The organism is Actinospineispora eucalypti, assembly GCF_039543365.1.
Taxonomy (GTDB): Bacteria; Actinomycetota; Actinomycetes; order Mycobacteriales; family Pseudonocardiaceae; genus Pseudonocardia; species Pseudonocardia eucalypti.
The window spans coordinates 167,549-224,072 of record NZ_BAABJP010000020.1 but is presented as its reverse complement, the minus strand read 5'-3'; the positions used below and the strand labels follow the sequence as shown (position 1 = coordinate 224,072).

The window sequence follows — 56,524 nt, the reverse complement described above, 5'->3', positions numbered from 1 at the left end:
GGCGCTGGTCGTGGGATACCTGGTGCACGGGCTGCGCGGGAAAGGCGTGCCGCTGATCGACCCCCGGCTGTTCGCCCGGCGCGGGTTCAGCTCGGCCACCGGGACCGCGTTCCTGCTCGGCGCCTCGCTGTACAGCTCGATGCTGCTGGTCCCGCTGTACTACCAGCGGGCCACCGGCGCCGGGGTACTCGCCGCCGGCCTGCTGCTGGCCCCGCAGGCGGTCGGGGCGGCGTTCGGCGCACTGGTGGCCGGCCGCTGGTCGGACCGGTCCGGCCCTCGCCGGGTGGTACAGCTCGGGCTGGGCCTCGCCATGCTCGGCACGGTGCCCTTCGCGCTGCTCGGCGGCGGGCCGTTTGCGCTGCTGGGCAGCGGGCCGTTTGCGCTGCTCGGCAGCGGGCCGGCCGCCTCGGTGCCGGCCTGGCTGCTCTCCGGTGCACTGGTGCTGCGCGGCATCGGGCTGGGCGCGGTGATCGGGCCGAACGTGGCCGCCGTGTACACCTCGGTGACCCGGGAGCAGGCCTCCCGGGCGGCCAGCGCGGTGACCGTGGTGAACCGGATCGGCGGCTCGCTCGGCACCGCCGCGCTGACCGTGCTGCTGCAGGCCGAGTTGGCCGCCTCGGCCAGCCCGGCGGCCGCGTTCGGCCACACCTTCGCCTGGTCGCTCGCGCTCACCGCGCTCGCGTTCCTGCCCGCCGCACTCCTCCCGCGCAGGCAGTGACCGCGCCCGGATGCCAGGATGGCGCGCGTGATTGACGTGACGTGGATCGTGGTCGGCGCGGTCGTCGCCGTGCTGCTGCTCGCCCTGGTGATCGGCCTGGTCTTGGCCAGGCGGCGGCGGGTGAGCCTGGGCGACGAGGACCGGCAGCCGAGCCGCCCGGCCGGCTACCAGGGCACCGGCCAGATCAGTTTCTCCTCGGGAACGGCGGTCCAGGAACGCCCGGACACCGCCGAACCGGAGCCGGCGCCGAGCGGACCCGAGCCCGTCGCCGTTTCCCCGGAACCGGTCACCCCCGAACCGGTCACCCCCGAACCGGTCACCCCCGACCCGGTCGCGACCGAACCGGCGCCGGCCGCGCCGAAGGAGGAGATCCTCCCGGCCGAGGGCCGGCTGGAACGGCTGCGCGGCCGGCTGGCCGGCTCCCGGTCCGCGTTCGGCCAGGGCCTGATCGGCCTGCTCGGCGGCGGCGAGCTGGATGAAGCCTCCTGGGAGGAGGTCGAGGACACCCTGCTCCTGGCCGACCTCGGCCAGGAGACCGCGAGCGAGCTGATCGGCAGGCTGCGCACCGAGATGGCGGCCAAGGGCGTGCGCACCCCGGAGCAGGCCAGGGGAGTGCTCCGCCAGGTGCTGGTCGAGGCGCTCAGCCCGGGCCTGGACCGCTCGGTGCGGGCGCTGCCGCACGAGGGCAAGCCGGCGGTGGTGCTGGTCGCCGGCGTGAACGGCACCGGCAAGACGACCACCACCGGCAAGCTGGCCCGGGTCCTGGTGGCCGGCGGGCGGACCGTGGTGCTCGGCGCGGCCGACACCTTCCGTGCGGCGGCGGCCGAGCAGCTGGTCACCTGGGGCGAGCGGGCCGGCGCCGAGGTGGTGCGCGGGCCGGAGGGCGCCGACCCGGCCAGCGTGGCGTTCGAGGCGGTCAAGCACGCCGGCGAGGTGGGCGCGGACGCGGTGCTGCTGGACACCGCGGGCCGGCTGCACACCAAGACCGGGCTGATGGACGAGCTGGGCAAGGTCAAGCGGGTGGTGTCCCGGCACGGCGAGGTGGACGAGGTGCTGCTCGTGCTGGACGCCACCACCGGGCAGAACGGCGTGGTGCAGGCCAAGGTGTTCGCCGAGGTCGTGGACGTCACCGGGATCGTGCTGACCAAGCTGGACGGCACCGCCAAGGGCGGCATCGTGTTCCGCGTGCAGCGGGAGCTGGGCGTGCCGGTGAAGCTGGTCGGGCTGGGCGAGGGACCGGACGACCTGGCGCCCTTCGAACCGGCCGCCTTCGTCGACGCCCTGCTCAACTGACCCGGCCCGGACACCTTCGGCCGCGAATGGGTGTGCCGGCTTCGGGTGGGGCAAGGGTCGGCGGGTACGGGTGCGCCAGGGTCGCTGGCCTGGGGAGACAGCGCCGCGTGATCCACATCAACCTCGTGGCCGTTTTCGGCGCTTGGGAGGTGCGTGAGGTTGATGTCGATCTTCGTTCAGGTGGGCGGGCGGCGGTCTAGAGATCGCTTGGACGGCCTGGCGGGCGGTCTCCCGCGGCTTGACGACGGCCCGTTGCGTTGCGGCCCGGTCTCCCGCGGCTTGACGGCCGTCTGCTGCGTTGCACCCTGACCTCCGTGCTTGTTACGGACCGTGTTCAGCCTCCGAGAGGTCGAAGGGCACGCATTCACCGAGTGCTGGCTCAGCCCGGTCACCTTCATGATCAAACCGGACTGATCCAGCGCTCGACGAACGGAGGCGACGCGGAACCGTTCGGGAGCCATGCCGGCCATCACGGTGCGCAACGAAAGCACCGTCCGCGCCCCGACCAGACGCAACAGGCCGCACCCGAGCCACGGGAGACCGCCCAGCCGCGCCGTCCAAGCCGATCTCTAGACCGGCACCCGCCCACCTGAACGAAGATCCTCACGCACCTCCCAAGCGCCGAAAACGGCCACGAGGTTGATGTCGATCACCACCCGGCGCGGATTGTCGAATAGCGGGCCCCGCGAGACCGCCGCGTCCCGGCTTGATGTGCGGCGGCGGATGGGCAGCTGTAGCTCTGCGTGGAGATGTGCAACCAGTACACCGTGTGAGGGGCCTTTAACCTGCCCGTAACTGACTGAGAAGGGTCGTTCACGCCCGCGCAACATTTAGCGACTCTCAGCGAAACATCCCTTGTCGATTCTCTTGGCCAACCTGGCTGACAGGAGGGCCGATAACGGTGATCAACGCAGGGAGTACCACCTGGGTGCTGGTGAGCGCTGCGCTCGTCATGCTCATGACCCCGGGGCTGGCGTTCTTCTACGGCGGCATGGTCCGCAGCAAGAGCGTCCTCAACATGTTGATGATGAACTTCATCGCGCTCGCGGTGGTCGGCGTGCTCTGGACGCTGTACGGCTTCAGCCTGGCGTTCGGCAACGACGTCGGCGGCGGCCTGCTCGGTGGCCTGGACTTCGCGGGCCTGGGCAACACGGTCGGCAAGCTGGCCGGGTTCGCCGCGACCACGGCGACCCCGCCGGTGCCGTGGCCCGGCCCGGACGCCATCCCGCTGCTGGCGTTCTGCATGTTCCAGCTGATGTTCGCGGTGATCACGCCGGCGCTCATCTCGGGAGCGATCGCGGACCGGGCCAAGTTCTGGGGCTGGACGCTGTTCGTCGCGCTGTGGGCGACGATCGTGTACTTCCCGGTCGCGCACTGGGTGTTCTCGTTCGACGGGTTCATCAGCGCCGACGCGCTGGGCGGCTGGATCGCCAACGCCACCCACGGCCTCGGCGCGCTGGACTTCGCCGGTGGCACCGCGGTGCACATCAACGCCGGTGCGGCCGGCCTGGCGCTGGCCATCGTGCTCGGCAAGCGGCGGGGCTGGCCCCGTGAGCCCATGCGGCCGCACAACCTGCCGTTCGTGCTGCTCGGGGCCGCGCTGCTGTGGTTCGGCTGGTTCGGCTTCAACGCCGGTTCCGCGCTGGCGGCGGGCGACCTGGCCGCCGTGGCGTTCACCAACACCATGATCGCCACCTCGGCGGCGGTGCTGGGCTGGTTGATCGTCGAGCAGATCCGGGACGGCAAGCCCACCACCCTGGGTGCCGCGTCCGGTGCGGTGGCCGGCCTGGTGGCGATCACCCCGGCGGCCGGTTACGTCGGCCCGCTCGGCGGGATCGCCATCGGCTTCATCGCCGGCATCTTGTGTGCCCTCGCGGTGGGCCTGAAGTACAAGTTCGGCTTCGACGACTCGCTGGACGTGGTGGGTGTCCACCTGGTCGGCGGTCTGGTCGGCACCCTGCTGATCGGGTTCTTCGGCACCACCAGCGTGAACTCGCTGAGCGTCGACGGCGTGTTCTACGGCGGCGGCTTCGGCCAGCTGGGCAAGCAGGCCATCGCGGCCGGCACGGTGATGGTCTACTCGTTCGTGATCAGCCTGGTGCTCGGGTTCCTGATCAAGGTGACCATCGGCTTCCGGGTGGACGCCGAGGCCGAGACGACCGGCATCGACGAGGCCGAGCACGCGGAGACCGGGTACGACTACTCCACCCTCGGCGGGCGGGCCAGTGGTGGCCTCGGTCAGCACGCGGTCGGCGGCGTCAACAAGGTAACCGCAAGCGCCACTAAGGAAGGCTGAGCGGAGATGAAGCTGGTCACGGCGATCGTGAAGCCGTTCGTACTGGAGGACGTGAAGGGCGCCCTGGAGCAGATCGGCGTGCTGGGCATGACGGTCAGCGAGGTGCAGGGCTACGGCCGGCAGAAGGGGCACACCGAGGTCTACCGGGGCGCGGAGTACTCGGTGGACTTCGTGCCCAAGGTCCGGGTCGAGGTGGTCGCGGACGACGCGCTCGCGGAGAAGGTGGTGGACGCGGTGACCGAGGCCGCGCGCACCGGCAAGATCGGTGACGGCAAGGTGTGGGTCACGCCGGTGGACACGCTGGTCCGGGTGCGCACCGGGGAGCGCGGTTCGGACGCGGTCTGACCAGGAACGTTGACGAGGCAACCGCCCGGGACGCGGCGGGGTGGTCGCGGTGGCCCCATTGGGTGAATCCGCGACCACCCGGTCGCGCCCGGGCGGCCGGCCGAGTGTGATCAATCCACTCGCGGACCCTCGGAGGCGAATGTGATCAATGCGGGCAGTACCACCTGGGTGCTGGTCAGCGCCGCGCTGGTGATGTTGATGACCCCGGGCCTGGCCCTGTTCTACGGCGGCCTGGTGCGGACCAAGAGCGTGCTCAACATGATGATGATGAGCTTCGTCTGCCTGGCGGTGGTCGGAGTGTTGTGGATGATCTACGGCTACTCGCTGGCGTTCGGCAACGACGTGGGCGGCGGCCTGCTCGGCGGCTTGGAACACGTCGGGCTGCGTGACGTGTCGACGCTGGTCGGCCCGGAGTCGGACAAGATCCCGCTGCAGGTGTTCGCGATGTTCCAGCTGATGTTCGCGATCATCACCGCCGCGCTGCTCGCCGGCGCGATCGCGGACCGGGCCAAGTTCTGGAGCTGGATCGTCTTCGTCGCCCTGTGGGTGACCGTCGTCTACTTCCCGCTGGCTCACTGGGTGTTCGCCTTCGACGGGTTCGCCGGCCCGGACAGCAAGGGCGGGTGGATGGCCAACGACCTCGGCCTGCTCGACTTCGCCGGCGGCACCGTGGTGGAGATGAACTCCGGCGCCTCGGCGCTGGCGCTGGCCCTGGTGCTGGGCCGGCGGCGGGGCTGGCCGAAGGACCCGATGCGCCCGCACAACATGCCGAACGTGCTGCTCGGCGCCGGCCTGCTGTGGTTCGGCTGGTTCGGTTTCAACGCCGGCTCCGCGCTGGCCGCGAACGCGGTGGCCGCCAACGCCTTCACCACCTCGATGGCCGCCTCCGCCGCCGCCGTGGTCAGCTGGCTGGTCTACGAGCAGGTCACCGACGGCCGGCCGACCTCGCTGGGCGCCGCGTCCGGCGCGATCGCCGGGCTGGTGGCCATCACCCCGGCCTGCGGTTTCGTGGACACCTGGGGCGCACTGGTGATCGGCGCGGTGGCCGGCGTGGTGTGCGCGCTGGCGATCAAGCTGAAGTACCGGCTCGGCTACGACGACTCGCTGGACGTGGTCGCGCTGCACGGCGTCGGCGGGCTGCTCGGCACGCTGCTGATCGGGTTGTTCGCCACTGCGGCGGTGAACCCGGCCGGCAAGGACGGCCTGTTCTACGGGGGTGGGCTGGCCCAGCTGGGCAAGCAGGCGGTGGCCACCGCGGTCACCGTGTGCTACGCCTTCGGGGTGAGCCTGCTGCTCGCCTGGCTGGTGAAGGTGACCATCGGGTTCCGGGTGGACCGGGAGGTCGAACACACCGGCATCGACGAGGCGGAGCACGCGGAGAGCGGTTACGACCTGTCCACGCTCGGCGCCACCACCGGCCGGGGCAACGCTGGAATCGGTGTTGAATTCAGGGCTACACAGGAGGGCACCGACCGATGAAGCTGGTCACGGCGATCGTGAAGCCGTTCGTACTGGAGGACGTGAAGGGGGCGCTGGAGCAGCTCGGCGTGCTCGGCATGACGGTCAGCGAGGTCTCCGGCTACGGCCGGCAGAAGGGCCACACCGAGGTCTACCGGGGCGCCGAGTACACCGTGGACTTCGTGCCCAAGATCCGGGTCGAGGTGGCGGTGGACGACGCCCAGGCGGAGAAGGTGGTGGACGCCGTCGTGCGCGCCGCACGCACGGGGAAGATCGGCGACGGGAAGGTTTGGGTGACCCCGCTGGATACCGTGGTAAGGGTGCGCACCGGCGAACGCGGCCAGGACGCGCTGTAGGACGGATCGTGGGAACCAACGGGGGGATCGCCGACGACCTGGTCCGGGCCCGGGAGGCGCTGCTCTCCCCGGGGCCGGGCCAGCGGCGGCTGGCGCCGGAGGCGCTGCGCGGGGCGCTGGTCGACCTGCACGACTTCTGGCTGGCCTCCCGCGCGGCCGCGATCGGGCTGGCCGAGGGGGCGGCACTGGTCGCGGTGGGCGCGCTCGGCCGCCGCGAGCTGGTGCCGCACTCGGACCTGGACCTGGTCATGGTGCACGACTTCGGCAAACGGGCCGGGGCGGGCACCGACGCGGACCGGCTGGCCGAGGCCCTGTGGTACCCGCTGTGGGACGCCGGCATCGGGCTGGACCACTCGGTGCGCACGCCGGGGCAGGTGATGCAGGTGGCGGCCACCGACCTGCGCGCCGCGCTGGGCCTGCTGGAGGCCCGCCACCTGGCCGGCGAGCAGGCGCTGTTCGACAAGGTGAACGGCGCGGTGCGGCAGGCCTGGCGGGCCGGAATCCGCAACCGGTTCAACGAGCTGGTGGAGTTCACCAACGACCGCTGGGTGCGCAACGGCGACGTGGCGCACCGGGTGGAGCCGGACCTGAAGAACGGCCGGGGCGGGCTGCGGGACGTCTACCTGCTGGATGCGTTGGCGGCGGCGCAGCTGGTGGACCGGCCGGGTGCCGATGTCGCCGCCGCCCGCCTGCTGCTGCTGGACGTGCGCACCGAGCTGCACCGGTCCTCCGGGCGGGCGCGGGACGTGCTGCGCGCGGAGGACGCCGACGAGATCGCCGGCCAGCTGGACATGGGCGACCGGTTCGACCTGATGCGCGCGCTGTCCGGCGCGGCCCGCACGGTGGCCTACGCGGTGGACACCAGCCTGCGCGCGGCCAAGGGCGCCATGCCCCGGCGCGGCCTGGCCGCGCTGCGCCGCGCGCCGGTGCGCCGCCCGCTGGACGAGGGCGTGGTCGAACACGCCGGCGAGGTCACCCTGGCCCGCGACGCCAGCGCGGCCAAGGACCCGGCGCTGGTGTTGCGGGTGGCCGCGACCGCCGCGCGTACCGGGATGCCGATCGCCGCCGGGACCCTCACCCGGCTGGCCGACACCGCCCCCGAGCTGCGCACCCCGTGGCCGCGCGCGGCCGTGGTGGAGCTGCTTTCGCTGCTCGGTGCCGGGCGCTCGCTGGTGAACGTGGTGGAGGCGCTGGACCGGGGCGGGCTCTGGGGCCGGTTCTTCCCGGAGTGGGGCGCGGTGCGGGACCTGCCGCCCCGGGACCGTGCGCACGTCTGGACGGTGGACCGGCACCTGGTGGAGACCTCCGCGCAGGCGGCCCGGCTGACCACCCAGGTGGCCCGGCCGGACCTGTTGCTGCTCGGTGCGCTGCTGCACGACATCGGCAAGGGCCGGGAGGAGGACCACTCGGTGGTCGGCGAGGGTCTCGCCCGCCAGGTGGGCACCCGCTTGGGCCTGCCCGACGCGGACGTGGACACGCTGGCCGCGATGGTCCGCCACCACCTGCTGCTGCCGGACACCGCCACCCGCCGTGACCCGGACGACCCGGCCACGATCTCCCGCGTGGTGGACACGTTGGGCAAGGATCCCCGGCTGCTGGAGCTGCTGCACGCGCTGGCCGAGGCGGACTCGCTGGCCACCGGTCCCGGGGTCTGGAGCCCGTTCAAACGGCGGCTGATGGCCGACCTGGTGGGCCGGTGCCGGGCGGTGATGAACGGCGAGGAGCCGCCCCGGCCCCGTCCGCTGGACCCTGCCGCCCAGGAGATGGCGGAACGGGCCGCCGACTCCGGGCGGGCAGGCGTGGTGGTGTTGTCGCCCGATCTGCCCGAGGCCGGCGAGGCGCCGGGCGAGGACGGCCTGTGCACCGTCCTGGTGACCATGCCGGACCGCCCCGGCACGCTCTCCCTGGCCGCCGGCATCCTGGCCCTGCACTCGCTGGAGGTGCACGTGGCCGAGCTCGGCTCGCACGGCGGCGTGGCGGTGGACACCTTCACCGTGTCACCCCGGTTCGGCCGCATGCCGGACCCGGCCGTGCTGCGGGAGAGCCTGGCCAAGGCGCTGGACGGCACGCTGCACCTGCCGGAGGCGCTGGCCCGCAAGGAGCGGGACTACGCGCAGCCCGCCGGGCCGGAGGACCGGGTGCCCCCGAGGGTGCTCTGGTTCGACGACGAGGCGACCGGTGCGGTGGTGCTGGAGCTGCGCGGGACCGACCGGATCGGCCTGCTGTTCCGGGTCGCGGCCGCCGTGGAGAGCTGTGCGGCCGACGTCCGCTGGGCCAAGGTGGAGACCCTCGGTGCTTCGGTGGTCGACTCGTTCTGCCTGGTCGGCCCGGACGGCAAGGCAACGCTGTCCCGGGCGCAGCGCCGCGCCCTGGAGGAAGCCGTACTCACCGCCGCCACCGGCTGAGCTGAGCTAGCTCTTCAGGTGGGTGCGGAACCACGCGGTGAGCTCGGCATCCACCAGCCTGGCCGAATCGGTCTGCGGGGCGGGTGCCTCGCCGGGCGGCTCGGCCAGGTTGTGCGCCACCCCGGGCAGGTTGACCAGGCGCACGGCGGTGTCGTCCGGGTAACCAGCGGCCAGCTCGCTGGCCAGTTCCTCGGCGGCTCGCTGGAGCGGCTCGGCGTCCTCCTGGCCGGTGAGCACCAGGAACGGGGGCGGGCCGCCGCGCGCGTCGCGCCGGGCGGCGATCTCCCCGGCCCGGGCCACGTAGTCCAGCCGGGTCGCGGCGGCCCTGGACCGCTCCGACCACTCGTAGGTGGTGCCGAACCGGACCTCGTTGGCCTCGATGATGCTGGTCAACCGGACGGCCGAGCTCACGATGGCGCCGGCCGCGACCGGCAGTGAACCGGTCGCCGCGACCTCCAGCGCCACCATGGAGCCCAGCGAGCCGCCCAGCACCCCCACCGGCCCGTCCGGGATGCCCAGCCGCGCCCGCACCTCGGCGACGGCGGCCGGCGCCTCCGCGCTGGCCTGTGCGCTGACCGGGGCGAACAGGTTGAGCACCGCGTCCTGGTAGCCGAGCCGCATCAGCTCGTCGAAACCGCCGGGCAGCGCGCGGCGGCCGGTCATCGGCAGGCCGAGGTACACCCGCCAGGCCGGCACCTCGCGCATGGGCAGCGCGGCGGCCATCGCGGCATCGGTGCACGGCGGGTCCATCAGGTGCCAAGCCACGATCAGGGGCGCATCGGCCGCGCCTCCGGGCGGGGGCAACGCCGTGTACGGCACACCGGCGGCGACGCCGGCGATCGGTTCGGTCATGCCGGAGAGTCCAGCAGGGACCCCCGACAGTTTCCAGCCGCTTTCGCCCCGGGGTCGCCGCTCGTCCCCGACAACCACCCGGACGGCTCATTCAGGAGGTTCATTCAGGAGTCCGCAATTTAGGCGATGGAACAAGTTTCCGGCGGCCTGACCGGCCGACCTATTGCCTGTCGCGAATACGGCGACCGAAATGGTCGAGTCCGTGTGCCCGCAATTTCCGCTTGTCGCGGGTGGTCGTCCGCTTAGCGCAGTGACCTGGTGAAACTGGTTCCATCGGCGCGGCGGGCGCCGGTCCGCCGTCACTTTCACATTGCCCGACCGCCCTGCGGCACTGAAATTCGCAAAGGTAAGGTTATGGCTGCGTACATTTTCGTTCGGTGACGCGCATATTCGCGCGCCGCGATTAAGCACATATAACGAAAAACTCGGGGGAAGCATGACCGGCGCAGCCGTTGACGTCGTCCACCAGGTGCGGGACCGCTACCTGAACCGCACACCGAACTCGCTGCGTCTGCACGGAGAGGCGAAGCGGTGGCTGCCCGGCGGGGACACCCGCACGGCCAACCACTTCGGCCCGTACCCGACCTTCCTGGCGCACGGCGCGGGGTGCGAGGTCACCGATGTCGACGGCAACCGGTACCTGGACTTCTGCAACAACATGAGCGCGGTCGTGCACGGCCACGCGCACCCGGACCTGGTGGCCGCCGCGAGCGCGCAGTTCAGCCTGGGCACCGCGCTCGGCGCCCCGGGCGAGGTCCAGCCGCGGCACGCCGAGCTGGTCTGCGCGCGGGTGCCTTCGGTCGAGCGGGTGCGGTACTGCAACTCGGGCACCGAGGCCGCCATGCTGGCGCTGCGGGCCGCGCGCACGGTCACCGGCCGTGACACGATCGTCAAGATCGACGGCGGCTACCACGGCATGCAGGGTGACCTGGAGGTCAACATGTTCGCCGGCATGCGGGCGCCGGCGAGCCCGCAGCCCGGCGTGCCGGACGGGTTTCCGCACCGGCGGGTGCCCCGCGGCGTGCCGAGGAACGTGGCCGAGGACGTGTTCGTCCTGCCGTACAACGACCTGAACGCGGCGGCCCAGCTCTTCCGGGCGCACGGTTCGCGGACCGCCGCGCTGATCGTCGAGCCGATGCTGGGCGTGGCCGGCGGCGTGCTCGGCGACCCGGACTACCTGCACGGACTCCGCGCGCTCACCGAGGAGCACGGCGCGCTGCTGATCTTCGACGAGTGCGCGACGTTCCGGGTGGGGCCGCTGCAGACGCGGTTCGGCATCACGCCCGACCTCACCGCGCTGGGCAACGTCATCGGCGGCGGTCTGCCCATCGGCGCGTTCGGCGGCCGGGCCGACGTGATGGCCCAGTTCGACCCGACCCGGCCCGAGCCCGTGTACCACGGGAGCACGTTCGGCGGGAACAACCTGAGCCTCCGCGTAGGCGTGGCCGCACTGCGCACGTACGGCCCGGCCGAGGTGATCAGCCTGAACGACCTGGGGGAGGGGCTGAACCGCCGGCTGTCGGAGGCCGGCGCCGAGGTCGGGGTGCGGCTGCGGACCAGCGGCGTCGGTTCGCTGACATACCTGCACTGGGGCGACGGACCGATCCGCGACGCGCTGGACGTCCGCGCGCTGCGCCTGAACGCCGGCAAACTCCCCGAGCTGCTACACCTCGAGCTGCTCAACCGAGGGATCTACCTACCCAGGACCGGCCCGGTCAGCCTGTCCATGCCGATGACCGAGGAACACACCCGAACCCTGGTCGACACCGTCCGGGACACGCTGACCACCCTGCGCCCGTACCTCGAGGAAAAACTCCCCCACCTGCTCACCGAGCCGACCTGATCATCGAAGCCGGTGCGCGGACCGGGGCGGCGGCCGGTTACGTTAGCCTCGCACGTGCCGGGGCGGTAGCTCAGCTGGTCAGAGCAGCGGACTCATAATCCGTCAGGTCGTGGGTTCGAGCCCCACCCGCCCCACCAAAGATCATAATGCCAGGTCAGGGCCGGTATGCCTAACCGGCCCTGGAGGCCAAGGCCCCTCCCTGCTCTGGCCAACTGAGCTACCGCCCCTCGCTCCAAACGCAGGAAAGCCCCTCCTGGTCACCGGTGGTCGGTGGTCGGTGCAGTGCTCCACACGTCACCGGACGGTAGGCCGCACACAGTGAGGCCCCGGTCCAGGTCAACCGTGAGCACGGCGTGCGTCAGGTTGTTGCTCTCCACCGTGACGTATCGGACCGCCTCGTTCACGACTCGGCGGGCTCTTCCGCCTCGGCGCGACGCTTCGCCTCGGTGGCGCGCTCCCACCAGACGCAAGGCCAATCCCGACGACACCAGGTTTCGGCGCACTGGGGACCGTCATCGCGCTGCTTGTGCTTGCTGAGGAGCCAAGGAGCGTCGCCCTGCTCAAGAAGCACCTGGACTACGTGCTCTTCGGCCTCGGCGTTCTCTAGATACTCGGAGTACGTGGGTCGACCCGGCCCGCCGACCAGCTCCACGACGGTTTTGTTCACGTTTGCTGACGTTAAGGTCCGGCCATCTTCCAACGGAAGGAAGTTGCGAATAGTTGCGATATCGATGGGTCGGTGCTCTGCGGTTTGGTCCGCGACCTGCGGAAGTCCGGGCGCCGGTCGGCGCAACCTGGCCATCGGGAGGCGAACGCGGTGCCATTGGCACGCTTGACCGGGCGGCGCTCGGGCGTGAAGATGACTCATGAGACCGCAACTCATCGCAACTTCCGGGACGGGTGGATAACCATGCGGCTAACGTTCATCGGCAAAGATCCGGAGTCGAACCCGACCGGCTCGCCTACGGTCTACCGCACGGAAAGGGACTCCTGGGTGGTGCAAGGATGGGTGGTCAATGATCCAGAAGCGTTGGCGCAGATGGATATACCCCAGGGTGAGACCTGCGTAGAGATCCCCGACCGCATGCTTCAATTTTTCAGGCAGGGAGAAAGTGGCATCGATAGCAGATGACGAGTTTGAGGAGCTGCTCCGCAACTTCAAGCGGGAGTCCATCCACTTGGAGACTCGGGACGCTTATGGCACGGCAGTTGAGCTACCCCACATGGCTAAATGGGCAGCGGGAGAGCCTGACGACCTGGAGTGGCTCCAAGGCTGGTGCTCAACACTGAAGAAGCACGTCAAGGCGGGTAAGCGCATCCGCCGTGCGCGGATCGTGTCGGAGCCACTAAGCGAATACCAGCGTTGGTCGTACGCGATTGCTCATCCGATGGTCGACGCGGGCGAGGATATCCGTTGGGTTCCTCGCCGCGGCGTCTCATCGATCGCTATGCCTGGTAACGACTTCTATCTCTTCGATGACCAGCTCGTGGTGTTCCTCATCTACGCGGGCAACGGCCTGGCGGTCGACAAAGTAGCGTCGTCGGACCCACACGACATCCAGCTTTGCCGATCGGCATTCGAGGCAGTCTGGAAGTTCTCGGTGCCTCACCGTGACTACCAACCCGTCTAGTTCAGCTAAGCAAGCGCAACAGGCGCTTGGCGTCCGTTTGCGAGACCTGCGGAAGGACGCCGGCCTAACGGCCCGGACGCTGGCCGAACAGACCGGACAGCACTTCACACGGGTGAGCAAGATCGAGAACGGCGTACAGTCACCCACTGACGACGACATTCGCGGCTGGTGCCGCGCCTGCTCGGCGGACGATCAGGTAGAGGATCTGATTGCCACCCTGCGAGCCGTTGAGTCGGCCTATCTGGAGTTCCGGCGTCAGAGCCGAGCCGGTATGAAGAGGGTCCTCGGAGCGCACACTTTGAAGCGCTACGAGCAGACCAAGGTGTTCCGCATCTACGAGCACAACGTCATACCCGGGCTGTTCCAAACGGCCGAATACTCGGCGGCCATGCTCTCCTTCTGGATCAAGTTCCTGGCTGTGCCCAACGACGTAGAGGAAGCGGTTGCCGTTCGCACCGAGCGGCAACAAGTGCTTTACCGAGGGGGTCATAGGTTCGTCGCCCTCATAGAGGAGCAAGCGCTGCGGACATGGTTCGGCACAGCGGAGACGCAAGCCGGCCAACTGGGCCGGCTGCTGGAGCTGATGTCCCTTCCGAATGTGTCCATCGGGATCATCCCGCTGATGACCGAGCGCCTGGCGGTCGGCTCTACGGGTTTCTGGATCTTTGATGATGACCTTGTGGTGCTGGAGACCCCGACCGCGAGTATCGAAGTTGCCCAGCCTCAAGAGGTCGACTTGTACGCCCGAATGTTCGAGGCCCTCAAGGCGGCTGCGGTGTACGGCCGCGACGCGAGGACCCTGATCGTCGCCGTACTTAACGAGCTGAGCTGAACCCAAACCGCAACTTAGGCGTGCTTGCTCCGACCTCTCAATCCGTCAAGGCTATAGCGAAGAGTCCGTACGGCTCATCGCTATAGGGGAATCGCGCCATGGGGCAAGTTGATCTAGCCGCGTGGTTCGCGGCGGCTGTGGCGTGGTTCAAGTCGAACGCGCCATTGTTCGAGGGGTAGCGCCATGGGGGGCAACGCTGGTTGCGGTTGTCGCTGCCTGGTATACCCGATCACAAGCGCGTTCGGCTAGGACGTAAGTAGGGCTTGCGGAGAAGCAAGTTGGATTGGCCGAGGAGCAAGCTAAGCAGGTGTTGAAGTCAACGCTGTCCAGGTTGATCCCGGCGGCCTCGCTGGCGCGGACGCCGGTGTCCAGGAGCATCCGGATGATCGCTGTGTCTCTACGTTCGAAGAACCCGGCGCCCTGGCAGGCGCCCAGTAGCTTCGTAATCTCCTCGGGGGACGGCACCGGTACCGGCTTCTCGGCCACGGCCGGAGGGGACATCTTCTCGAACGGGGACACCTTGGCCTCATGACCAGCGCGAACGATGTCCAGGGCCGCTTGATGCAAGTGCTGGCGGAGTGGATCGGTCAGCTCGGCGAAGCAACGCACGCACGGGTTGTGCCGGCGATCGAGGCGCTGGCGGAGGGCGGCCCCGGGCTGGGGTGGCCGCTCGTCGACACCTTCACCGGTTCGTAGATCCAGGATCTGAAGGAGCTGCGGCCGGGTGCGGCGCGGATCTTGTTCGCCTTCGATCAATGGCGGTCGAGCATGCTGCTGGTGGCGGGGGACCGGCGGGGATAGTGGAAGGGCTGGTACTGCGAGGCGATCCCGCTGGCCGAGCAGCGGTACGAGGTCTACACAACGGGGCGAGTGTCGCAGGTCGAGCAGGGCAAGGTTTCGGGCAACGAGATGCTGGCTCGGTACGCCGCTGCCTGCCGGCGGCCGGCTGCACCGGGCAGATTCAAGGTTTGCGCGGAGAATTTCGCCTTTCCGTTGTTGATCCATTGGCCTTTCATCGGCAGCCTCGATCAGTTGCTCGCCGGACGCGTCGCGCGTCGCGCGCCCTTGCAAATGTGATCAATCAGCGCCCGTTCAGCCTCAAATTCCTCATCTTTCTCAAGATCTTTCTTCCTGTCGTTGATGCCGGTAGCGTCGCCTCCCCTGGTGCCAAGATCTACCGACCGCCGAGAGCGAGGACAAGTGTTTCTGCTGGTTGCCGCAGCCAAAGTCGTCCCTTCTGGCGAACGCATCCTGTTCATACTCGGGGGACTCTTTGCTACCTGGTGGCTTGTAGTTGAGTACTGGTTCAAACGGCGAGTCGGAGGTCCCAAAGGCGGCGGGGAAAAGGAGATCGTGGGCATTCTGTGGTTTCTCGCGGCGGTCATCGTGGGAATCGCCATTGCAGCTCGAAAAGGGTAGACAGCCCCTTCGAACTCTTCGTTCGGTCATCGGTCTGGGCCTGTCGCCACGAGCGGCGTGCTCGGGCTCGCGCTGCTGATCTTCGTCGGCCTTCGGGCTGAGGCCTGGTGACGTTCTGAGACCACCGGTGAGGTGGTACTCAGTGCTCATGCCGCTGCGCGAGCTGATCGACTCGGATCCCGCTCTGGAGGAGCTGTTCGATCAGCCCGCGCCGGTGGCTTTCGAGCGCGAGGCGCCGGGCGGTGTGTTCGTGCGCCTCAGGCCAAGCGAGTGGTGATGTCCACCAGCTGGTCGACCAGGGTGGCCAGCTCGCCGTCGCGGCGAGCCTGCGGGGCGAGGCCCTGCTGGTCGAAGTCGGCGAACAGCGACAGCGAGACCTGGGCGCGCACGTCCCACATCTGGAAGTTGGCGACGATCTGCCGCCACTGCTCGACCGCCCGCACGCCGCCGTCGGCGCCGTAGGCGACGAATGCGACCGACTTGCCGACCCACTCGGGACCGATGCTGTCCAGAGCGTTCTTGAACGGTCCGGGCACGCCGTGGTTGTACTCCGGCGTGACGAACACGAAGCCGTCGCACGCGTCAACGGCCTGGCTCCACCGGGTGACCTCGGGCGAGTCGTAGTTCCGGTTCGCGGCGGCCGGGACCGTCTCCGAGGTCAGCAGCGGGACCTGGAACTCCTTCAGGTCGAGGATCTCGACCGAGACGCCCTCGCGGGTGGCGAAGGCCTGTTCGACCCACTTCGCCACCAGTTCGCCCTTGCGACCTTCGCGGATTGAACCGATCACAATTCCGATCTTCACGGTCGGCAGCCTACCGGTGCCGTCTCGGCCGGCGGCGTTGTGCACGCCGGGCATCGGCCGGGGCGGAGCGGTGGAGCTGGTGGTGAACCGGACCGACGACCCGGGCACCTGGACCTACGGCGAGGGCACCGTGCACCACTTCGCCTGGAACGTGGACGACCGGGAGAACCACGCAGAGACCAAGAACCAGCTGGAGCAGATCGACATCTGATCGGAGAGGAACCGATTCCTCCGGGGGCGGCCGAGGGTCTGTATTGCCGACGGACCCAACAACCCGGAGGTACTCACAATGCGCAAGCTCTTGGTCGGTTGCCTGGTCTCCCTGGACGGCGTGCACGGCGAGCCGCGGTCCTGGGTCGGGCAGTACTTCGACGACCGGTCGGCCGAACGGTCCCTGGCCCAGCTCGAACGCACCGACGCGATGCTGATGGGCCGGGTGACCTACGAGTACTTCGCCGGCTCCTGGCCGCTGGCCACCGGCGCCTACCCGGACAAGGTCAACTCGATCCGCAAGTACGTGTTCTCCTCCACCCTCGCCGACCCGGAGTGGACCAACTCGGTGGTGGTCGCCGGCGACCCGGTGGCCGCCGTGGCCGAGCTGAAACAACAGGGGGAGGGCGACCTGGTCGTCTACGGCTACGGGCGGCTCGCCCGGACCCTGCTGGAACACGGCCTGGTGGACCAGCTGGCGGTGACGGTCAACCCGGTGCTGGTCGGCGGGGGTGCGCCACTGTTCCGGCCCGGCGGAGAGCGGCGCGACCTGGAGCTGACCGAGGTCGATCGGGCCGACTCCGGCGTGGTGACGCTGGTCTACACGCCGCGATGAGCATCCTGGAGCACGTGTCGGACGAGTTCACCAGGCAGGCCGAGAGCTACCGGCGGGAGCTGCTGGCGCACTGCTACCGGATGACCGGCTCGGCCCAGGACGCCGAGGACCTGGTGCAGGAGACCTACCTGCGGGCCTGGCGCGCCCATGAGGGCTTCGAGGGGCGCTCGTCCCTGCGCACCTGGCTGTACCGGATCGCCACCAACGCCTGCCTCAACGCGCTGCGGCAGAAGGAGCGCCGGGCGCTGCCCAGCGGCCTGGGCACGGAGAGCGCGAGCCTGGACGACCCGGAGGCCGGCACCTCGGCCGCCTGGCTGGAACCCCTGCCGGACCTGGCACCCGAGGTCGGCGACCCGGCGGACATCGCCGCCGCGCGGGCCGGGGTCCGGCTCGCGCTGGTGGCCAGCCTGCAGCTGCTGCCGCCCCGCCAGCGGGCGGTGCTGATCATGCGGGACGTGCTGGCCTGGCCGGCCGCCGACGTGGCCCGGGCGCTGGAGCTGAGCGTGGTCGCGGTGAAGAGCCTGCTGCAGCGCGCGCGGAGCCGGCTGGCGGCGGTGGCGCCGGACATGGACGACGTGCTGGAACCCGACCACCCGAAGGCCCGGGCGCTGCTGGACGGCTACATGCGGGCGTTCGAGAACGCCGACGCCGCCGAGTTCGAGCGGCTGCTGCGCGCGGACGCGGTGCTGGAGGTCGTCCCGGGCGGCACCTGGTTCGACGGCAAGCGGGACTGTGTCGCGCTGCTGGTCCGCCACGTCACGCTGGCGGCGGGGGACTGGCTGACCGTGCCGACCGTGGCCAACGGGCAACCCGCGTTCGCGGGCTACCTCCGCGCCCCGGACGGCGGCCACCAGGGCTACGGCCTCGGGGTACTGACGGTGACCGAAACCGGGATTGCCAAGGTCAGCGTGTTCGAGGGCGTCGGGCACCTGATCCGTTTCGGTCTGCCGACGGCCCGATAGTCACGGTTACCTGACGTTTTATCAGCTACCGCACCGGTCCCAGTTCGAGCAGAGTTAAGCGGTTCGAACAAGAGTCGGGGTGGTGGGATGACGAGCACCTCAGCGGTACCGACGCCGGATTACCGGCCGAAACCGGTGGCGCGCGCGGTCGAGACGGTCGAGGGGCCGGACGAGATCGGCGCGCGGGAACAGCTGCGCTGGTTCATCACGCTCTGGGTGATGGCGCTGGCGGCGCACTACACGGACAACGATCCGCTGGGTGTGCTGACGGTGCTGGCCTACGGCCTGCCCGCGCTGGCCTACCCGGCCTCCCCGTGGGCGTTCGGCCTGCTCATCGCCGGGGCGGGGGTGACCGGTGCGGTGGCCTGGCCGACGGCGGCCAACCACAAGGTGGTCAGCCTGTTCATCGCGCTCGGCTTCGCCTCGGCGGCGCTGTACGTGTGGGCCACCCGCGACCGGCCGGGCACCAGCGGCAGCTTCCTCGTGCGGTGGCTGGCGGCGTCCCGCGCACCGGTGGCGATCACGCTGCTGGTGGTCTACGCGTTCACCGTCTTCCACAAGCTGAACACCGCGTTCCTGGATCCGGCGGTGTCCTGCGCCGGCCACCTGCTCGGTCAGCTGATCAAGTACAACGGGCTGCCGATCACGGTGGCCCCGTCGGTGGTGCTGGCCTCCGCGTACGGCACGTTGGCGGTCGAGACGACGATCCTGGTGCTGCTCGCGCTGCCCCGCACGCGGCGCTGGGGGCTGTTGCTCGGGGTGGGCTTCCACCTGGTGCTGGCCCCGGCGTCGTTCTGGGACTTCGCCACCATGGTGTTCGCGCTGTACGTGCTGTTCGTGCCGACCCGGGTGTTCGCCGAGCTGGCGCCCCGGTCGGACAACGTGCGGGCCATCGCGCTGGCCGGGTTCGGCATGCACCTGGTGGTGGCGACCGCCGTGTCGGCGGTCGGCGCGGTCGGCTTCTTCGGGGTGCGCTGGCACACGGTGATCGTGCTGTGCTGGTACGTCGCGGTGATTCCGATGATGGCCCAGCTGCTGCGGGCGTGTTTCGCGGACCGTGAGCGGTGGACCGGGTGGTCGCCCCGCCCGGGGGTGCTGCTGGTGGTGCCGCTGCTCGTGTTCGTCACCGGGGCGTCGCCGTACCTGGGGCTGAAAACGGTGAGCAACTTCTCCATGTTCAGCAACCTGCACACCGAGCCGGGCGTGGCCAACCACCTGCTGCCGGGGATCTCCGCCCTGCAGGTGCTGCCGTACGAGCGGGACCCGGTGACCATCACCGACATCGAGCTGTCCGCCGACCTCACCAACGTCACGGTGACCCAGCCGAGGTGGGCGCGGGAGAAGCCGCCGATCACCGTGCCCTGGCAGGAACTGCGCCGGATCGTGACGATCTGGCGGGAGGCCGGAGTGGAAACGGTCCGCCTCGAGTTCATCCGGGGCGGGGTGCCGCACTCGGTGCCGAACGCGCTCGCCGACCCGGAGCTGGCCGCTCCGATGCCGTGGTGGCAGCGGAACCTGCTGGCCTACCGGGCCGTCTCCTCGGCCGACGGATCGGACATCTGCCGCTGGTGATCCGGCGGTCCCACCCGCACCTGGGCTCTCCATCCGTCGCGCGGATGGACATGGGGCGCAACGACCACATGGCGGAAATCCGGGCCGGCCTCCGGGTCGGCCCGGGTGCGCGGGCCGTCCGTGGTGGCTGAGTGAGGCCGGGGCGGTTCGGCATAAGGCGGCGCGCCCGTTCGGAGCAATGGCTCACTCGGATGGCGGCGTTCGGCCCCGGTGGGAGCTGAGTGCGCGCTCAACGACGCTCGGCGGCCGATTACGTCGAGCGGTCAATTACTGTCGGTAAATGGTCGCTGGTCTAGTTGGGTGGTAGCGATGAGCGGGTGAGTGTCTCTTGGTCGACGAAGCCACGCGACGTATAACTACTGTTCCCTGTCACTCGAACGAGGGATCACGATCGTGTCTTCGCATGCCCCGCGACATAGCGCGGATCCGGAAACGGTGCCAATCGTTCTCGGTGAGCTGCTCGGTCGGCGGATGTCCGAACCGACCGGCACCGTCCAGGCGGCCGCCGCCGCGCGGCGCGTCTCGATACCGCTGCGGGCGTTCCGCCGGCCCGGACCGCCGCGCTTCCTGGACCGGGAGTCCGCGCTGGTCGCCGCCGTCCGTGCCGCCGGTGGGTCGAGCCCCTTCCCCCACCAGAACCTGGCTCGCAATGCGGGGGCGTTCCTGGCGGTGGGCTCCCTGGCCGCCGGCGCGGCCCTGTTCGGCTCCGAACAGCACGGCCCGGACAGCTCCAGCGCCCCCGATGGCGGCTTCCCCCAGTCCGGCATCTTCGGCCGGCCCCCGACCGACCTGCCCGGGCTGTTCGGCGTCGACGGTTCGCTGTTCGCCCTGCCCGGGGTCAACCCGGTGGCCTTCACCGCGCTCAACCAGGTACCCGGTGCGCCGGCGGCCGGGGCGGGCGCGCTGCCCGGGGCGCCGGGCGTCGGCATCCCGCCCGGTGGTGTTGTCACCCCGCCCGGAACCGGTGTCCCGCCCGGTGGCGGCACTCCGCCCGGCAGTGGGGTCCCGCCCGGTGGCGGAAACCCGCCGGGTGGTGGCACTCCGCCCGGTGGTGGGACCCCGCCCGGAGGGGGCACGCCGCCCGGAGGGGGCACCTCCGACGGCGGATCCGGTGGCGCGGTCGGCGGGCTGGCGAACGGCGTGGTCGGCGGCGCGGGTGGTGCGCTCGGCGGCGTGGTGAGTGGACTGGGGGACACCGTGGGCGGCCCCCTGGGCGGCACGGTGTCCGCGCTCGGCGACGTGGTGACCGGTACTACCGCGGTGCTCGGGAACACCCTGGACGCCACGGTCGGCGTGGTCGGTGCGACCGCGCAGGGTGCGGTCGGCGCGGTGACCGGGCTGGTCGGCGGGGTCGGCGGGACGCTGGGGCAGACCGTCGAGCAGGTCGGCGAGGCGTTGCCGGTGCTCGGCCCGGTGGTCGGGACGCTCGGCTCCACGGTCTCCCAGGTGACCGGCGGGCTGGCCGGCACGGTCCAGTCCACGGTCGGCGGGTTGACCGGTGGGCTGCTCGGCGGGCTCCCGTCCGCCGCGACCGAGGCCGCCACCGACGCCGCGACGAGCGCCGTTCAGGCGCCGCGCAAGGCCCTCGCGTCCGTGCCGGTCACCAGTGCGTCGGACGTCGTGGGCTCGGCCGGTACGGAGACCACCCGGAAGCTGGCGGACGCGGTGACCGCGCCGGTCGGCGGGTTGGTCGGCGGGCTGTCCGGCACGCTCGGCGGGCTTAGCGGGGGGTCCGGCCTGACCGGCGGGCTTACCGGGGGGTCGGGCCTGACCGGCGGGCTTACCGGGGAGTCCGGCGTGACCGGCGGGCTTACTGGGGGGTCGGGCTTGACTGGCGGGCTTACCGGGGGGTCCGGTGGCGCGGGTGCGGCTCCGTCGTCCAAGGGGTCGGCGCTGAGCAGCCTGACCCTGCCGATCGCTCCCTCGGATGCGGCTACTCCCGAGCAGAACGTGCGCTCCGAGGATCGAGGTTCGGAGCTTCTGCCGGGCCTGCTCCCGAATCCGTCGGCCGCTCTGGACTCGTCGAGCGCGCCGGGTTCGGTGACCCAGCCGGCTCCTTCGCTCCTTCCGGACCTCTCGCCCACGCCGGGTTCGTCCCTCGGGTCCTCCGGGGAGCCTCGGGTCGCCGACGCGCAGCCGTCGGAGCCGGTGCGGGACGCGTTGAACGGCCCGCTGAACGGGCTCGGCGACCTGCCCGGCCTCGGGTCGAAGTCGACGGAGTCGTCTACCGGCGCCGGTTCGAACGGCGTGGACTCCGGCCGCGGCGATTCGGGCCTCGGTGCACTCAACGGCGGCGATTCGGCCCGGTCCCTGCTCGGGAGCCAGCCGAAGACGCGCGAGTCGAGCCCGAGCTTGTCCGAGCGGAGCCGGGCGAGCCGCGGTGACTCGGGTCGCGTTGGTTCGAGCCGGAGTTCGGCCGAGCGGGCGGAGTCGAGCCGTAGCGAGTCGGGCCGGAGCTCTTTCAACCGGAGCGAGCGCTCAAGCCGGAGCGAGTTCGGTCGGAGCGAGCGGTCCAGTCGGAGTGAGCGGTCTGGCCGGAGCGAGTCGAGCCGGAGCGAAGGTTCCGGGCGGAGCGAGTCGAGCCGGTCCGGCCGGGGTGACTCGGGTGGCCGGTCCGGCGGCTCGGACGGCGGCGGCCGCTCGGGCGGTGGCAAGTCGCACGGCGGTGGCAAGTCGGACGGCGGTGGCAAGTCGCACGGCGGTGGCAAGTCGGACGGTGGTGGCAAGTCCGGCGGTGGTGGCAAGTCCGGCGGTGGTAAGTCCGGTGGCGGGCGGGGGCACTAGCCGCTCGCATCGGTCGGTCGGCCCCGGGCTGCGTTCGTTCACGGGCGCGGTCCGGGGTCGCCGCATGTCCGGGTAGTGGGTCACAAGCTGGTCGGGCCCGGCCCGCCGCCAGGAGCGGCCACCGAGGGTCGGCCGGGGCCGTTGCGTTTGGCGACCGATGCGGCTCTACCAGGCCCGATACATGATCAGCATGACATGGTGGCCGTTCCCGGGCGCCCGAAACGGCCCTCAGGTCATGTTGACCATGGCCTCGGTGGTCATCGGGCACTCAGTGCGGTACTGGCGGCGCCGAGTGGCAGTCGAGTGCTCTTTTAGATCATGGATCGGGGGACTGGGCTGCCGCTCGGTGAAGGCGGCGGGTCAGGTGGTCGCTTCGAGCGGGCGGTCGCGGTCGAGGGCGGCGAGCACCGATTGGAGCAATCCGGGGAAGCGGGCCTCCAGGTCGTCCCGGCGCAGCCGCACGATCCGCTCCCGGCCGACCAGCGTGGTCAGGGTCAGGCCCGCCTCGCGCAGCACCTGGTAGTGGTGCGACAGGGTGGACTTGTGCAGCTCGATGCCGGTGGCCACGACCCCGCAGTTGATCGGGCCGCACCGGCTCATCCGGCCGACCAGCTCCAGGCGCACCGGGTCGGACAGTGCGTGCATCACCTGGGCCAGCTGGATGTCCTCGGTGGCCGGGTGCCACAGCCCACGCATGTCGCCGCCTCTCGGCAAATGGTTGGAAGCTGCTCAAACCATCGACTAGTTTGGTAGTTGCCCAACTTTCCGACCAGATTACCAAGATCGGAAGTCGGCCCGACACCGACGTCGAACCGAACTCGTCGTGATCGTCCGAGAGGCTGCCCGTTGTCCGCACGTACCTACCTGCTCGCCGCCGGCACCTTCGCGGTGGGCACCAGCGCCTACGTGGTTTCCGGGGTGCTGCCCGCAGTGAGCGCCGACCTGCGAGTGACGCTGTCCGCCGCCGGTCAGCTTGCCACCGCGTTCGCCCTCAGCTACGCGATCGGCGCGCCGCTGCTGGCCACGCTGACCGGCCGCTGGGAGCGGCGCACGCTGCTGGTCGCCGCGCTGCTCACCGCCGGCGTCGGCAACGCGATCGCCGCCGTCGCGCCCAACTACCCGCTGCTCATCGTCGGCCGGGTGGTGGCCGCGCTCGGCGCGGCCGCGTACACCCCGGCGGCCACCCTGTTCGCCACCGGCATGCTGCCGCCGGCGGCCCGGGGCCGGGCGGTGGCGGTGGTGTTCGGCGGGTTGACCGTCGCGCTGGTGATCGGCGTGCCGATCGGCAGCCTGCTCGGCACGAGCCTCGGCTATCGCGGGGTGTTCGCGCTGGTCTCGGCGGTCTGCCTGGCGGTGGCGGCCGGCGTGGCGCTGCTGCTGCCCAAGATGGAACCCTCCGCCCCGGTGCCGCTGCGCGAGCGGTTCGCGGCGGCCGCCGACCGGCGGGTGTTGCTGGTGCTGGGCGTGACCGTGTTCGGCGTGCTCGCCGCGCTCACCGTGTACACCTACGCGGCGCCGTTCCTCACCGCCACCGGTGACATGCACGGCGCGACGATCGGGCTGGTGCTGCTGGCCTACGGCCTCGGCGGGGTGGTCGGGAACATCCTCGGTGGCCGGGCCAACGACCGGTTCGGGCCGATGCGCACGCTGATCGGCGCGTGTATCGGGGTGGCCGCCGGCGCGGCGCTGCTCCCGTTCGGTGCCACCTCGGTGGTCGGGGCGTCGCTGGCGCTGTTCGCATGGGCGGGCTTCGGCTGGGCGTTCAACCCGCCGGTGCAGGCGTTGCTGCTGGAGTTGGGACCGGAGGGCGGCCTGCTGCTGTCGCTGAACGCCTCGGCGATCTACTTCGGCGCCGGGCTGTCCGGCATCGTCGGCGGGCTGGTGATCAGCGTGGCCGGGGTCGGGGCACTGCCGGTGATCTCGGTGGCGCTGAGCCTGGTGGTCATCGTGCTGGTCCTGCTGCTGCGCCGGGCGGTGGCCCGGAGTGAGCCGGCGCCGGCGATCCCGGTCACGGTCGGCCGTAGCGACTGACCTTTCGTCAGCCAATCGTCAGCTTCTGACGGCCCGGCGTCCCGTGATCTCCCCTTAACCTCCCCGGATGCTCACCGATCGGGAGGATTGGGCGCCGGGGGAGCGCGCGCGGGCCGCGCTTCTCGGCGCCCTGCTGTGCGCGGCCGTGCTGTACCCGCTGCGCCAGCACCCGCGGCTTCAACCAGGTCCGGCACCAGCTGTCCCGGCCGGCCAAGGGGTCCGGGGGCGAGTCGTTCGCGCGGGAGCTGGCGGCCCGGCTCGCCGTGCACCCCGAGTACCGCGACCTGGTGCGGGTGGAGCTTGTCCTCGGCGAGTTCGACCTGGACAACTGCATGCTCAGCGGCGAGGTGCGGGGGCGGGAGACCGTGCTCGCCGAGGCCGAGGCACCGGCGGCCGAGAAGCCGGTGCTGGTATATCTGGATAGGACGCCAACCAACCCCGGGAGACAGCCGAACCTCGATGGACGACCCCGCTAGACCGGTGTGGTTGCCGTGAGCACGGCCGTCGACGTTTTGCTCGGTGTGCTGGCGGTGTTCGCCATCACGGTGTTGACCGGCTACTTCGTCGCGCAGGAGTTCGCGTACACGGCCGTGGACCGGTCCCGGCTGCGGGCCAGGGCGGGCGAGGGCGACACCGGTGCCCGGCGCGCGCTGGGGGTGACCCGGCGGACCAGCTTCATGCTCTCCGGTGCGCAGCTGGGCATCACGGTCACCGGCCTGGTGGTCGGCTACGTGGCCGAGCCGTTGATCGGGGTGGGCATCGGTGCGCTGCTCGGCGGGGTCGGCGTGCCGGGGGGCGTCGGGGTGGCGGTGGGTCCGGTGCTGGCGCTGCTGTTCGCCACCGTGGTGCAGATGGTGTTCGGCGAGCTGTTCCCGAAGAACCTGGCCATCGCCCGCCCGGAGCCGGTGGCCATCCGGCTGGCCGGCTCCACCGACTGGTACCTGCGGCTGTTCGGCTGGCTGGTCCGGGTCTTCGACGCGGCGTCCAACCTGCTGCTGCGCGCGGTCCGGATCAACCCGGTGCACGACGTCGAGCAGGTGGCCACCGCGCGCGACCTCGAGGCGATCATCGACCGGTCCCGCGAGGTCGGCGAGCTGCCCGCCGGGCTGTCCACCGTGCTGGACCGGGTGCTGGACTTCACCGAGCACACCGCCCGCGCCGCGATGATCCCGCGCCCCCGGGTCGCCACCGCCGGCGCCGACGAGCCGGTGCGCGCGCTGATCGCGCGGATGGGGTCCGGGCACTCGCGCTACCCGGTGGTCGGTGCCGGGGTGGACGACGTGGTCGGCGTGGTGTGCCTGCGGGACGTGCTGGCCCTGCCGGCGGACGGGCTGGACCGGCCACTGCGCGAGGTGGCGCGCACCCCGGTACTGGTGCCCGGGTCGCTGCCGCTGCCCGAGGTGCTGCGGCGGCTGCGCGAGGCCGACGACGAGTTCGCCTGCGTGGTGGACGAGTACGGCGGGCTGGCCGGGGTGATCACCGTGGAGGACATCGCGGAGGAGCTGGTCGGGGAGATCACCGACGAGCACGACCCGCCGGACGCGTGGGAACGCCGGGTGACCGGCCATACCGGCTGGTCGGTGGACGGGTCGATGCACGTGGACGAGGTCTCCCGGCTGATCGACCGCGACCTGCCGCCCGGCGACTACCAGACCATCGGCGGCCTGGTGACGGCCGAGCTGGGCCGGCTGCCCGCGCCGGGGGACGCGGTCACCATCGTGCTGGCCGGTGAGCGGCCTCGCGGCCTGGTGGCCCGGGTGTGCACGGTGCAGCGGCGGGTGCCGGGCACCGTGGAGCTGCACTGGGCGGTGGCGCCCCGATGAGCGGCGCGCTCGCCCTGGCCGTGGCCGCCACGCTGATCGTGCTCAGCGCGTTCTTCGTCGCGGTGGAGTTCGCGCTGGTCACCGCGCGCCGGCACCGGTTGGAGGACGCGGCGGCGAACAGCGCCGCGGCCCGGGCCGCGCTGCGCGCCTCGCGCGAGCTGTCCCTGGTGCTTGCCGGTTCGCAGCTGGGCATCACCCTATGCACGCTGGGCCTCGGAGCGGTGGCCAAGCCGGCGGTGCACGACCTGCTGACCCCGCTGCTCGCCTCCTGGGGCCTGCCGGAGGCCACCGCCGACGTGGCCGCCTTCGTGCTGGCGCTGGCCGTGGTGACCCTGCTGCACCTGGTGGTCGGCGAGATGGCGCCCAAGTCGTGGGCGATCGCCCACCCGGAGCGCGCCGCGATCTGGCTGGCGCTGCCCATGGGGGCGTTCATGCGCGCCACGCGACCGCTCCTGACCTTGATGAACGACCTGGCCAACCGGTGCCTGCGCCTGGTGGGCGTCGCCCCGGTCGAGGAGATGGCCGCCGGACACAACCCGGCCACGCTGCGGGAGCTGGTGGACCACTCGGCGGCGGCCGGCGCGCTGGACACCGAGCGCCGGGACCGCATGGTCGCCGCGATGGACCTGGAGCAGGCCACGCTGGCCAGCGTGACCCGCCCGCTCGCCTCGGTGAGCGGGGTTCGCGCCACCGACCCGGTCGCCGTGGTCCGGGACGTCGCCCGGGACACCGGTCACCTGCGCCTGGTGGTGTGGCCGGCGGACAGGTCCGGGGATCCGGTGGGCATGGTGCACGTGCGGGATACGCTCACCGCCGACCCGGCGACCACCGCGGGTGACGTGATGCGCCCGCTGCTCACCCTGGCCGCCGGTACTCCGGTCTACGCCGCGCTGGCCACGCTGCGCGCCCGGCACAGCCAGTTCGCCATGGTCCGGGACGGCGCCGAGCCGCTGGGCCTGGTCACCATGCAGGACCTGCTGGACCGGTTGCTCCCGGTGGGCTGACGAACCTGACGTTTCGGTGACGTTCTTTCGCCCGGCAGTACCATTGCCCGCCCTCCCGTGGTTAGAGCCGGTTAGTGAACCTTGAGGGAGGCGCGCGAATGACCGGGCACGGATGGTCCGCCGGTGAGCGGGTTTGGTCACGGGTGGCGACGGCGGCGGTGGTCGGTGCGGCGCTGTATCCACTGCGCCAGTGGCTGCGCCCCGAGGACCGGCGCCGGGACGGTTTCCCGCTGTCCTACTACCCGATGTTCAGTGCGCGGCGCGGCAAGTACGGCTACGTGACGTACGTGGAGGCGGAGCGCGGTGACGGTTCCCGCTACACGGTGCCGCTGAGCGTGCTCGGCTCCGGCGGGGCCAACCAGATCCGCCGGCAGATCTTCCGGGTGGCGGTGCGGCAGGGGCGCCCCGAGGACTACGCGCGGCTGGCGGCGGAACAGGTGGCCCGGCATCCCAAGCACACCGACGTGGTGCGGGTGCGGGTGGTGCGCGGCAAGTTCGACCTGGATGCCTGCCTGCTGCAGCGCGAGGTGAGCGGCGAGATCCGCCTGCTCGCCGAGGCCGAGGTGTCGAGGACCCAGGCGAAGGAGCCGGTGGCGTGAAGCGGGAGCAGTCGGCGCCGGCCCGGCGGCTCGGCCTGGTGCGTGCGGTTGTCGGCGGCTACACACTGGTCTACCTGCTGAAACAGCGCAAGAAGTTCCGCAGGCTGGGCCGGACCGACCCGTCGCTGTTCGCCCCGGTCGGGCCGGTGTGCGCGCTGCGCAAGCCGCTGCCCGCCCCGGTCGCCGACGCGCTGCTGGACGCCACCGTGGCCAGCTCCGCGCTGTTCACCCTGGGCACCGGGCACCGGCTGGTCGGCCCGCTGCACTCGGCCCTGCTGACCTGGACGCTGTCCTACCGCAACTCCTGGTCGATGGTCTACCACAGCGAGAACACGCTGGTCCTGCACACCTTGCTGCTCGGGGCCAGCCGGGCGGCGGACGCCGTCTCGCTCGACGCGCTTGCCCGCCGCACGCCCGCCGGGCCCGCCCACCCGCGCTACGAGTGGCCGCTGCGCGCCATGCGGGCCGCCTCCGCCGCCACCTACCTGCTGGCCGGCGTGGCCAAGGTGGCCGGCCCGAGCGGCTGGTCCTGGGTGGACGGCGCCGGCATGCGCCGCCAGGTGGCCATCGACCGGGTGCGCAAGGACGTGTTCGGCTCCGCGCGCGGGTCCACCGCCGCCTACCAGCTCTACCGGCACCAGCACCTGTTCACCGCGTTCGCCGTCGGCTCGCTGGCGCTGGAGATGGGTGCGCCGCTCGGCCTGGTGCACCCCAAGGCCGGCCGGCTGTGGGCGGTCGCCACCTTCGGCATGCACTGGGGCATCCGGGTGATCATGGGCATCCGGTTCCGCTACCAGCTGTCCGGGGCCTCGTTCGCGCCCTGGCTGGAGCTGGAGAAGCTGGCGGGCCTCGCGAAGTGGCTGGGAAGGCGCTGACAAACAGCTCCGGTCCGTCGTCGCGATGGTGGTAAGGCTGTTTCCGTGGACAAATCCGTGGTGGTGGCCGAGGTGATCCGGAACGGTTACCCGGAGAGCCACCACACCGGCTCGGTGGTGGTGACCGCGCCCGACGGCACGGTCGAATGGTCGGTCGGCGAGGTTGCCCGGCCGATGTTCCCCCGGTCGGTGAACAAACCGATGCAGGCGCTCGGCATGCTCCGCGCCGGCCTGCGGCTGGACGGCGAGCTGCTCGCGCTGGCCGCCGGGTCGCACGCCGGCGAACCGATCCACGTGGCCGGCGTGCGGCGGATGCTGGCCAGCGTGGGGCTGCCGGAGAAGGCACTGCGCAACCCGCGCGCGTACCCGTACGACGGCAAGGCCCGCAACGACTGGGTGCGCGAGGGCAACCGCCGGGCCAGGGTCACCATGACCTGTTCCGGCAAGCACGCCGCCATGCTGATGACCTGCGTGGCCAACGGGTGGCCGACGGTCGGCTACCTGGACCCGGATCACCCGGTGCAGCTGGCCATCCGCGAGACGGTGGAGGAGTACGCCGGCGAGCGGGTGGCCTCGGTCGCGGTGGACGGCTGCGGCGCGCCGTTGCTGGCGATCAGCCTGGCCGGGCTGTCCCGGGCGTTCGGGCGGCTGGCGAAGATCAATGACGGGGCGGCCCGGGCCCGCCCGGTGGTGCTCGCGGCCACCCTGCAGCGCCTCGGCCTGGACGGCCCGGAGATCCGCAACCAGCGGGAGCGGCCCATCCGGGGCGGCCGGCGTCCGGTCGGGGTGATCCGGCCGGGGCCGGCGCTGGCTGTGGTTGACTGACCGGCGGCCCATGGAAACCAGAATCCTGCTCATCGAGGACGACTCCCGGATCAGGGAGGCACTGGCCCTCGCGCTGGCCGACGAGGGCTTCACGATCATCCCCGCCGCGTCCGGCGAGGCCGGCCTGGCCCGGCTGGAGTCCGACAATGTGCAGGTCGTGCTGCTGGACCTGATGCTGCCGGGCATCGACGGGCTGACCGTGTGCCGCCGGCTGCGCGCCGGCGGGGACCTGCCGATCATCGTGATCACCGCCCGCTCGGACACCGCCGACGTGATCGACGGCCTGGAGGCTGGCGCGGACGACTACGTGACCAAGCCGCTGGTGGCCAGCGAGCTGGCGGCCCGGATCCGGGCGCTGCTGCGCCGGCACCGCTCGTACCGCCCGCGCGAGGCGGCGGAGTCGGAGGCGCGGCTGTCGGTCGGTGACGTGGAGATCTTCCCGGAGCGCGGGCTGGTCCGGCGGGCGGGCAGCGACGTGCACCTGACCCGCACCGAGTTCCGGCTGCTGCTGGAACTGGTGAACGCGGCCGGCCGGATCGTCACCCGGGAGGAGCTGCTGCACCGGATCTGGGGCTACGACTACTTCGGCGACACCCGGCTGCTGGACGTGCACATCCGGCGGCTGCGCCGGAAGATCGAGGCGAACCCGGACGCCCCCAAGCTGGTGACTACGGTGCGCGGGGTGGGGTACCAGGCGCAGCGGTCATGACCGCCTTCCTGCCCGGGCGTTCCCGCCGGCGCGCTGGGCCGGGCGCCCGGTTCGGCGCCCGGCGGAAACACAGCCGGCTGCCGTTGCGCTGGCGGGTGGCGGTGGCGTTCGCGCTGACCTCGCTGCTGGTCACCGGGCTCCTCGCGCTGATCACCTGGAACCTGGCCTCCAACTTCATGCTGGACCAGGAGCGGCGCAGCGCGACGGGGCAGGCGACCACCAACGTCCAGCTGGTGCGCAGCTACCTGCGGCGCACCGCCGCGGACAACCCGGTCGAGGCGCTGAGCCGGCTGGACCTGGACCGGGACGCCACGCTGTTCCTGCGCACCGGCGGGCGGTGGGTGCAGCGCGGCCGGCCCATCGACATCGCCGCACTCTCCGACCGGGTGCTCGCCGATGCCGGCGTGGACACCCCGCCCCGGCGCAGCGTGATCGGTGGGCTGCCGGTGCTCACCTTCGCGCTGCCCATCCCGGAGCAGGACGCGCTCTACGTGGAGCTGTCCTCACTGGGCGAGCTGGAGCAGGCCCTGGGCTTCCTGCGCACCGTGCTGATCGCCGGCACGGGGGCCAGCGTGCTGGTCGGGCTGGGGCTCGGCCGCTGGGCCGCCCGCCAGGCGCTGCGCCCGCTGCGGGAGCTGAACGTCGCCGCCGGCCGGGTGGCCGGTGGTGACCTGCGCGCCCGCCTGCCCGAGGACGGCGACGCCGACCTCGCCCCGCTGGCCACCACGTTCAACCAGACCACCGAGGCGCTGGAACGGCGGGTGGCCAGCGACGCCCGGTTCGCCGGGGACGTGAGCCACGAACTGCGCTCCCCGCTGACCACCATGCTCAACGCGATCGCCGTGCTGGACCGGCGCAAGGCCGAGCTGTCCCCGGTGGCCGCGCAGGCGCTGCGGCTGCTCAGCGCCGACATCCAGCGGTTCCACCAGATGGTCATCGACCTGCTGGAGATCTCCCGGGAGCAGTCCACCACCGACGACCGCGAGCTGGAGCCGTGCGACCTGGCGGAGCTGGTCCGGCACGCGCTGGCCGGACGTCCCGAGGAAACCCCGCTCTCCGTGCCAGGGGGCAACCCGGTCGTGTTCGCCGACCGGCGCCGGCTGGACCGGGCGGTGGCGAACCTGCTGGACAACGCCGCGCAGCACGCCGGCGGCGCCGTCCGGGTGACCGTGCTGCGGCGCGGCGACCTGGCCCGGCTGGAAGTGGACGACGCCGGCCCGGGCATTCCCCCCGAGCTGCGCGAGCAGGTCTTCGAGCGGTTCACCAGGGGAAACCGCTCGGGCGACCGGGGCAACGGCACCGGAACCGGCTTGGGCCTCGCCCTGGTGGCCCAACACGTGCGCCGCCACCACGGCCAGGTGTGGTCGGAGGACCGGCCGGGCGGCGGCACCCGCTTCGTCATCGAACTACCCAGCGTGCCTGACTAGTTCGACCGCCACCGATCGCCGTATTGCGGGTTCTCACACTCCATGTCGCGGGTTCGGCCAGGCTATGTCGCGGGTTTTGGCTGCGACTCGCCGGTGCGGGACGGGTTGGTGTCGAAGGACGGCTCGGACGGCTGGGAGTGGCTGCCCTGCCGCGGTGTTGGATCCCGGCCGCCGGCTTCATGACGGAACGTGACACACGTTCGCCGGGTTCGGTTTGGCTGATTCATCGAACACGACACCAGCCTGGTCCGATCTTTGAGAAATCCAGACTGGTGTCACTCTCGATGGAACCTGCCCGCCGTCCCGGCCCTCCTAGTCCGCCCCCTGTGTAACACTCTGTGGTGGGTGCCCGCGCGCCGGCCGGGACCCGGACGCCTTCGCCGCCGCCATCGTGCGCGCCATCGAGGCGCGGCGGATGGCGCGGACGTTACCGGGTCGGCCCGCTGGCCCGGTCCCTCCCGGTGCCGCGTGCCGCGCTGCCGGACCCGCTGTTCGCCCGCACCTTCGGCCTGCCGGCGGCCCGTCGAGTGCACTGAACGTTGCGTATCTCCACGCAGAGCTAGAGTGCCGGCGGAGCGTGCAGAGCAGAGCGTGCAGAGCAGGGTGTCAGGCGGTGCCGGCGATGTTGACGATGGTGACGGTCCCGTCGTTCAGGTTGGTCACGTAGGCCTGGCGTCCGTCGGGGGCGACTGCGATGCTGGTCGGGCTCTTCCCGGTGGGAACCGAGGCGGTGATCTCCAGGGAGTCGATGTTGAGTACCTGGATGGCGTTGTCGTCCACGGTGGCCAGGTAGGCGTGTTTGCCGTCCGGGGCCAGGCTGATGTCCTGCGGGTGGCTGCCGGTGGGGATGGTCTTGATCACCTGGTTGGTGGTGGGATCCGTCGCCGTCACGGAGCTGCTGTCGTAGTTGACGTTGAGCACGAGCGGCCGGCTCGGGTGCGCGACGATGCTGTGCGGGCTGAGACCGACCGGGACCGTGGCCAGCACCTTGTTGCTGGCGGTGTCGATGACCGACACCAGGTTGGACTCGTGGTTGGCCGCGTACAGCCGGGTGCCGTCCTTGGAGATGTCCAGCCAGTGTGGGTTGGGGGCCACCGAGATGGTGGTCGCGACGGTGTTGGTGCTGGTGTCGATCACCGTGATCGACCCGGAGTCGTGGTTGGGCACGTACACCCACCGGCCGTCGGGAGTGACGTCCAGTGCGAACGGCCGCACCCCGGTGGGCACGGTGGCGATGAACTTGCCGGAGGCGACCTCGAGCACCCCGACGATGTTCGTCGTGCGGTCGTTGTTGAAGATGCTCACGTACGCCTTGCTGCCGTCCGGGGAGAAGGCGACGAACTGTGGCCCGCCCTGGGGTACCGGGATGGTGCCGGTCACCGTGTTGCGGGTGGTGTCGAACACGGTGATCGCCCCGGCGGCGCGGTTGGCGATGTAGGCGAACTTCCCGTTGGGTGCGATCTCCATGTAACCCGGCGTCGGGCCGATCGGCACCGTCGCGCCGACGGCGGGCTTGGACACGCTGGCCGCGACCGTTGATCCACGCTGGACCAGGGGAGCGCCGATCACGGCCGGTCCGGGTCCCGGCCCGGCCTGGGCCGCGTCCGGGTTCGGCGAAACGCTCGGGCCGACCAGCAGGGCGCCCACCGCGACCGCGATCGCCAGGCCGGTGACCACCAGCAGAACGATCGTGGCCCGGCGCACCGTTCCGGGCGCCAGGCGGGCGTGTTTGCCGTGTTTCTGCTCCGGCGGGGTGAGGAACTCGCTCTCGGACACGCCACCCCACGGCGTTCCGCCCTGCCGTTCGAAGTCACTCACCAGCGCCCACCCGCTCAGTCGTGTCGTCCCCCGGCTGGACCCGATTCGGGGTGTGAAGTTTACGTGAGAACTATCTTTCCGTCAGCAACTCGCACCGGCCGACTTGGCAGCGCCCTCGGGGCCGGCCCCCGCTCCACCGAGCCATCCAGGCGGTACCGACTGCCGTGGCACGGGCAGTTGATCGAGCCCGCGACCACCTCGGTGACGTTGCAGCCGGTGTGGGTGCAGACGCTGGAGAACCCCAGGAAGCGGCCCGGCTCCGGCTGGGTCACCACCACCTCGAGCGAGTCGAAGATCCGTCCCCCGCCGACGGGGACGTCCGCCGCCGCGCCCAGCACGGTGCCGGCGGACCCCGGGCCGCCACCCCCACCGGTATCGCCGCCGGTCGGCCGATCCGCACGCGGCGACTCGGCGCAGCCGCCCACTGCGGCCACGACCCCGGCCACGCCGAGCCCGCAACCGGCCAGCAGCAGCCGCCGGTTCGGCGCCCGGTGCGTGTCGTCTTCCTCGGCTACCAAAATGCCTCCCGTATCACGGTGTCACGGCGCCGGCCGGTGTCCGGCGAGACTAGAGCAGGGACATCCAGTACAGCCAGAACCGGTTCAGGATGAGGCCGAGGATCGCCAGGAACCAGACCAGCAGGATCACCGAGTGGAACTCGGCGAGGGCGGCCCCGACCTTGCTCCGGCTCCGGGTGAGGTTGTGCTGGGTGGTGTACCAGAAGATCGGGATGGTGACCGCCCACACGACCATGCAGTAGGGGCACAGCGCGCCGATCCGGTACAGGCTGGCGTAGATCAGCCAGTGCACGAACAGCACGCCGAAGGTGGCGCCCAGCTGCAGGCCCAGCCACATCCACCGGGGTGCCTCGAACCCGGCCAGGAGGACCACGCCGAGGGTCACCACCACCGCGAACGCGGCCACGCCGATGATCGGGTTGGGGAAGCCGAAGGCGGCGGCCTGCGGGCTGTCCATCACCGAGCCGCAGGAGACGATCGGGTTCAGGCTGCAGGACGGCACGTACCCGGGGTCGCGCAGCTTGGCGATCTTCTCCAGCAGCAGCGCGAAGGCCGCCACGAAGCCGATGCCGCCGCCGACCACGTACAGCCAGGCGAGTTTCCGGACGCCGGGCCGGGCCGGGTTCGGGGGCGCCTCGCCGGCGCTGCCGTCCCGCATGCGGCTAACTGGCCGCATGCTCGGCGAGTGCGTCTCGGTCTCGGCCTCGGTGTCGGGTCGGGTGTACACGGTCAGCCTCCGTCGGCGAGGGCGCCGTCGATGGCGGCCCGCAGGTCGTTGATGTCGTTGGGCCGCAGCTGGGTGCCGTTCACGAAGAAACTCGGGGTGCCGGTCACGCCGAGGGCCATGCCGTCGTCGCGGTCGGACCTGATCCGGGCCAGGGTGGCCGGGTCGGCGACGGCCCGGTCGTAGGCGGCCAGGTCGAGGCCGAGGTCGCGGGCGAAGTCGCGGAACAGCCCGGCCTTGGACTCGCGCTGCTCGCCCCAGGTGGTCTGGGTCTGGTACATCCGGCGGTACATCGCCTCGAGCTGTCCCTGGCGCGCGGCGGCCTCCACCGCGAGCGCCGCGTTCTCCGCGTTGGTGTGGCTCGGGATGGGGAAGTAGCGGAGCACGAAGGTCACCCGGCCCCGGTAGGCCTCGCGGAGCTCCTCGACCGCCGGGAACGCCGCCCGGCAGGCCTCGCACTCGAAGTCCAGGAACTCCACGAAGGTGACCCGGCCGTCCGGCGCGGTGGACAGCCGGTGGCTGTCCGGCCGGACCAGGGCCGACGGGTCGGCGGCTCCGGGCGGCGCCGGCTCGGGTGAGCTCGAGCCGGACAGGGTGACCGCGCCGACCACCGCGAGAACGGCGGCGACGGCGAGCCCGATGGTCAGGACGAGATTTCTGCTCATGAGTATCGGTTTCTCCCAGCTGGGGATCGGACGGGTCGGGACACGACGGAACCGCCGGGGGCCGGCACGGGCCACCCGGCGGGTCGGGTCCCGCTCAGGTCCGGGAGATACTCAGCGAGGTCAACAGGTCACGCCCGGCCGGTTCCGGCGGCGGGTGGGCGCGGACGTACACCGCCGCGCCGGTGGGCGCCCCGAGTAGCGGGGCGGCGCCGACGGCGCTCACCGCGCCCAACGGCCCGTCGGTCGGCGACCCGGTGGCGTCGGCCCGTTGCCGGACGCCGACCGTGGCCAGCTCGGAGAGGCAGCTCAGGCCGGGGCCGGGGCCGTGGGGACAGCTGGAGTCGGACGGCCGGGCGACCGGAACCGTCACGTCCGGGGACGGCGTCGCGCACGGCGCGGCGAAGGCGAGCGTCACCAGCGCGAGCAGCGCGACAACCGCCCAGCGAACCGCCCTACGGCGGTCGACCCCCATCAGCGTGGCGTCCACAGTGACCGCCACGCTAGCAGGCCGGGCCGCCCCCTAGTCCGGGATGCCGATGGGGCGTTCCTTGCGGCGGCGCTGCTGGGCGATCACCGCGGCCACCAGCAGGGTGCCCTGGGCGACGTTCTGCCAGAACGTGTTGATGTTCAGCACGTTCATCCCGTTCTCCAGGAAGCCGAGCAGCACGATGGCCAGCACCGCGCCGAGCACGCCGCCCCGCCCGCCGCGCAGCGACGCCCCGCCCAGCGCGGCCACGGTGACCGCCTTCAGCTCCAGGCCGTCCACCGAGCCGGTCTGCTGGCCGAAGCCCTGCCGGGCCATCAGGATCACCCCGGCGATGGCTGCCACGAAGCCCACCACCAGGTACACCGCGAGCACGTAGCGGTTGATGTTCACGCCGGCCAGCCGGGCCGCCGTGGGGTTGCCGCCGATGGCGTAGAGGTTGCGCCCGATGTCGGTGAACAGCAGCAGGAAAGCCAGCGCCAGGGCGACAAGCACCAGCACGAACAGCTGGGTGGGCAGGCCGAGCACGCTGCCCCGCTGGATGAAGATGAAGATCGCGTTGGAGGAGAACCCGCTGCCGATCGCGCCGCCGTTGGAGAGCACCTGGCCGATGCCCTTGAACGCGGCCAGAGTGGCCAGCGTGGCGATGAACGGGTTCACCCGGCCGTAGATGATCAGCACGCCGTTGATCAGGCCGCAGAGCAGGCCGACGGCCAGTGCGCCCAGGACGGCCAGTGCGCCGTTCTGCCCGGTGTGGGTCCAGATCAGCGCGCCGACCACCGAGGTCAGCCCCACCGTGGAGCCGACCGAGATGTCCAGCCCGCCGACGATGATCACCAGCAGCTGCACCAAGCCGGTGAGGCCGAGCAGGATGATCGTCCCGGTGACCGCCACGCTGAGGTTGTTCCAGGTCAGGAACGCCGGCTGGCGGGAGGTGACGAAGGCGGCGATGAGGATGATCACCGCGAGCAGGATCAGGTTCTGCACCCGGTCCGCGCGGGTGAGCACGCCCAGCGCCCTGGCCACCGACGACCGGCGGTCCGGCGCCTCCGGGGAGCCCGTGGACGGCTCGGTCTGCGTGCTGGTCACTGCTTACCCCCGTCAGCCATGCCGACCACCAGGTCGGAGAGGTCGTCGGCCATGGCGAGCGCGAGGATGCCCTCCTCCGTCGCCTCCTTGCGGGCCAGTTCGCCGGTGATCCGGCCGTTCTGCATGACGATCACCCGGTCGGCCAGCCCGAGCACCTCGGGCAGCTCGGAGGAGACCATCAGGATGGCGATGCCGCTCGCGGCCAGCTCGTGGATGATCGCGTAGATCTCCGACTTGGCGCCGACGTCCACGCCCCGGGTCGGCTCGTCCAGGATCAGCAGCGCCGGGTTGCGCGCCAGCCAGCGGGCCAGCACCACCTTCTGCTGGTTCCCGCCGGACAGCCCGGCCACGGCGAACTCCATGTTCGGCGTGCGCACCCGCAGCCGGTCCAGATACTTCGCCACGGTCTCCTTCTCCAGGCGCCGGTTGACCACCCGGAACCGGCGCAACTGGTCGTAGATCGCCGCCGCGATGTTGTCCCGCACGCTGCGCTGCAGGAACAGCGCCTCCGCCTTGCGTTCCTCCGGGGCCAGCCCGATGCCGGCCCGGACCGCGTCCCCCGGTGAGTTGAACCGCCGCGTTTCGCCGAGGAACTCGACCGTGCCGCCGGTCACCGGCTCCGCCCCGACCAGGGCCTTGACCAGCTCGGAACGGCCCGCGCCGACCAATCCGGCCAGCGCCACGATCTCCCCGGCGCGCACCTGGAAGGTCACGTCCTCGACGTCCGCCGAACTCAGCCCGCGCACGTCCAGCACCACGTCGCCGGGGGTCGGGCGGGGCAGCTCGTCGTGGTACAGGCTGGACAGGTCCCGCCCGACCATCATCCGGATCAGCTCGCCCTCGGTCAGTTCAGTGACGGGCCGAGTGCCCACCGAGGCGCCGTCGCGCAGCACCGCGACCCGGTCGGCCAGCGCGAACACCTCCTTCATCCGGTGGCTGACGTAGATCACCGCGACGCCGTCCGCCCGCAGCCGCCGGATCAGGTCGAACAGCAGGTCGACCTCGTTGTCCGACAGCGAGGAGGTGGGCTCGTCGAACGCGAGCACCCTCGGCTCGTCGGTGAGCGCGCGCAGGATCTCCACCAGCTGGCGCTGCGCCGGGGTGAGCCGCGAGCCGAGCGTCTCCGGGTGCAGCACCTGGGCGAACCCGTGCCGGCGGATCAGCTCGCCGGCCCGCTCGACCAGTTCGCCCCGGCGGAACAGCCTGCGCCGGGAAGGCAGTGCGCCGACGAAGATGTTCTCCGCGACGCTCACGTGCGGGATGATCTCCGGCTCCTGGGCGACCACCCGCACGCCGGCCGCGCGGGACGACGTCGGGTCGGTGAACCGCACCGGCTCGCCGTCCAGCTCGATGTCGCCCTCGTCCGGCGCCAGCGCACCGATCAGGACCTTGAGCAGGGTGGACTTGCCGGCGCCGTTCTCACCCATCAGCGCGGTCACCTCACCCGAGGCGAACTCCACGCTCACCTCGCGCAGCGCCCGGACCGGGCCGAAGCGCTTACTGACCGCGGTCATCCGGAGGGCGACCTGGACGTCCTCGGTCATCGGCTCAGGTGCACTTCAGCGAGGTTCCGCCGACCGTGCCCGCGTCCACGATCTGCGTCCTGGCGATGGTCTTGGGCGGCAGCGGGGTGCCGCCCCGCAGCGAGTTGACCAGCGCGCGCACCGCGTCCCCGCCCACGTCGTGGCCGTCGATGTACAGCGCGGCCAGGTAGCCGTCCGGCGCCGAGCCGGGCTGCCAGGACTTGCAGGCGATGTAGCCGCCCAGCCCCACGCCGACGATGTTGTCCGCCGCCACCTTGGCGTTGGCCAGCGCCTGCAGCACACCGGACACGTTCTCGTCGTTGCAGCCCATGACCACCCAGTGCTTGATGTCCGGGTTGCCGGTGATCACGCCGGAGGCGGTGCTCTGGGCGCCGTTCACGCTGTTGTCGGTGCCGACCTCGATGGCCTTGCCCTGGCCGCCGCCCGCCGTGTAGCGCTCCTTCTCCCCGCGAACCCGGTCGGCGCACACCGACAGGTCCTGCTTGTAGGCGTAGAGCACGCCGGTCTCGGCCGGGCTCCAGCCCTTGCCGGTGACCCGCTTCGCCGCCTCGGTGCCCACCTTGGAGCCCATGTCGTAGCCGTCGAACCCGACGAACGGGATCTCCGCCCCGGTCCCGTCCTTGATCGAGTCGTCGGAGGCGACGAGGGGGATGCCGGCCGCGTTCGCTGTGTTCACTACCTGGGGGCCGATCTTCTGGTCCGGCACCACGATGGCGATGCCGTTCACCTTCTGGGCCACCGCCGAGTCGGTCTCGGTGACCGCCTTGTTCGCGTCCTGGCCCAGGTTCACCACCTTCACGTTGACCGAGGCGCCCGGCTTGGAGAGCTCCTGTGCGGCCGTGCGCGCGCCGGCCGCCTGGTCGATGAAGTACTGCTGGTCGCCCTGCTTCTGCAGGTAGGCGATGGTGATGTCGCCGGTGACCGGGCCCGAGCTGGACGCGCCGGAGGAGGTCTGCTGCCCGCTGGAACACCCCACCAGCATCAGCACCGCGGCGCCTAGTGCACCTACGTTCAGCAATGTTCGGTTCTGACGCATCACGACTCCTTTGCCGCGTCCCCTCATGGCCCGTTGGGGTGAAAGCATCACGGAAGACGGTGAATGAGTCAACATTTCCGCACAGTTTTCCTAGTCGTATCTTGTTCGGACGCGTTGACTTTCCAAAAGTGCCCGGACATGATGGCCGGCATGAGCGCAGCCGGGTGGGTCCTCTGATGCTGGCCAGGCAGCGGCAGCAGCTGATCCTGGACGAGGTGGGGAGGACCGGCGCGGTCAAGGTCGCCGACCTCGTCGCCGAGCTGGGCGTCTCGGACATGACGATCCGCCGCGACATCAGCGAGCTGGCCGGCCGGGGCCTGGTGGACCGGGTGCACGGCGGCGCGGCGCTGCCCCGCATGGCCAGCTCCCATGAGCCGGAGTTCGCGACCAAGGCCACCCAGCAGGTGGCCGCGAAGAGCGCGATCGCCCGGACGGCCGCCGCACTGGTCCGGCCGGGCAGCTCGGTGGGCATCTCGGGCGGCAGCACCACCCGGCTGGTCGCCACCGAGCTGCTGGACGTGCCGGACCTGACCGTGGTCACCAACTCGCTGCCGGTGGCCGACGAGCTCTACCGCAACCGGCGGGTGGAGCAGAACGTGCTGCTCACCGGGGGCATGCGCACCCCCTCGGACGCGCTCGGCGGCCCGCTCGCGGTGGCCGCGCTGCGGGGCATCCACCTGGACCTGCTGGTCCTGGGCGTACACGGCATCGACGTGCGCGCCGGCCTCACCTGTCCGAACCTGTTGGAAACGCAGACCAACCGGGCGCTGATCGAGTCCTCCCGCCGGATCATCGTGGCCGCCGACCACACCAAGTGGGGCGTGGTCGGCCTGCAGACCATCGCCCAGCTCACCGAGGTGGACGTGCTGATCACCGACGACGGCCTGGACAAGGCGGCCCGCGACCAGCTGTCCGAGCTGGTCGGCGAGCTGGTCATCGCGGAGGGTTCGTGACCGCCCGAGTGGACCCGACGGTGGCTCAGGTGCGCAAAACGTCGACCCGACTCTCGGACGGCCGGGAGCTGATCTATTTTGATGACCGGGAGCCCTACCTGTCCGGCACCGCCTCCCGGGTGGTGCCGGACACCCGGGCTCTCGAGCCTCAGCACGTCACCAGCGAGCCCCGGCTGGACGTGCTCACCGGGGAGTACGTGGCGATCGCCGCGCACCGGATGAACCGCACCTACCGCCCGTCGGCCAGCGAGAACCCGTTGGCGCCCAGCCGGCCGGGCGAGCCGCCGACCGAGATCCCCGCGCCGGACTACGACGTGGTGGTGTTCGAGAACCGGTTCCCCAGCTTCGCCGGCGGCAACGGCCGCTGCGAGGTTGTGTGCTTCACCAGCGACCCCCGGGCCAGCTTCGCCGACCTGTCCGAGCGGCGGGCGCGGACGGTGATCGAGGCCTGGGCGGACCGCACCGCCGAGCTGTCGGCGCTGCCGAACACCCGGCAGGTGGCCTGCTTCGAGAACCGGGGCGAGGAGATCGGCGCGACGCTGCCGCACCCGCACGGCCAGATCTTCGCCTACCCGTTCCTGCCGTCCCGCACCCAGGCCGTGGTCCGGCGGTCTCGGGAACACTTCGAGTCCACCGGCCGCTCGCTGTTGGCCGACGTGCTCGCCGAGGAGCTGGCCGAGGGGGAGCGGGTGGTCTGGCGGGGCGAGGGGTGGAGCGCCTACGTGCCGCGCGCGGCGAAGTGGCCGCTGGAGCTGTTCCTGGCGCCGCACCGGGACGTGCCCGACCTGGCCGCGCTCTCCGACGGCGAGCGGGCCGAGCTGGCCGCCGGCTACCTGGAGCTGCTGCGCCGGGTGGACCGGTTTTTTCCCGGGGTGGCGCGGGTTCCGTACATCGCGGCGTGGCACCAGGCACCGGTCGGACCGGACCGCCGGTTCGGCCGGCTGCACCTGCAGCTGTTCTCGCTGATGCGCGCGCCGGGGCGGATGAAGTACCTGGCCGGCTCGGAGTCCGCGTTCGGGGCCTGGATCAATGACACCACCCCGGAGGCCATCGCGGAGCGACTCCGCACGGTAGCGTCGTGACCTTCCTGGAGGGAGGGCCGGCTTTGGCGGAGATCCACTGGCATCCGCCGTCCTCGCCGGAGTCGGCGGCGCGGGCCGAGGCGCTGTTCGCCTCGTCGTTCGACGGGGCGCCGGCCGGCGTGTGGTCGGCCCCCGGCCGGGCCAACCTGATCGGTGAGCACGTCGACTACGTGGGCGGCATCTGCCTGCCCCTGGCGCTGCCCCAGCGCACCTGGCTGGCCGTGCGGCCGCGCACCGACGGGCTGTTGCGCCTGGTCTCCGGGCAGTGCCCCGAGGTGTGGCAGGGCGCGGTGCGCGCGGTGCGGCCGGGCCACCCGCGCGGCTGGCCGGCCTACCTGGCCGGGGTGGTGTGGGCGCTCATCTCCGAGGGGCTGCTGCCGGCCGGCTTCGGCGGGGTGGATGTGGCGGTGCACTCCGACGTGCCGCTCGGCGCCGGACTTTCCAGCTCGGCGGCGTTGGAGTGCGCGCTCGCGGTGGCGCTGGCCGAGCTGTTCGGCTCCGGTTCTTCGCTGGATACAGCGGGCCGCTCCGCGCTGGTCAAGGCCTGCATACGCGCGGAGAACGAGATCGCGCTGGCCGCCACCGGCGGCATGGACCAGACCGTCGCGCTGCATGCCCGCACCGGCCACTGCCTGCGGCTGGACTGCGACAGCGGCGCGGTCGACCCGCTTCCGCTGCCGCTGGATGCGAACGGCCTGGTGCTGCTAGTGATCAACACGAACGCCCCGCACCGGCTGGTGGACGGCCAGTACCGGGCCCGCCGGGTGGTGGTGGAACGGGCCGCCCGGTTGCTGCGCGTGCCCACGCTGCGCCGGATCTCCTCGGTGCAGGACGCGGTCGGCCGGTTGGCCGCGCTCGGCGAGGACGACCCGGAGCTGCTGCGCCGCGTGCGGCACGCCATCTCCGAGACCGCCCGCGCCGGCGCGGCCGCCCGGCTACTGGTCGAGGGCCGGCTGGCCGAGCTGGGACCGCTGCTGGACGCCTCACACACCTCCCTGCGGGAGGACTACGAGGTGTCCAGCCTGGAGCTGGACAACGTGGTGGACGCGGCCAAGGAGGCCGGCGCCCTCGGTGCCCGGATGGTGGGCGGCGGCTTCGGCGGTTCCGCCCTGGCCCTGGTGGAGACCGCGGCCGTGCCGGCGGTCACCGAAGCGGTCCTGGCCGCCACCGAAGCCAAGGCCCTCCCCACCCCCACCTTCCTGCACGCCCTCCCCGGCCCGTCGGCCGCCCGGTGGTCCTGACGGGTTGGGCAGGTTGCCGGCACACACCGTTCGTACCCGGCACACGCTCAATTGCTCGTGTGCCGGGTACGAAGCGTGTGCGTGACCGACCCTTAGACGCCGAACGGCGCCGGGTAGCGGATGGTGCCGGTCGGGGTGGGGGCGCCGGTCAGGGGCAGGGCCATCAGGGCGTCGTCGGGGACCTCGAAGGAGGTCCGGATGTTGTGGGTGGACGCCCTGGTGAAGCCGAACCTGGGGTAGTACTCGGGGTGGCCGAGCACCACGACCAGCCGTTCGCCCCTGGTCCGCGCCTCGTCGATGAGCGCACGGATCACCGCGCCGCCCGCGCCCGCCCGCTGGTACTCGGGCAGCACCGCGCACGGGCCGAGCACCAGCGCCTGTTCGTCACCCACGGTGCAGCGGGTGAGCAGCGCGTGCGCCACCACGCCGGTCCCGGGTGCCTCGGCCACCCGGGAGAGGCCGGGCAGCCAGGCCGCGTCGGCGCGCAGCGCGTCGACCAGGTCGGCCTCCTCGGCGGTCGGGAACGCGGCCAGGTTCACCCGGCGGATGGTCTCCAGGTCGTCCGGGGTCTCCGGGCGGGTCGTCCAGTCCTTCGGCATGGGTGCCTCCGTTTCGAGCGGCCGCAGTAGGTAGCCGGTGTAGCCGTAGTCGGCGCCGTACCGGTGCCGCATGTCGATCTCCTCGCGGGTCGCCGCAACGGCCTCGGCCATGGCCGGGTCGCGCAGGTCCGCCGCTCGGATGCGGTGGGACAGCGGGGTGTAGTAGTCGTCGAACCAGTCCCGGTCGGGCAGCCGGTAGCTGGCCTCGACCGCGTAGCCGGCGGCCTCGGCGGCCGCCTGGTTCTCCGCCGAGGTGCGCAGCGGGTAAATCTGTGACCAGTACTCGCGGGCGGCCGGCGCCGGGTCGCCGGTGGTCCACTCGCACTCGGTGACGGCCAGCCGGCCGCCCCGGGCGAGCAGGCGCCGCCACGCCCGCAGGCCGGTGTCGAACCCGATCACGTAGATCGAGCTCTCCGCCCAGACCAGGTCGAACTCGCCGTCGGCGAACGGCGGCTCGGCCATCGTGTGGTTCACCGTGCGAATCCGCTCGGACAGCCCGGCTTCCCGGGCGGCCCGGTCCAGCTCGTCCAGGAACGGCTGGTGGGCGTCCAGGGAGGTGACGTCGGCGCCCGCCTCGGCGAGCAGCAGGGACGCCCGGCCCGGGCCGCAGCCCAGGTCGAGCACCCTCGGCCGAGGGTTCAGCGGGTTGGCCATGGACAGCAGCAACCTGGTGGTCGCATCGGAGCCCGGCCCCTGTCGGCGCAGGCCGGCGTGCAGTTCAAAGAACGCTGAAGACAACGCAAACCTCTCGATCGGAAGCGTTGCGTATCCCCACGCAGAGCAGCTCTGCGTGGGGATACGCAACAAAGAGTGGGAGGATCCCGCCCGATCAGCTCGCGATTGGGGTGATCAGCCGAGGATCCGGATTGGGTGGGCGGCCTGGGCTGCGCGCACGGCGGCAGCCACCGACACGGCGGCCATACCCCACCTCCGGAAAATGATCTCGTTGCCTCGGACGACGGCGGTGACCGTAGCACAGCACGCGCGCCCTTCCCGCCGGGTTTTCGCTCAGTGATCACCGAGGTGGCGGGCCGCGCTCAGCGCCAGCCACACCTCGGCCAGGTCACCCGTCGACTCCAGCCGGAATCCGGTGACCTCGGTGAACCGGCGCAACCGGTAGCTCAACGTGTTCGGGTGGATGTGCAGTTCGCGGGCGGCGTCCTCGCCCCGCCGGTCTCGCTCCAGCCAGGTGCGGACCGTGCGGACCAGCTCGGTGCGGTGTTCGGCGTCGTACCGCGTGGCCGGGCCGAGCACCCGGTCGGTGAGGGCGCGGAGTCCGGATACGTCCCGGGGCAACCACCGACCGCTCGGGTCGCTGGCCTGGTAGTTCACGTGGGTGCGGCCGGTGTCCGCCGCCCGGGAGAGCGACCAGCGGGCCTCCCGGCGGGCGATTTCCAGCGGTTCGCCGGCCTCGAACGGGCTGCTCGAGCCGGCGGTGATCTCGGCCGCGTTCTCGGCCGCGGTCAAGCCGTCCAGCAGGGTCAGGGTGGCGTCCCCGGCCGGCAGCAGCACGAACAGCTCGCTCTGTTGGCGCAGCAGCAGGTGCGGCAGGTCGGACAGCTCGATCTCCCGGACCAGCGCCGACTCGTCCGGTGTCACGCCCTGGCCGACCACGATGGCCAGGACCAGCCGTTGGGACCGGGGGAACCCGGCGCGCCGCAGCCGGCGCCGCGCGGTGCCCGGGTCGAGTACGTCGGCGAGCAGCTCGGCCAGCGTCTCGGCGCCCTCCCGGCGCAGCGTCTCCCGCTGGTGGCGCAGCATGGTGAGCTGCAGTGAGGCCACCGTGGCAATGTGCTGCACCACGGCCAGACCGGCCGGCCGCGCGCCGTCCCGGGCCCGGGCGATCAGGTAGCCGGCCGTCCCGCCGGGGGCCGGCACCGGCAGCACGAAGCCCCCGGGCACGGTCGGCGGCGCCTGCTTCTCGGGGGACGGCGGCAGCAGCGCGCCGGCCTCGGTGGGCGGCGCGGCGGGCACCCCCGGAATCAGCGGCCGCCCCTGCGGCGTGCACAGGTAGAGGGTGTACCCGGACAGCCGCTCCAACCGGCCGAAGATCTCCGCCGCGCTGAGCCGCTCCTCGGTGAGCCAGCGCAGCGCGCCGAACACCTGCAGCTGGGCCCCCAGCCGGTGGCCCTCGGTGTCCTGCTTCGTGGCGACCTCTTGGGCGATCGCCACGAACGGCACCGACAGCGGCACCTCCAGCAGCGGCATCCCCCGCTCGTCGGCGGCCGCGAACAGCTCGCGGTGCAGCGCCGGCGCGTGCAGCTGGGCGGACACCGCGAGCGCCGAGACCCCCGCATCGTCCAGCAGCTCCAGGTATCGGCGTTGCTCCGGCGCGGCCCGGGGAACGGCCATGCCCGTGGTCATCAGCAGCTCGGCGCCGAGCAGCCACGGGGTCGGGTCGGCCAGCTCGCTCACGTGGGCCCAGGACACCTCCCGGTGCAGGCCGCCGTGCCCGGCGAGCACCCGCAGCTGCAGTGCGGGGGAACGCACCAGATCGGCCACGCACAGCGGTTCCACCGCGCCAAGTCTTCTCTGCCCAGCCACAAAGCAAGGCTCATTTTTCGTGTTTCCCACAGTTGTCCGGGGGCGCCGCCGACCCGAGACTCGAACGCCAACGTGCCAGGTCACCAGGGAGCGCCAATGACGACGCGCATCGAGACCCGCTCGATCGACTACGTGCCCGAGGCTGAACGGCACGGCAAGGTCTGGCAGCAGGGGCCGTTCTGGTTCCTCGGCAACTTCCAACCGTTCACCGTGGCGATCGGCCTGATCGGCCCGAGCCTGGGGCTGTCCTTCTGGTGGACCGCCCTGGCCTGCGTGCTCGGCGTCGCGTTCGGCACCCTGTTCATGGCCTTCCACGCGTCCCAGGGGCCGGTGCTCGGGTTGCCGCAGATGGTCCAGTCACGAGCCCAGATGGGTTACCGGGGAGTGCTGTTGCCGCTGGTGGCGACGCTGTTCACGTTCGTCGGCTTCAACGTGGTGGACACCCGGCTGATCAGCACCGGGCTGTCCGGCGTGTTCGGCTGGGACCCGGTCGCCGTGGGCATCGCGATCACCGTGGTCGCCGCGTTGCTGGCCTGCTACGGCCACGACTGGCTGCACCGGGCGTTCCAGGCGCTGTTCGTCGTCTCGGTGCCGTTCTGGGTGATCTTGACCGTCGGCATCCTGGCCGGTACCGCCGTGCCGGACGGCGCCGCACCGGCCGCCGCCACCGGCGGGTTCACCCTGGTCGGCTTCCTGGTGCAGTTCACCGCCTCGGCCAGCTACAACATCACCTACGCGCCGTACGTCTCGGACTACTCCCGCTACCTGCCCGGCGACACCCCGATGCCGCGAATCGTCGGCGCGGTGTTCTGGGGCGCCACCGGCTCGCCGTTCTGGTTGATGCCGATCGGCGCCTGGCTGGCCACCCAGCTCGGTGCCACCGACCCGCTGGCCGGCCTGAACGACGCCGGCAACGCCGTCTTCCCCGGGCTGGGCGGCCTGCTCACCGTGCTGGCCGTGCTCGCCCTGGTGGCCACCATGGGCATCAACGCCTACAGCGCGATGCTCACCGTGCTGACCGGGCTGGACTCGTTGCGGCCCATCCGGCACACCGCCGGCGCGCGGGTGATCACCGTGCTGGTGGTGTCGGTGATCGGCGCGGTCCTGGGCATCTGGCTGGTACGCGACGCCACCACCGCGCTCAGCGACGGCCTGCTGATCATGCTGTACCTGCTCACCCCGTGGACCGCGGTGAACCTGGTGGACTTCTACTTCGTCCGGCGCGGCCACTACGCCATCACCGACCTGTTCCGGCCGGACGGCATCTACGGCCGGTGGGCCTGGCGGGGCATCCTGGCGTTCGCGGTGGGCATCGTGGTGGAGGTGCCGTTCGCGGTGCTCAGCTTCTTCACCGGCCCGGCCGCGGCGGCGATGCACCAGGTCGACCTGGCGTTCCTGGTCGGCCTGGTGGTGGCCGGCGTGCTCTACTACCGGCTGACCCGGTCGCTCGACCTGTCCGCCGAGCGGCCGGCGATCCGGCGCAGCGAGGAGGCCCTGGCTCGATGATCGTCAAGGCCGCGAGCTGCCAGCTGCGCATCGACGTCACCGACGTGGCCGGCAACCGGGCGAGGGCGGCCGAAGCGGTGACCGAGGCGGCCCGGCGCGGCGCGCGCCTGGTGGTGCTGCCCGAGCTGGCCTGCTCCGGATACGTGTTCACCGGCCCGGAGGAGGCCCGCGAGCGGGCCGAGCCGGCCGACGGCCGCACCGTCACCGACTGGTGCGCGCTGTCCGCCGAGTACGGGTTGGTGCTGGTCGGCGGCTTCTGCGAACTGGGCGAGGACGGCCACGTTTACAACAGCGCGGTGCTGGTCGATGCCGGTGAGCCGCGCGCGGTATACCGCAAGGTGCACCTGTGGGACGCGGAGAAGGACGTGTTCCGCCCCGGCGTGGCGCGGCCACCGGTGGTGGCCACGTCGGTCGGCCGGGTGGCCGTGATGATCTGCTACGACGCCGAGTTCCCCGAGTGGCACCGGCTGGCCGCGCAGGCCGGCGCGCAGATCATCGCCCTGCCCACCAACTGGCCCGACGAGGGCCGCCCACCGGGGGAGCGCCCGCTGGAGGTGGTGCGGGTCCAGGCCGGCGCGGCCGCCAACCGGGTGTTCGTGGTGGCCGCCGACCGGTGCGGCACCGAGCGCGGCGTGTCCTGGGTCGGTGGCAGCGCGATCGTCGGCCCCGATGGGTTCCCGCTGGCCGGCCCGGTGGCCGACCCCTGCCCGGAGCTGCTGCTCGCCGACCTGGACCCGGCCCGCGCCGACAGGAAGGACCTCAACCCGCGCAACCACGTGTTCACCGACCGCCGTCCCGACCTCTACTGAGTCGTGAGTGGCGAGTGTCGCTATAGCGGGACTCGCCACTCACGGGTCGGGACCGGGCGCCGGCACCCGCCGTGGTAGCAATGGTGCCGATTTCGGGGGAGGTGGCGCGGTGCCGGATCAGGCGAAACCGCGGGTGGGGTTGGTGGCCGGTACCGAGGACGCCACGCCGCTGCTGTTCCACGTGGCGCTCGCGCCCGACGAGTACCTGCAGCTGGATGACGTGGTGGTCACCGTGCGGCAGGTCGCCGGCGTCGGTCCGGTGATGTCCTCCGGGGTGGTCACCCAGGTGCGCGCGCGGCACGAGGGCGCCAGCTTCGGCTCGGACGTGTTCCTGATCAACAGCGGCGTGCTTCCCGCGCAGGTGCAGGAGATCGCCGAGGTGACCACCACCCGGGTGGACCCGGAGTGCTACGTGCCGCCCCGCCCCGGCGAGCCGGTCCACCGGGCCACCGGCGAGGAACGCGCCCGCGCGCTGTACTTCGACCGGATGGACCGCAAGGTGCCGGTCGGCATGGGCCGGGACGGCGAACCGGTCTTCGTGAACCTGGAGTTCCTGGACGGCACCCGGGGCGGGCACGTGTCGATCAGCGGCATCTCCGGTGTGGCGACCAAGACCAGCTTCGCGCTGTTCCTGTTGTACTCGATCTTCCGCAGCGGGGTGCTGGGCAACCGCGCGGTCAACGCCAAGGCGCTGATCTTCAGCGTGAAGGGCGAGGACCTGCTCTTCCTGGACCACCCGAACAAGCGGCTGGCCGACCCGGAGATCCAGCAGGGCTACGCCCGGCTGGGTCTGGCCGCCGAACCGTTCCCCAGCGCCGGCTTCTTCGCCCCGCCGATCCCCGAGGACACCACCGGCCGCCCGCACGTGTCCGGCCGGACCAGCGGGATCGGCGCGTTCTGGTGGACGCTGCGCGAGTTCTGCGCCGAGGAACTGCTGCGGTTCGCCTTCGCCGACGCCGAGGACGAGCGCAACCAGTACACCTCGGTGATCCACCAGGTGGCCACCCGGCTGCGCCGGGACGCGATCGCCGCCGGCACCGACGGGGCGGTCAGCATCGAGGGCCGGCTGCTGCGCAGCTACGCCCAGCTGGTCGAGTTCATCTCGGACAAGCTGCTGGACGAGGACCACTCGGTGCGCGCGCCGTGGGCCGGACCGGTGACCGGTACCGGCACCATCAACGCCTTCCTGCGCCGGCTGCGATCCTCGTTGAAACCGCTGGGCACCATCGTCCGGGGCGACCTGCCGGACAGCCCCGGGCGGCGCATCTCCACGGAGAACCAGCAGGTCACCGTGGTCGACCTGCACAACCTGCCGGAGCGCGCCCAGCGCTTCGTGGTCGGCGTGGTGCTGGCTGCTGAAACCGCGCGCAAGGAAGCCGCCGGCCCCGGCGGCCTGCTCTTCACCATGATCGACGAGCTGAACAAGTACGCCCCCCGCGACGGTTCCAGCCCGATCAAGGAGGTACTGCTGGACATCGCGGAGCGCGGCCGCTCGCTGGGCATCATCCTGATCGGTGCGCAGCAGACCGCGAGCGAGGTGGAACGGCGCATCGTGGCCAACTCCTCGATCAAGGTGGTCGGCCGGCTGGACCCGGCGGAGGCCGGCCGCCCCGAGTACGGCTTCCTGCCCCCGGCACAGCGCGGCCGCGCCACCCTGGCCCGCCCCGGCACCATGTTCGTCTCCCAGCCCGAGATCCCGGTCCCCCTCGCCGTCGAGTTCCCCTTCCCGGCCTGGGCCACCCGGCTCTCGGAAAGCGCCGGCGACCCCCCACGCACCCCCGCGACCGCCGCATCGACCCACGGCGAGGCCTCCACCGGCAACGGCGCGGTGCGCGACCCCCTCCGCCGCCTCCCACCCGTGGACGACCCACCCCCCTTCTAACCCGCGAGCCGGCACCCTCACCACCCCGTATCGCGGAATCGAGCACCCCGTGTCGCGGGTTTTCGCACCCCGTGTCGCGGGTTTCGGCCCACTGTGTCGCGGACTTCAGCCCACCGGGAGCGGGGACTTCGCATGCTGGACGCCACGGCCGCCGCTGGCGCCCTGTTCGTGGACGAGCACGGCCGGGTGCTCCTGCTGGAGCCGGTGTACAAGCCGGGCTGGGACATTCCTGGCGGAATGGTCGAGCCCGGCGAGTCGCCGGCGGCGGCCTGCGAGCGGGAGCTGCACGAGGAGCTCGGCCTGCACCGCCCGGTGCGCCGGCTGCTCGTGGTGGACTGGGCGCCGCGCGCGGAGGGCCGGTTCGACCTGATGTTCGTGTTCGACTGCGGCTCGCTCGGCGAGGACCGGGACATCCGCTTGGACCCGGCCGAGCACCGGAGCTGGCAATGGGCGAGCCCGGACGAGCTAGACGCGCTACTCAACCACCGGCTCGCACCCAGAATTCGCAACGCGTTGCGGGTCCGCGCCGGCGGCGCCGAGTACCTGGAGCACGGCGTGCCGAGAAGCTGATCCCAAACGGCTTGCCGGGCGGCCTACGGTGGGACCGGTGAGTCTGGTCGTCCCGGGTAGCGGTGTCTCGTTCTCCTATGCCGGCTCTCCGGTATCGGTGCTGGCCGGCGCGGATGGGCAGGTGGATTTCGCGTCGGCCGAGATGACCGTGCCGCCCCGGTTCCGAGGTCCCATCCCGCACGTGCACGACACGTTCGACGAGGCGATCTACGTGGTGACCGGGAGACTGCTCGCCGGCACCGGGACGGACGAACCCGGCGAAGCCGCGACCGGGGCGATGTTGGTCGCGCCGAGGGGAGTCCGACACTTCTTCAGCAACCCGTTCGACGAGCCCGCGCGCGTGCTGGGCATCTGGTCGCCCGCGCGGATCGGACTGGAATTCATGAAGGCAGTCGGCGCCGCATTGCCCGCGTCGGGTCCGCCGGACCCCAACCTGATGCGGGAGATCTATGAGGCGCACGGCAGCCGACTGTAACCCTGATCCGGTTATTTCGCCGGGGTTGTCTATGCGGTGATCGCTATTCGGGGTTTTCGGCGGGGTGTCTGGCTGGCGTCTATCCATTTCGGGGGGACGAACTCCGGCCACCCGTTATGTATACGGATCTCCCACCCAGCGTGATGAATCATCCGGTGATGCGCCCAACAGAGCATGACCAGGTTGCCCAGGTCGGTGCGGCCGCCGTGCGTCCAGGGGATGAGGTGGTGGATTTCGCAGTGTCGGGGTTTCTTCGCGCAGCCGCGGAAGGCGCAGCCTTGGTCGCGGGCGGCGATGGCGCGGCGTTGGTAGTGGTCCACGGTGCGGCGGATGCGTCCGACGTCGACGACTTTGCTGTCCCCGTCCAGCACGACTGGGAGGACGGAGCAGTCGCAGGCGAGTTGGCGGATTTGCGCGGCGGTGGCCCAGCCGAGTCCGAGGGTGGCCCCGCGGGTGCGTTCGCGTAGGTCTTTCTCTTGAATGATCACGGTGAAATGGGGTCGTTCCCCGCCCTGGGTGGGGAGGTCTCCGTCGTTGAGCGCTTGGACGCACAGGGCGCCGAGGGCGTCGGCGTCGCGTTCGGGCAGGGTTTTGTCTTCGTCGTCGCCGCTGGTGCGGTGTCCTTCCAGCGCCAGGGACAGGGCGGTGAAGGTCGGGGTGTCGAGTTGGCCTGTGATCCGGCCGCCGTGGCCGTCGCGGCGGCGGTACAGGTGTAGTTCGTTGAGCTGTGGTTTCTCGTCTTCGGGTGTCGGGCCGTCTTGGTCCAGAGTGGTGAGTAGCTGAGTGCCGAGGCGGCGTAGTTCGTCGGGTCGACACGTGGTCGCCCACTCGGCGAGTTGGGCCTCGGCGCCGCTCCACATTGCCGGGTCGAGGCGTCGTCCGGTGGGGGAGTTGAGCAGGTCTTCGATGACGTCGGCGTGCGCGTGGTCGATGGTGAGTGCGCCGAGGGCGGTGGCGGTGGCCGCCATGATGGGTTCGACGGGTTGTCCGTCCAAGGTCGTGGGGAACACCGAGCGGGCCACCGCGACCATTCGTCGGGCTTTACCGGGGTGGTAGCCCAACAGGTCGGCGATCGCGGCGCGGGTGGTGACGCAGCGTTGGTCGAATTCCCCGGACCGGTCTAGGTGGGCGATCAGTGACAGCCGTAGGTGGGCGAGGTCCCGTCCCAGTCGTTCGACGGCTTTGAGTCCTTCGATTTGGGTGGGGCCGTCGGCGGTGTCGAGGTATGCGCGCAGGGCGGCCACCGCGGCGACCGCTTCCTGAACGCTGGACTCGAACATGCGTTCATGTTAGCATGGGATGCGGGGCGAAACCAAAATGATTGAATGGGAGGTGTGCTTCGTGTGCTGTACCCGGCTTGCAACTCGGCCTAGGATCGGAACCGCCGGGTTCCGGAGCGGGTTTCCTGGCTGTGGTCCGGTCCAAAGAGGAATCTAAGACGAGGAGGGTTTCGATCCGTCCGGATGTCGCAGACATCCAGACGGGCCGGCGGTGCGCAGCGGCGCCGAACCATGTCACCGCGTCGTGAAGCGGGCCGAGGCGTCGCGTAGCGCTTCGAGTGCCACGCGGACCGCGCCGTGAGATTCCTCCCCCGCTCGGCACACCGCGAGGATCGTGCGGTTCAGCGCCGGGCGAGTGGTGAGAATCCGGACGCCGTCCGGCAGTGGTCCGCAGGCAAGGCGGGGGACGAGCGCGGCGCCGGCATTGCCGGCGACCAGGGCGAGCTGTGTCGCATAGCTACCGACGGTGCAGCTCACTCGCGACTTGATCTTCTGTGTGCGCAGCACCTGAACAAGCCATTCGTGACAGTCCGAGCCGGACGTCCAGCCGATCCAGGGCACGTCATCCACCTCGGCGAGGTCGACCGCGCCCCGATGGGCGAACCGGTGCCCGGCCGGCAGAGCCAGGTCCGCGACGTCTGAGAACAACGTGACGTGTGTGGTCCGGGGTGGCAGCACGCTCGGCCAGTCCGCCCAGCTCTCCACCACGCCCAGGTCCAGGCTGGCCCGCGCTCGGGTGGCTGCTGGCGCTGGGCGTGATCAGCCAGGTCGCCGGGTGGCTGCTGATCGCCGGCGCGCTGGCCCGGATGTCCGCCGCCACCGGCGCGACGCTGATGCTGCTGGAACCGATCGCCGCGGTCGGGTTCGGGGTCCTGCTGCTGGGCGAGCAGCCGTCCGGGCTGCAGCTGACCGGCTGCGCGGTTGCGATCGCCGCGGTCTGCTTCGCCGGCCGGAACCCGGGGGTGGCTACTGAACGGCGCCGCGGCCGGCCGTCACCCCTCGCGGCCGCCGAAGTCGCGGAGCAACCCGCTGTAGGGCTTGGGCGGGGGCGGGGCGTACTCGTCCCGCGTGCCGATGCGTAGGCCCATGCGGACCAGGGACTCCACGCCCAGGGTTGCGGCGCGCACGCCGTCCACCACCGGCACGCCCAGCTCGGCACCGAGCTGGTCGGACCAGTCACTCATCCCGGCACACCCGAGCACGATGGCGTCCGAACCGTCGGCATCCAGTGCGGCGGCGCAGGCGGCGAGGGTCTTCTTCACCGCGTCCGGGTCCCGGTCGAGCTCCAGCGGGGCGATGTCGCAGGCGTGCACGCCCCGGCAGAACCGGCGCATGCCGTAGCGCTCGGCCAGGTCCCAGGCTCGGCCGCGGGTGCGGGACAGCGTGGTGACCACGCTGAACCCGCGTCCCAGGAAGCTGGCCGAATGCATGGCCGCCTCGGCGATGCCCAGCACGGGGCCGGTGGCCAGCTCGCGGGCCGCGTCCAGGCCGGGGTCGCCGAAGCAGGCGATCACGTATCCGGCGCTGCCCGCCCGCTCGCCGTCCGCGATGGCGGCGAGCAGGCCGGGCACGGCGAGGGCCTCGTCGTAGTGGCTCTCCACGGCGGCCGGCCCCATCTTCGGGGTGACCGCGTGGATCCGGGTACCCGGACCGGCCACGGATCGGGCACCGCGCTCGATGGCGCGGGTCATCTCCTCGCTGGTGTTGGCGTTGATGACGGTGATCAGCACGGTCACTCCACAACCGAGGCGGCCCGGCGGCCGATCACCGCGTAGAGCGCCAGCGCGATGCCCATGCCGATGAACCACGTGTACTGCGCGGCCGTCTTCATGCCCGGCCCGGTCGACCACAGCACCGGGACCAGCGCGGCGGCGGCCGCGACGACGGTGGCGATGATGGCCGGCGGGTGGTAGCCGCCGCGGTAGTGGTAGCGGCCGGTCGGCTCCAGGGTGAACAGGTCGTCCACCACCACCCGCTGCTTGCGCACCAGGTAGTAGTCCGCGATGAGCACCCCGAACAACGGGCCGATGAAGGCGCCCAGCACCTCCAGCGTGTAGTGGATCACCTCGGGGGAGTTGTACAGGTTCCACGGCGTGATCAGCACCGAGCCGACCGCCGCGATCATGCCGCCGGCCCGCCAGCTGATCTTTCGTGGATTGGCGTTGGAGAAGTCGAACGCGGGCGAGATGAAGTTGGCCACGATGTTGATGCCGACGGTGGCGATGGCGAAGGTCAGCGCCCCGAGCACGATGGCGAACGTGGAGTCGATTCGGGCCACCGTCTCCACCGGGTCGGTGATCAGCTCGCCGAAGATCGGCAGGGTCAGCGAGGTGGTCACCACGACCAGGATGGAGAACATCAGGAAGTTGACCGGGAGGCCGAGGAAGTTGCCCCGCTTCACCGCGTCGAACGACCGGCCGTAGCGGGAGAAGTCGCCGAAGTTGAGCATCGGCCCGGAGAAGTAGGACACCACCAGGGCGATCGCGCCCAGCATGACCGGCACCGAGGCCCAGCCGGTGTAGCGCACCTCGCCCAGGTTGAGGTCGATCGCGCTCCAACCGGCCCGGTAGATCAGGTACCCGGCCAGCACGAACATGACGACGTACACCGCCGGCCCGCAGAAGTCGATGAACTTCCGGATCGTCTCCATGCCGGTCCAGAACACCGCCGCCTGCAGGAACCAGAGCACGGTGAACGACGCCCAGCCGAGCGCCGAAAGGCCGGCGAAGCCGTACTGGTTCACGTCGGCCAACGGGGTCAGCGAGGGGGCGAGCTTCAGCAGCACGATGTTCAGCGCCGCCGAGGCCAGGTAGGTCTGGATGCCGTACCAGGCCACCGCGATCAGCCCCCGGATGATCGCCGGGATGTTCGCGCCGAGCACGCCGAAGGAGGCCCGGCAGATCACCGGGTACGGCACCCCGGTGCTCTGGCTGGGCCGGGCGACCAGGTTGCAGAACACGTTCACGATCACGATGCCGATCAGCAGCGCGAGCAGCACCTGCCAGCTGGTCAGCCCGAGCATGAACAGGCTGCCGGCGGTGACGTAGCCGCCGACGCTGTGCACGTCGGACATCCAGAAGGCGAAGATGTTGTACCAACCCCAGCTCTGCTCGCGCAGCGGCGCCAGGTCCTGGTTGGTCAGTCGGGGGTCGTAGCCCGGTTTGATCAGGGCGGGGCCGGTGGACGCTTCGGATGGCGGCGCGACGGCGGTGTCGCGGTCCGCGGCGAGCTCGGTCATGCGAAATGACGCTATGTGCGATGTGTTACACCCATATCACGCGAAATGTATATTCTGCCGCGCTCACGACCGGCGTTGCCGGTGAAACCTGCGGTGCAGCTCCCGGACCTCATCGGTCAGCACGTCGGCCGGCCCGTCGACCTCGGCGTTCGGCACCACCTCGCGGATGGCCAGCGGCCGAACCGGGGGCGGTGGCACGTCCATCTCGGCCAGCCACACGCCCAGCTGGGCGGACGAGGCCGCGTAGACGATCCGGCCCAGCCCCACCCAGCCGTGCGCCGCCGAGCACATCGGGCAGTGTTCGCCGGAGGTGTACACGCTGGCCCGCGCGCGCTGCTGGGGGGTGAGGTGCTCGGCGGCCCATCGGGCCAGGTAGAACTCGGGATGCTGGGTGTGGTCGCCGCCGGCCACGTGGTTGTGGTCCTCAGCGAGCACCGTGCCTTCGCCGTCCACGAGCACCGAGCCGAACGGCTCGTCCCCGGCCTCCAGCGCGTCGGTGGCCAGGCGAACGCAGCGGCGCAGGTGCGCCAGGTCGGTCTCGGTCAGCATGCCCTCACGATCCCAGGTGCTCGGCCGCGACGCGTTTCGGCACGCACATCCGCCACGCCTCGGTGACCAACTCGCGCATCTCCTCGTCGTCGATCGCCGCCAGCCGGCAGTCGACCCAGTTGTAGCGCATGGAGGAGGGGCGGGGGAGCCGGAACTTGTCCGGCTCGGCCTCGACCAGCGCGGCCCGCTCCAGCTTGGGGTAGGCGAAACCCATGATCTGCTCGTCCGGG

58 protein-coding genes and 1 tRNA gene (2 of these 59 cut by a window edge) are annotated in these 56,524 nt (G+C 71.3%); 38 read left to right on the top strand and 21 right to left on the bottom strand.

Features of this window, described 5'->3' with window-relative positions; genetic code table 11:
- The 7 genes from ABEB12_RS21680 to ABEB12_RS21650 form a co-directional block, all read left to right on the top strand.
- On the top strand, nt 1-718 hold the 3' portion of the coding sequence (locus ABEB12_RS21680; RefSeq protein ID WP_345703021.1) for a DHA2 family efflux MFS transporter permease subunit. Its footprint begins 707 nt before the window's first position; the window shows 718 of its 1,425 coding nt (coding positions 708-1,425); its start codon lies off the left edge, out of view; the stop codon is at nt 716-718.
- 18 nt (nt 719-736) lie between these two features.
- Nucleotides 737-2,011, top strand: a complete 1,275-nt coding sequence (gene ftsY / locus ABEB12_RS21675) for a signal recognition particle-docking protein FtsY (protein WP_185060292.1) — start codon at nt 737-739, stop codon at nt 2,009-2,011.
- Nucleotides 2,012-2,912: 901 nt separating this feature from the next.
- Nucleotides 2,913-4,307, top strand: a complete 1,395-nt coding sequence (locus ABEB12_RS21670; RefSeq protein WP_185060293.1) for an ammonium transporter — start codon at nt 2,913-2,915, stop codon at nt 4,305-4,307.
- A gap of 6 nt (nt 4,308-4,313) precedes the next feature.
- Nucleotides 4,314-4,652, top strand: coding sequence for a P-II family nitrogen regulator (locus ABEB12_RS21665; protein WP_185060294.1), 339 nt, complete (start codon nt 4,314-4,316; stop codon nt 4,650-4,652).
- A gap of 141 nt (nt 4,653-4,793) precedes the next feature.
- Complete coding sequence (locus tag ABEB12_RS21660; protein ID WP_185060295.1) at nt 4,794-6,131, top strand: ammonium transporter; 1,338 nt, start codon at nt 4,794-4,796, stop codon at nt 6,129-6,131.
- A complete protein-coding gene (locus ABEB12_RS21655; protein ID WP_185060296.1) occupies nt 6,128-6,466 on the top strand; it encodes a P-II family nitrogen regulator in 339 nt (112 codons plus the stop codon). Before ABEB12_RS21660 ends, ABEB12_RS21655 begins: the two co-directional genes overlap by 4 nt.
- 8 nt (nt 6,467-6,474) lie before the next feature.
- Entirely contained in the window at nt 6,475-8,871 is a 2,397-nt protein-coding gene (locus ABEB12_RS21650; protein WP_345703020.1) for a [protein-PII] uridylyltransferase, read from the top strand.
- Between the two features lie 6 nt (nt 8,872-8,877).
- Here the strand turns inward: ABEB12_RS21650 and ABEB12_RS21645 are convergent, their stop codons facing one another.
- Entirely contained in the window at nt 8,878-9,723 is an 846-nt protein-coding gene (locus tag ABEB12_RS21645; protein ID WP_185060298.1) for an alpha/beta hydrolase, read from the bottom strand.
- A gap of 436 nt (nt 9,724-10,159) precedes the next feature.
- Here ABEB12_RS21645 and ABEB12_RS21640 point away from each other — a divergent pair, with 436 nt between their 5' ends.
- Both ABEB12_RS21640 and ABEB12_RS21635 read left to right on the top strand, forming a co-directional pair.
- Nucleotides 10,160-11,566, top strand: coding sequence for an aminotransferase class III-fold pyridoxal phosphate-dependent enzyme (locus ABEB12_RS21640; RefSeq protein WP_185060299.1), 1,407 nt, complete (start codon nt 10,160-10,162; stop codon nt 11,564-11,566).
- A gap of 59 nt (nt 11,567-11,625) precedes the next feature.
- A tRNA-Ile gene (locus tag ABEB12_RS21635) sits at nt 11,626-11,703 on the top strand.
- Nucleotides 11,704-11,823: 120 nt separating this feature from the next.
- Here ABEB12_RS21635 and ABEB12_RS21630 read toward each other — a convergent pair.
- Nucleotides 11,824-11,970: a hypothetical protein gene (locus ABEB12_RS21630; protein WP_185060300.1), complete on the bottom strand. Its 147-nt coding sequence runs from the start codon at nt 11,968-11,970 to the stop codon at nt 11,824-11,826.
- Nucleotides 11,967-12,233: a hypothetical protein gene (locus ABEB12_RS21625; protein ID WP_185060301.1), complete on the bottom strand. Its 267-nt coding sequence runs from the start codon at nt 12,231-12,233 to the stop codon at nt 11,967-11,969. Before ABEB12_RS21625 ends, ABEB12_RS21630 begins: the two co-directional genes overlap by 4 nt.
- A 445-nt stretch (nt 12,234-12,678) precedes the next feature.
- Here ABEB12_RS21625 and ABEB12_RS21620 point away from each other — a divergent pair, with 445 nt between their 5' ends.
- The 6 genes from ABEB12_RS21620 (at nt 12,679) to ABEB12_RS21595 (ending at nt 15,725) form a co-directional block, all read left to right on the top strand.
- Nucleotides 12,679-13,197: a DUF6879 family protein gene (locus ABEB12_RS21620; protein WP_185060302.1), complete on the top strand. Its 519-nt coding sequence runs from the start codon at nt 12,679-12,681 to the stop codon at nt 13,195-13,197.
- Nucleotides 13,178-14,029, top strand: coding sequence for a Scr1 family TA system antitoxin-like transcriptional regulator (locus ABEB12_RS21615; RefSeq protein WP_185060303.1), 852 nt, complete (start codon nt 13,178-13,180; stop codon nt 14,027-14,029). Before ABEB12_RS21620 ends, ABEB12_RS21615 begins: the two co-directional genes overlap by 20 nt.
- Before the next feature lie 528 nt (nt 14,030-14,557).
- The gene (locus ABEB12_RS21610) at nt 14,558-14,725 is read left to right on the top strand and encodes a hypothetical protein (protein WP_345703019.1); all 168 of its coding nucleotides are present in this window, start codon (nt 14,558-14,560) and stop codon (nt 14,723-14,725) included.
- 174 nt (nt 14,726-14,899) lie between these two features.
- A complete protein-coding gene (locus ABEB12_RS21605; RefSeq protein ID WP_185061415.1) occupies nt 14,900-15,106 on the top strand; it encodes a hypothetical protein in 207 nt (68 codons plus the stop codon).
- A 123-nt stretch (nt 15,107-15,229) separates the two neighbouring features.
- Complete coding sequence (locus ABEB12_RS21600) at nt 15,230-15,448, top strand: hypothetical protein (protein WP_185060304.1); 219 nt, start codon at nt 15,230-15,232, stop codon at nt 15,446-15,448.
- Between the two features lie 142 nt (nt 15,449-15,590).
- Nucleotides 15,591-15,725 carry a hypothetical protein gene (locus ABEB12_RS21595; protein WP_345703018.1) on the top strand — a complete coding sequence of 45 codons (135 nt, stop codon included), beginning with the start codon at nt 15,591-15,593 and terminating at the stop codon, nt 15,723-15,725.
- On the opposite strand, the gene ABEB12_RS21590 is transcribed toward ABEB12_RS21595, so the two are convergent.
- Nucleotides 15,706-16,251: an NAD(P)H-dependent oxidoreductase gene (locus tag ABEB12_RS21590; protein WP_185060305.1), complete on the bottom strand. Its 546-nt coding sequence runs from the start codon at nt 16,249-16,251 to the stop codon at nt 15,706-15,708. The two genes, ABEB12_RS21595 and ABEB12_RS21590, sit on opposite strands and share 20 nt — an antisense overlap.
- Nucleotides 16,252-16,267: 16 nt before the next feature.
- On the opposite strand from ABEB12_RS21590, the gene ABEB12_RS21585 reads away from it, so the two are divergent.
- The 5 genes from ABEB12_RS21585 to ABEB12_RS21565 all read left to right on the top strand — a co-directional run bounded on the left by ABEB12_RS21585 (nt 16,268) and on the right by ABEB12_RS21565 (nt 22,395).
- The gene (locus tag ABEB12_RS21585; protein WP_185061416.1) at nt 16,268-16,462 is read left to right on the top strand and encodes a VOC family protein; all 195 of its coding nucleotides are present in this window, start codon (nt 16,268-16,270) and stop codon (nt 16,460-16,462) included.
- 78 nt (nt 16,463-16,540) lie between these two features.
- The gene (locus tag ABEB12_RS21580; protein ID WP_185060306.1) at nt 16,541-17,077 is read left to right on the top strand and encodes a dihydrofolate reductase family protein; all 537 of its coding nucleotides are present in this window, start codon (nt 16,541-16,543) and stop codon (nt 17,075-17,077) included.
- Complete coding sequence (locus ABEB12_RS21575) at nt 17,074-18,039, top strand: RNA polymerase subunit sigma-70 (RefSeq protein ID WP_185060307.1); 966 nt, start codon at nt 17,074-17,076, stop codon at nt 18,037-18,039. Before ABEB12_RS21580 ends, ABEB12_RS21575 begins: the two co-directional genes overlap by 4 nt.
- A gap of 87 nt (nt 18,040-18,126) precedes the next feature.
- Nucleotides 18,127-19,611, top strand: a complete 1,485-nt coding sequence (locus tag ABEB12_RS21570; RefSeq protein WP_185060308.1) for a hypothetical protein — start codon at nt 18,127-18,129, stop codon at nt 19,609-19,611.
- Nucleotides 19,612-20,082: 471 nt separating this feature from the next.
- Nucleotides 20,083-22,395, top strand: coding sequence for a hypothetical protein (locus ABEB12_RS21565; RefSeq protein ID WP_345703017.1), 2,313 nt, complete (start codon nt 20,083-20,085; stop codon nt 22,393-22,395).
- Nucleotides 22,396-22,755: 360 nt separating this feature from the next.
- Here the strand turns inward: ABEB12_RS21565 and ABEB12_RS21560 are convergent, their stop codons facing one another.
- Nucleotides 22,756-23,091, bottom strand: coding sequence for a helix-turn-helix domain-containing protein (locus ABEB12_RS21560; protein WP_185060310.1), 336 nt, complete (start codon nt 23,089-23,091; stop codon nt 22,756-22,758).
- A gap of 150 nt (nt 23,092-23,241) precedes the next feature.
- On the opposite strand from ABEB12_RS21560, the gene ABEB12_RS21555 reads away from it, so the two are divergent.
- From ABEB12_RS21555 to ABEB12_RS21515, 9 genes are all read left to right on the top strand, one after another.
- Nucleotides 23,242-24,426 carry an MFS transporter gene (locus ABEB12_RS21555; protein WP_185060311.1) on the top strand — a complete coding sequence of 395 codons (1,185 nt, stop codon included), beginning with the start codon at nt 23,242-23,244 and terminating at the stop codon, nt 24,424-24,426.
- A 287-nt stretch (nt 24,427-24,713) separates the two neighbouring features.
- On the top strand, nt 24,714-24,902 hold the full coding sequence (locus tag ABEB12_RS21550) for a hypothetical protein (RefSeq protein WP_185060312.1): 189 nt from the start codon (nt 24,714-24,716) through the stop codon (nt 24,900-24,902).
- Between the two features lie 15 nt (nt 24,903-24,917).
- On the top strand, nt 24,918-26,249 hold the full coding sequence (locus tag ABEB12_RS21545) for a CNNM domain-containing protein (protein ID WP_185060313.1): 1,332 nt from the start codon (nt 24,918-24,920) through the stop codon (nt 26,247-26,249).
- The gene (locus ABEB12_RS21540; RefSeq protein WP_185060314.1) at nt 26,246-27,253 is read left to right on the top strand and encodes a CNNM domain-containing protein; all 1,008 of its coding nucleotides are present in this window, start codon (nt 26,246-26,248) and stop codon (nt 27,251-27,253) included. The genes ABEB12_RS21545 and ABEB12_RS21540 overlap by 4 nt, the downstream gene beginning before the upstream one ends.
- Before the next feature lie 98 nt (nt 27,254-27,351).
- Nucleotides 27,352-27,852 carry a hypothetical protein gene (locus ABEB12_RS21535; RefSeq protein WP_185060315.1) on the top strand — a complete coding sequence of 167 codons (501 nt, stop codon included), beginning with the start codon at nt 27,352-27,354 and terminating at the stop codon, nt 27,850-27,852.
- Nucleotides 27,849-28,727, top strand: coding sequence for a hypothetical protein (locus tag ABEB12_RS21530; RefSeq protein WP_185060316.1), 879 nt, complete (start codon nt 27,849-27,851; stop codon nt 28,725-28,727). Before ABEB12_RS21535 ends, ABEB12_RS21530 begins: the two co-directional genes overlap by 4 nt.
- Nucleotides 28,728-28,772: 45 nt before the next feature.
- On the top strand, nt 28,773-29,552 hold the full coding sequence (locus ABEB12_RS21525; RefSeq protein ID WP_185060317.1) for an asparaginase: 780 nt from the start codon (nt 28,773-28,775) through the stop codon (nt 29,550-29,552).
- 10 nt (nt 29,553-29,562) lie between these two features.
- Entirely contained in the window at nt 29,563-30,261 is a 699-nt protein-coding gene (locus ABEB12_RS21520) for a winged helix-turn-helix domain-containing protein (RefSeq protein WP_185060318.1), read from the top strand.
- Nucleotides 30,258-31,688, top strand: a complete 1,431-nt coding sequence (locus tag ABEB12_RS21515) for an ATP-binding protein (RefSeq protein WP_185060319.1) — start codon at nt 30,258-30,260, stop codon at nt 31,686-31,688. Before ABEB12_RS21520 ends, ABEB12_RS21515 begins: the two co-directional genes overlap by 4 nt.
- A gap of 606 nt (nt 31,689-32,294) precedes the next feature.
- Here the strand turns inward: ABEB12_RS21515 and ABEB12_RS21510 are convergent.
- The 8 genes from ABEB12_RS21510 to ABEB12_RS21475 form a co-directional block, all read right to left on the bottom strand.
- Nucleotides 32,295-33,506 carry a beta-propeller fold lactonase family protein gene (locus ABEB12_RS21510; protein WP_185060320.1) on the bottom strand — a complete coding sequence of 404 codons (1,212 nt, stop codon included), beginning with the start codon at nt 33,504-33,506 and terminating at the stop codon, nt 32,295-32,297.
- A 59-nt stretch (nt 33,507-33,565) separates the two neighbouring features.
- Nucleotides 33,566-34,024, bottom strand: coding sequence for a Rieske 2Fe-2S domain-containing protein (locus ABEB12_RS21505; RefSeq protein ID WP_221497649.1), 459 nt, complete (start codon nt 34,022-34,024; stop codon nt 33,566-33,568).
- A 49-nt stretch (nt 34,025-34,073) separates the two neighbouring features.
- Nucleotides 34,074-34,682 carry a vitamin K epoxide reductase family protein gene (locus ABEB12_RS21500; protein ID WP_185061290.1) on the bottom strand — a complete coding sequence of 203 codons (609 nt, stop codon included), beginning with the start codon at nt 34,680-34,682 and terminating at the stop codon, nt 34,074-34,076.
- A 71-nt stretch (nt 34,683-34,753) separates the two neighbouring features.
- Nucleotides 34,754-35,413, bottom strand: coding sequence for a thioredoxin domain-containing protein (locus ABEB12_RS21495; RefSeq protein WP_185060321.1), 660 nt, complete (start codon nt 35,411-35,413; stop codon nt 34,754-34,756).
- Nucleotides 35,414-35,507: 94 nt separating this feature from the next.
- Nucleotides 35,508-35,912 carry a hypothetical protein gene (locus ABEB12_RS21490; protein WP_185060322.1) on the bottom strand — a complete coding sequence of 135 codons (405 nt, stop codon included), beginning with the start codon at nt 35,910-35,912 and terminating at the stop codon, nt 35,508-35,510.
- Nucleotides 35,913-35,933: 21 nt separating this feature from the next.
- Nucleotides 35,934-36,986, bottom strand: a complete 1,053-nt coding sequence (locus tag ABEB12_RS21485; protein ID WP_185060323.1) for an ABC transporter permease subunit — start codon at nt 36,984-36,986, stop codon at nt 35,934-35,936.
- Nucleotides 36,983-38,530 carry an ATP-binding cassette domain-containing protein gene (locus ABEB12_RS21480; protein WP_221497650.1) on the bottom strand — a complete coding sequence of 516 codons (1,548 nt, stop codon included), beginning with the start codon at nt 38,528-38,530 and terminating at the stop codon, nt 36,983-36,985. Before ABEB12_RS21480 ends, ABEB12_RS21485 begins: the two co-directional genes overlap by 4 nt.
- A 4-nt stretch (nt 38,531-38,534) precedes the next feature.
- Nucleotides 38,535-39,566: a substrate-binding domain-containing protein gene (locus ABEB12_RS21475; RefSeq protein ID WP_345703015.1), complete on the bottom strand. Its 1,032-nt coding sequence runs from the start codon at nt 39,564-39,566 to the stop codon at nt 38,535-38,537.
- 176 nt (nt 39,567-39,742) lie between these two features.
- On the opposite strand from ABEB12_RS21475, the gene ABEB12_RS21470 reads away from it, so the two are divergent.
- The 3 genes from ABEB12_RS21470 to galK are packed head-to-tail and all read left to right on the top strand — an operon-like array spanning nt 39,743 to nt 42,842.
- A complete protein-coding gene (locus tag ABEB12_RS21470; RefSeq protein WP_185060324.1) occupies nt 39,743-40,519 on the top strand; it encodes a DeoR family transcriptional regulator in 777 nt (258 codons plus the stop codon).
- A gap of 29 nt (nt 40,520-40,548) precedes the next feature.
- Complete coding sequence (gene galT, locus ABEB12_RS21465) at nt 40,549-41,601, top strand: galactose-1-phosphate uridylyltransferase (RefSeq protein ID WP_185061293.1); 1,053 nt, start codon at nt 40,549-40,551, stop codon at nt 41,599-41,601.
- Entirely contained in the window at nt 41,598-42,842 is a 1,245-nt protein-coding gene (galK, locus tag ABEB12_RS21460; protein WP_221497651.1) for a galactokinase, read from the top strand. Before galT ends, galK begins: the two co-directional genes overlap by 4 nt.
- Before the next feature lie 92 nt (nt 42,843-42,934).
- Here galK and ABEB12_RS21455 read toward each other — a convergent pair whose 3' ends face one another.
- Both ABEB12_RS21455 and ABEB12_RS21450 read right to left on the bottom strand, forming a co-directional pair.
- Complete coding sequence (locus ABEB12_RS21455; protein ID WP_345703014.1) at nt 42,935-44,179, bottom strand: bifunctional class I SAM-dependent methyltransferase/N-acetyltransferase; 1,245 nt, start codon at nt 44,177-44,179, stop codon at nt 42,935-42,937.
- Nucleotides 44,180-44,449: 270 nt separating this feature from the next.
- Nucleotides 44,450-45,958, bottom strand: coding sequence for a PucR family transcriptional regulator ligand-binding domain-containing protein (locus ABEB12_RS21450; protein ID WP_221497652.1), 1,509 nt, complete (start codon nt 45,956-45,958; stop codon nt 44,450-44,452).
- A gap of 123 nt (nt 45,959-46,081) precedes the next feature.
- Between ABEB12_RS21450 and ABEB12_RS21445 the strand changes: the two genes are divergently transcribed.
- From ABEB12_RS21445 to ABEB12_RS21425, 5 genes are all read left to right on the top strand, one after another.
- A complete protein-coding gene (locus tag ABEB12_RS21445; protein WP_185060325.1) occupies nt 46,082-47,491 on the top strand; it encodes a cytosine permease in 1,410 nt (469 codons plus the stop codon).
- Nucleotides 47,488-48,300 (top strand): nitrilase-related carbon-nitrogen hydrolase, encoded by an 813-nt coding sequence (locus ABEB12_RS21440; RefSeq protein ID WP_185060326.1) that lies wholly within the window; start codon nt 47,488-47,490, stop codon nt 48,298-48,300. Before ABEB12_RS21445 ends, ABEB12_RS21440 begins: the two co-directional genes overlap by 4 nt.
- A gap of 109 nt (nt 48,301-48,409) precedes the next feature.
- Nucleotides 48,410-50,182: an ATP-binding protein gene (locus ABEB12_RS21435; protein WP_185060327.1), complete on the top strand. Its 1,773-nt coding sequence runs from the start codon at nt 48,410-48,412 to the stop codon at nt 50,180-50,182.
- A 132-nt stretch (nt 50,183-50,314) separates the two neighbouring features.
- Nucleotides 50,315-50,752, top strand: coding sequence for an NUDIX domain-containing protein (locus ABEB12_RS21430; protein WP_185060328.1), 438 nt, complete (start codon nt 50,315-50,317; stop codon nt 50,750-50,752).
- Between the two features lie 37 nt (nt 50,753-50,789).
- Nucleotides 50,790-51,227 (top strand): cupin domain-containing protein, encoded by a 438-nt coding sequence (locus ABEB12_RS21425; RefSeq protein ID WP_185060329.1) that lies wholly within the window; start codon nt 50,790-50,792, stop codon nt 51,225-51,227.
- 29 nt (nt 51,228-51,256) lie between these two features.
- Here the strand turns inward: ABEB12_RS21425 and ABEB12_RS21420 are convergent, their stop codons facing one another.
- The gene (locus ABEB12_RS21420; protein WP_185060330.1) at nt 51,257-52,507 is read right to left on the bottom strand and encodes a DUF222 domain-containing protein; all 1,251 of its coding nucleotides are present in this window, start codon (nt 52,505-52,507) and stop codon (nt 51,257-51,259) included.
- A gap of 234 nt (nt 52,508-52,741) precedes the next feature.
- Nucleotides 52,742-53,185, bottom strand: a complete 444-nt coding sequence (locus tag ABEB12_RS21415) for a LysR substrate-binding domain-containing protein (protein ID WP_345703013.1) — start codon at nt 53,183-53,185, stop codon at nt 52,742-52,744.
- Here ABEB12_RS21415 and ABEB12_RS21410 point away from each other — a divergent pair.
- Nucleotides 53,176-53,589 (top strand): DMT family transporter, encoded by a 414-nt coding sequence (locus ABEB12_RS21410; RefSeq protein ID WP_345703012.1) that lies wholly within the window; start codon nt 53,176-53,178, stop codon nt 53,587-53,589. The two genes, ABEB12_RS21415 and ABEB12_RS21410, sit on opposite strands and share 10 nt — an antisense overlap.
- Here ABEB12_RS21410 and ABEB12_RS21405 read toward each other — a convergent pair.
- From ABEB12_RS21405 to ABEB12_RS21390, 4 genes are all read right to left on the bottom strand, one after another.
- Nucleotides 53,500-54,237 (bottom strand): aspartate/glutamate racemase family protein, encoded by a 738-nt coding sequence (locus ABEB12_RS21405; RefSeq protein ID WP_185060332.1) that lies wholly within the window; start codon nt 54,235-54,237, stop codon nt 53,500-53,502. The two genes, ABEB12_RS21410 and ABEB12_RS21405, sit on opposite strands and share 90 nt — an antisense overlap.
- Nucleotides 54,238-54,239: 2 nt before the next feature.
- A complete protein-coding gene (locus ABEB12_RS21400) occupies nt 54,240-55,745 on the bottom strand; it encodes a cytosine permease (RefSeq protein ID WP_185060333.1) in 1,506 nt (501 codons plus the stop codon).
- Between the two features lie 63 nt (nt 55,746-55,808).
- Nucleotides 55,809-56,294, bottom strand: a complete 486-nt coding sequence (locus tag ABEB12_RS21395) for a deaminase (RefSeq protein ID WP_185060334.1) — start codon at nt 56,292-56,294, stop codon at nt 55,809-55,811.
- 4 nt (nt 56,295-56,298) lie between these two features.
- Nucleotides 56,299-56,524, bottom strand: partial view of an MmcQ/YjbR family DNA-binding protein gene (locus ABEB12_RS21390; RefSeq protein WP_185060335.1) — the 3' portion only. 116 nt of this gene lie beyond the right edge of the window; only the last 226 of its 342 coding nucleotides appear in the window; its start codon lies beyond the right edge, outside the window — the gene reads right to left on this strand; the stop codon is at nt 56,299-56,301.

Coding starts and splice junctions, on each gene's coding strand:
- ABEB12_RS21565 (WP_345703017.1), top strand. CDS start 20,083: ATGTCCGAACCGACCGGCACCGTCCAGGCGGCCGCCGCCGCGCGGCGC.
- ABEB12_RS21500 (WP_185061290.1), bottom strand. CDS start 34,682: ATGCGGGACGGCAGCGCCGGCGAGGCGCCCCCGAACCCGGCCCGGCCC.
- ABEB12_RS21495 (WP_185060321.1), bottom strand. CDS start 35,413: ATGAGCAGAAATCTCGTCCTGACCATCGGGCTCGCCGTCGCCGCCGTT.
- ABEB12_RS21480 (WP_221497650.1), bottom strand. CDS start 38,530: ATGACCGAGGACGTCCAGGTCGCCCTCCGGATGACCGCGGTCAGTAAG.
- ABEB12_RS21655 (WP_185060296.1), top strand. CDS start 6,128: ATGAAGCTGGTCACGGCGATCGTGAAGCCGTTCGTACTGGAGGACGTG.
- ABEB12_RS21540 (WP_185060314.1), top strand. CDS start 26,246: ATGAGCGGCGCGCTCGCCCTGGCCGTGGCCGCCACGCTGATCGTGCTC.
- ABEB12_RS21610 (WP_345703019.1), top strand. CDS start 14,558: ATGACCAGCGCGAACGATGTCCAGGGCCGCTTGATGCAAGTGCTGGCG.
- ABEB12_RS21665 (WP_185060294.1), top strand. CDS start 4,314: ATGAAGCTGGTCACGGCGATCGTGAAGCCGTTCGTACTGGAGGACGTG.
- ABEB12_RS21470 (WP_185060324.1), top strand. CDS start 39,743: ATGCTGGCCAGGCAGCGGCAGCAGCTGATCCTGGACGAGGTGGGGAGG.
- ABEB12_RS21400 (WP_185060333.1), bottom strand. CDS start 55,745: ATGACCGAGCTCGCCGCGGACCGCGACACCGCCGTCGCGCCGCCATCC.
- ABEB12_RS21420 (WP_185060330.1), bottom strand. CDS start 52,507: ATGTTCGAGTCCAGCGTTCAGGAAGCGGTCGCCGCGGTGGCCGCCCTG.
- ABEB12_RS21515 (WP_185060319.1), top strand. CDS start 30,258: ATGACCGCCTTCCTGCCCGGGCGTTCCCGCCGGCGCGCTGGGCCGGGC.
- ABEB12_RS21580 (WP_185060306.1), top strand. CDS start 16,541: ATGCGCAAGCTCTTGGTCGGTTGCCTGGTCTCCCTGGACGGCGTGCAC.
- ABEB12_RS21560 (WP_185060310.1), bottom strand. CDS start 23,091: ATGCGTGGGCTGTGGCACCCGGCCACCGAGGACATCCAGCTGGCCCAG.
- ftsY (WP_185060292.1), top strand. CDS start 737: ATGGCGCGCGTGATTGACGTGACGTGGATCGTGGTCGGCGCGGTCGTC.
- ABEB12_RS21570 (WP_185060308.1), top strand. CDS start 18,127: ATGACGAGCACCTCAGCGGTACCGACGCCGGATTACCGGCCGAAACCG.
- ABEB12_RS21445 (WP_185060325.1), top strand. CDS start 46,082: ATGACGACGCGCATCGAGACCCGCTCGATCGACTACGTGCCCGAGGCT.
- ABEB12_RS21395 (WP_185060334.1), bottom strand. CDS start 56,294: ATGCTGACCGAGACCGACCTGGCGCACCTGCGCCGCTGCGTTCGCCTG.
- ABEB12_RS21475 (WP_345703015.1), bottom strand. CDS start 39,566: ATGCGTCAGAACCGAACATTGCTGAACGTAGGTGCACTAGGCGCCGCG.
- ABEB12_RS21640 (WP_185060299.1), top strand. CDS start 10,160: ATGACCGGCGCAGCCGTTGACGTCGTCCACCAGGTGCGGGACCGCTAC.
- ABEB12_RS21520 (WP_185060318.1), top strand. CDS start 29,563: ATGGAAACCAGAATCCTGCTCATCGAGGACGACTCCCGGATCAGGGAG.
- ABEB12_RS21440 (WP_185060326.1), top strand. CDS start 47,488: ATGATCGTCAAGGCCGCGAGCTGCCAGCTGCGCATCGACGTCACCGAC.
- ABEB12_RS21575 (WP_185060307.1), top strand. CDS start 17,074: ATGAGCATCCTGGAGCACGTGTCGGACGAGTTCACCAGGCAGGCCGAG.
- ABEB12_RS21535 (WP_185060315.1), top strand. CDS start 27,352: ATGACCGGGCACGGATGGTCCGCCGGTGAGCGGGTTTGGTCACGGGTG.
- ABEB12_RS21430 (WP_185060328.1), top strand. CDS start 50,315: ATGCTGGACGCCACGGCCGCCGCTGGCGCCCTGTTCGTGGACGAGCAC.
- ABEB12_RS21645 (WP_185060298.1), bottom strand. CDS start 9,723: ATGACCGAACCGATCGCCGGCGTCGCCGCCGGTGTGCCGTACACGGCG.